At 62.2% G+C, this 55,261-nt stretch carries 57 protein-coding genes, 1 tRNA gene and 1 riboswitch (2 of these 59 running past the window's edge); of the genes, 23 read left to right on the plus strand and 35 right to left on the minus strand.

The genetic code is table 11. From position 1 onward, the window contains the following. From IB267_RS08700 to IB267_RS08735, 8 genes are all read right to left on the minus strand, one after another. Positions 1 to 243, minus strand: partial view of a DMT family transporter gene (locus IB267_RS08700; protein ID WP_192447283.1) — the 5' portion only. The gene continues 672 nt to the left of window position 1, outside the view; the window shows 243 of its 915 coding nt (coding positions 1-243); the start codon lies at positions 241 to 243; the stop codon falls past the left edge of the window. Between the two features lie 87 nt (positions 244 to 330). Continuing rightward, positions 331 to 513: riboswitch (FMN riboswitch) on the minus strand. Positions 514 to 636: 123 nt separating this feature from the next. Beyond that, a complete protein-coding gene (gene hupB / locus IB267_RS08705; RefSeq protein ID WP_034803616.1) occupies positions 637 to 912 on the minus strand; it encodes a DNA-binding protein HupB in 276 nt (91 codons plus the stop codon). Between the two features lie 220 nt (positions 913 to 1,132). Continuing rightward, positions 1,133 to 3,553 carry an endopeptidase La gene (gene lon, locus IB267_RS08710; protein WP_043611479.1) on the minus strand — a complete coding sequence of 807 codons (2,421 nt, stop codon included), beginning with the start codon at positions 3,551 to 3,553 and terminating at the stop codon, positions 1,133 to 1,135. A 384-nt stretch (positions 3,554 to 3,937) separates the two neighbouring features. Then, positions 3,938 to 5,215: an ATP-dependent Clp protease ATP-binding subunit ClpX gene (clpX, locus tag IB267_RS08715; protein ID WP_043611478.1), complete on the minus strand. Its 1,278-nt coding sequence runs from the start codon at positions 5,213 to 5,215 to the stop codon at positions 3,938 to 3,940. 283 nt (positions 5,216 to 5,498) lie between these two features. After that, positions 5,499 to 6,131 (minus strand): ATP-dependent Clp protease proteolytic subunit, encoded by a 633-nt coding sequence (locus IB267_RS08720; RefSeq protein ID WP_034803630.1) that lies wholly within the window; start codon positions 6,129 to 6,131, stop codon positions 5,499 to 5,501. Positions 6,132 to 6,418: 287 nt separating this feature from the next. Next, positions 6,419 to 7,978, minus strand: coding sequence for a phospholipase D family protein (locus IB267_RS08725; protein ID WP_192447284.1), 1,560 nt, complete (start codon positions 7,976 to 7,978; stop codon positions 6,419 to 6,421). A 19-nt stretch (positions 7,979 to 7,997) separates the two neighbouring features. Continuing rightward, a complete protein-coding gene (locus IB267_RS08730) occupies positions 7,998 to 8,855 on the minus strand; it encodes an endonuclease/exonuclease/phosphatase family protein (RefSeq protein ID WP_043611476.1) in 858 nt (285 codons plus the stop codon). Positions 8,856 to 9,014: 159 nt separating this feature from the next. Continuing rightward, positions 9,015 to 9,662 carry a VOC family protein gene (locus tag IB267_RS08735; protein WP_192448277.1) on the minus strand — a complete coding sequence of 216 codons (648 nt, stop codon included), beginning with the start codon at positions 9,660 to 9,662 and terminating at the stop codon, positions 9,015 to 9,017. Between the two features lie 205 nt (positions 9,663 to 9,867). On the opposite strand from IB267_RS08735, the gene IB267_RS08740 reads away from it, so the two are divergent. Then, on the plus strand, positions 9,868 to 11,106 hold the full coding sequence (locus IB267_RS08740; protein WP_192447285.1) for a cytochrome P450: 1,239 nt from the start codon (positions 9,868 to 9,870) through the stop codon (positions 11,104 to 11,106). A gap of 39 nt (positions 11,107 to 11,145) precedes the next feature. Here IB267_RS08740 and IB267_RS08745 read toward each other — a convergent pair whose 3' ends face one another. From IB267_RS08745 to IB267_RS08755, 3 genes are all read right to left on the minus strand, one after another. Beyond that, a complete protein-coding gene (locus IB267_RS08745) occupies positions 11,146 to 11,490 on the minus strand; it encodes a cupin domain-containing protein (protein WP_043611473.1) in 345 nt (114 codons plus the stop codon). Between the two features lie 50 nt (positions 11,491 to 11,540). Further along, positions 11,541 to 12,824 carry an O-acetylhomoserine aminocarboxypropyltransferase gene (locus tag IB267_RS08750; RefSeq protein ID WP_192447286.1) on the minus strand — a complete coding sequence of 428 codons (1,284 nt, stop codon included), beginning with the start codon at positions 12,822 to 12,824 and terminating at the stop codon, positions 11,541 to 11,543. A gap of 203 nt (positions 12,825 to 13,027) precedes the next feature. Then, positions 13,028 to 13,456, minus strand: a complete 429-nt coding sequence (locus IB267_RS08755; protein WP_192447287.1) for a CoA-binding protein — start codon at positions 13,454 to 13,456, stop codon at positions 13,028 to 13,030. A gap of 186 nt (positions 13,457 to 13,642) precedes the next feature. On the opposite strand from IB267_RS08755, the gene IB267_RS08760 reads away from it, so the two are divergent. After that, the gene (locus IB267_RS08760) at positions 13,643 to 14,479 is read left to right on the plus strand and encodes a DMT family transporter (protein ID WP_192447288.1); all 837 of its coding nucleotides are present in this window, start codon (positions 13,643 to 13,645) and stop codon (positions 14,477 to 14,479) included. 3 nt (positions 14,480 to 14,482) lie between these two features. Here IB267_RS08760 and IB267_RS08765 read toward each other — a convergent pair whose 3' ends face one another. Next, entirely contained in the window at positions 14,483 to 15,304 is an 822-nt protein-coding gene (locus IB267_RS08765; RefSeq protein WP_192447289.1) for an enoyl-CoA hydratase, read from the minus strand. 168 nt (positions 15,305 to 15,472) lie between these two features. Here IB267_RS08765 and IB267_RS08770 point away from each other — a divergent pair, with 168 nt between their 5' ends. From IB267_RS08770 to IB267_RS08785, 4 genes are all read left to right on the plus strand, one after another. Then, positions 15,473 to 15,904 carry a PaaI family thioesterase gene (locus IB267_RS08770; protein WP_043611470.1) on the plus strand — a complete coding sequence of 144 codons (432 nt, stop codon included), beginning with the start codon at positions 15,473 to 15,475 and terminating at the stop codon, positions 15,902 to 15,904. Between the two features lie 223 nt (positions 15,905 to 16,127). Next, positions 16,128 to 16,592 carry a 50S ribosomal protein L13 gene (gene rplM, locus IB267_RS08775; RefSeq protein ID WP_043611469.1) on the plus strand — a complete coding sequence of 155 codons (465 nt, stop codon included), beginning with the start codon at positions 16,128 to 16,130 and terminating at the stop codon, positions 16,590 to 16,592. A 2-nt stretch (positions 16,593 to 16,594) separates the two neighbouring features. Beyond that, positions 16,595 to 17,062 (plus strand): 30S ribosomal protein S9, encoded by a 468-nt coding sequence (gene rpsI / locus IB267_RS08780; RefSeq protein ID WP_043611468.1) that lies wholly within the window; start codon positions 16,595 to 16,597, stop codon positions 17,060 to 17,062. A gap of 102 nt (positions 17,063 to 17,164) precedes the next feature. Beyond that, the gene (locus tag IB267_RS08785) at positions 17,165 to 17,503 is read left to right on the plus strand and encodes an antibiotic biosynthesis monooxygenase (RefSeq protein ID WP_192447290.1); all 339 of its coding nucleotides are present in this window, start codon (positions 17,165 to 17,167) and stop codon (positions 17,501 to 17,503) included. 36 nt (positions 17,504 to 17,539) lie between these two features. Here IB267_RS08785 and IB267_RS08790 read toward each other — a convergent pair whose 3' ends face one another. After that, a complete protein-coding gene (locus tag IB267_RS08790; RefSeq protein WP_246810610.1) occupies positions 17,540 to 18,034 on the minus strand; it encodes an Lrp/AsnC family transcriptional regulator in 495 nt (164 codons plus the stop codon). 92 nt (positions 18,035 to 18,126) lie between these two features. On the opposite strand from IB267_RS08790, the gene IB267_RS08795 reads away from it, so the two are divergent. The 3 genes from IB267_RS08795 (at position 18,127) to argC (ending at position 21,090) form a co-directional block, all read left to right on the plus strand. Continuing rightward, a complete protein-coding gene (locus tag IB267_RS08795; protein WP_192447291.1) occupies positions 18,127 to 18,918 on the plus strand; it encodes a phenylalanine 4-monooxygenase in 792 nt (263 codons plus the stop codon). 126 nt (positions 18,919 to 19,044) lie between these two features. Next, positions 19,045 to 20,007: an agmatinase gene (speB, locus tag IB267_RS08800; RefSeq protein WP_192447292.1), complete on the plus strand. Its 963-nt coding sequence runs from the start codon at positions 19,045 to 19,047 to the stop codon at positions 20,005 to 20,007. 150 nt (positions 20,008 to 20,157) lie between these two features. After that, positions 20,158 to 21,090, plus strand: coding sequence for an N-acetyl-gamma-glutamyl-phosphate reductase (gene argC, locus IB267_RS08805; RefSeq protein ID WP_192447293.1), 933 nt, complete (start codon positions 20,158 to 20,160; stop codon positions 21,088 to 21,090). A 77-nt stretch (positions 21,091 to 21,167) separates the two neighbouring features. Here the strand turns inward: argC and IB267_RS08810 are convergent, their stop codons facing one another. Then, a complete protein-coding gene (locus tag IB267_RS08810) occupies positions 21,168 to 22,271 on the minus strand; it encodes a COX15/CtaA family protein (RefSeq protein WP_192448279.1) in 1,104 nt (367 codons plus the stop codon). Between the two features lie 173 nt (positions 22,272 to 22,444). Here IB267_RS08810 and IB267_RS08815 point away from each other — a divergent pair, with 173 nt between their 5' ends. The 3 genes from IB267_RS08815 (at position 22,445) to IB267_RS08825 (ending at position 24,816) form a co-directional block, all read left to right on the plus strand. Continuing rightward, complete coding sequence (locus IB267_RS08815; RefSeq protein ID WP_192447294.1) at positions 22,445 to 22,657, plus strand: DUF2842 domain-containing protein; 213 nt, start codon at positions 22,445 to 22,447, stop codon at positions 22,655 to 22,657. Positions 22,658 to 22,690: 33 nt separating this feature from the next. Beyond that, positions 22,691 to 23,431: a metallophosphoesterase gene (locus IB267_RS08820; protein WP_192447295.1), complete on the plus strand. Its 741-nt coding sequence runs from the start codon at positions 22,691 to 22,693 to the stop codon at positions 23,429 to 23,431. 140 nt (positions 23,432 to 23,571) lie between these two features. Next, positions 23,572 to 24,816: a GNAT family N-acetyltransferase gene (locus tag IB267_RS08825; RefSeq protein WP_192447296.1), complete on the plus strand. Its 1,245-nt coding sequence runs from the start codon at positions 23,572 to 23,574 to the stop codon at positions 24,814 to 24,816. Between the two features lie 54 nt (positions 24,817 to 24,870). On the opposite strand, the gene IB267_RS08830 is transcribed toward IB267_RS08825, so the two are convergent. Then, complete coding sequence (locus IB267_RS08830) at positions 24,871 to 27,054, minus strand: exopolysaccharide transport family protein (RefSeq protein ID WP_192447297.1); 2,184 nt, start codon at positions 27,052 to 27,054, stop codon at positions 24,871 to 24,873. 203 nt (positions 27,055 to 27,257) lie between these two features. Between IB267_RS08830 and IB267_RS08835 the strand changes: the two genes are divergently transcribed. The 5 genes from IB267_RS08835 (at position 27,258) to IB267_RS08855 (ending at position 33,067) form a co-directional block, all read left to right on the plus strand. After that, positions 27,258 to 27,833, plus strand: a complete 576-nt coding sequence (locus tag IB267_RS08835) for a polysaccharide biosynthesis/export family protein (protein ID WP_034804249.1) — start codon at positions 27,258 to 27,260, stop codon at positions 27,831 to 27,833. Positions 27,834 to 27,838: 5 nt separating this feature from the next. Then, entirely contained in the window at positions 27,839 to 29,011 is a 1,173-nt protein-coding gene (locus tag IB267_RS08840) for a glycosyltransferase family 4 protein (RefSeq protein ID WP_192447298.1), read from the plus strand. 248 nt (positions 29,012 to 29,259) lie between these two features. Next, a complete protein-coding gene (locus IB267_RS08845) occupies positions 29,260 to 30,633 on the plus strand; it encodes an undecaprenyl-phosphate glucose phosphotransferase (RefSeq protein WP_371742537.1) in 1,374 nt (457 codons plus the stop codon). Then, the gene (locus tag IB267_RS08850) at positions 30,630 to 31,874 is read left to right on the plus strand and encodes an O-antigen ligase (RefSeq protein WP_192447300.1); all 1,245 of its coding nucleotides are present in this window, start codon (positions 30,630 to 30,632) and stop codon (positions 31,872 to 31,874) included. The genes IB267_RS08845 and IB267_RS08850 overlap by 4 nt, the downstream gene beginning before the upstream one ends. A gap of 2 nt (positions 31,875 to 31,876) precedes the next feature. Then, complete coding sequence (locus IB267_RS08855) at positions 31,877 to 33,067, plus strand: glycosyltransferase (protein WP_192447301.1); 1,191 nt, start codon at positions 31,877 to 31,879, stop codon at positions 33,065 to 33,067. A gap of 95 nt (positions 33,068 to 33,162) precedes the next feature. On the opposite strand, the gene IB267_RS08860 is transcribed toward IB267_RS08855, so the two are convergent. The 3 genes from IB267_RS08860 to IB267_RS08870 all read right to left on the minus strand — a co-directional run bounded on the left by IB267_RS08860 (position 33,163) and on the right by IB267_RS08870 (position 34,873). Continuing rightward, positions 33,163 to 33,456 carry a hypothetical protein gene (locus IB267_RS08860; RefSeq protein ID WP_043611457.1) on the minus strand — a complete coding sequence of 98 codons (294 nt, stop codon included), beginning with the start codon at positions 33,454 to 33,456 and terminating at the stop codon, positions 33,163 to 33,165. Positions 33,457 to 33,776: 320 nt separating this feature from the next. Further along, positions 33,777 to 34,640 carry a glycosyltransferase family 8 protein gene (locus tag IB267_RS08865; RefSeq protein WP_192447302.1) on the minus strand — a complete coding sequence of 288 codons (864 nt, stop codon included), beginning with the start codon at positions 34,638 to 34,640 and terminating at the stop codon, positions 33,777 to 33,779. 156 nt (positions 34,641 to 34,796) lie between these two features. Continuing rightward, positions 34,797 to 34,873 (minus strand) — tRNA-Pro (locus tag IB267_RS08870). Between the two features lie 397 nt (positions 34,874 to 35,270). Between IB267_RS08870 and IB267_RS08875 the strand changes: the two genes are divergently transcribed. Next, complete coding sequence (locus IB267_RS08875; RefSeq protein WP_192447303.1) at positions 35,271 to 35,435, plus strand: hypothetical protein; 165 nt, start codon at positions 35,271 to 35,273, stop codon at positions 35,433 to 35,435. Between the two features lie 201 nt (positions 35,436 to 35,636). Here the strand turns inward: IB267_RS08875 and IB267_RS08880 are convergent, their stop codons facing one another. From IB267_RS08880 to IB267_RS08905, 6 genes are all read right to left on the minus strand, one after another. Next, positions 35,637 to 36,173, minus strand: a complete 537-nt coding sequence (locus IB267_RS08880; protein WP_034803717.1) for a MerR family transcriptional regulator — start codon at positions 36,171 to 36,173, stop codon at positions 35,637 to 35,639. A 140-nt stretch (positions 36,174 to 36,313) separates the two neighbouring features. Further along, positions 36,314 to 36,652 (minus strand): integration host factor subunit alpha, encoded by a 339-nt coding sequence (locus IB267_RS08885; protein ID WP_034803721.1) that lies wholly within the window; start codon positions 36,650 to 36,652, stop codon positions 36,314 to 36,316. A 92-nt stretch (positions 36,653 to 36,744) separates the two neighbouring features. Further along, entirely contained in the window at positions 36,745 to 37,716 is a 972-nt protein-coding gene (locus tag IB267_RS08890) for a beta-ketoacyl-ACP synthase III (protein WP_192447304.1), read from the minus strand. Between the two features lie 4 nt (positions 37,717 to 37,720). Next, positions 37,721 to 38,779: a phosphate acyltransferase PlsX gene (plsX, locus tag IB267_RS08895; RefSeq protein WP_192447305.1), complete on the minus strand. Its 1,059-nt coding sequence runs from the start codon at positions 38,777 to 38,779 to the stop codon at positions 37,721 to 37,723. A 202-nt stretch (positions 38,780 to 38,981) separates the two neighbouring features. Then, positions 38,982 to 39,533 carry a DUF177 domain-containing protein gene (locus IB267_RS08900; RefSeq protein ID WP_192447306.1) on the minus strand — a complete coding sequence of 184 codons (552 nt, stop codon included), beginning with the start codon at positions 39,531 to 39,533 and terminating at the stop codon, positions 38,982 to 38,984. A gap of 89 nt (positions 39,534 to 39,622) precedes the next feature. Beyond that, positions 39,623 to 40,162 carry a ubiquinol-cytochrome C chaperone family protein gene (locus IB267_RS08905; protein ID WP_192447307.1) on the minus strand — a complete coding sequence of 180 codons (540 nt, stop codon included), beginning with the start codon at positions 40,160 to 40,162 and terminating at the stop codon, positions 39,623 to 39,625. Positions 40,163 to 40,300: 138 nt separating this feature from the next. Here IB267_RS08905 and IB267_RS08910 point away from each other — a divergent pair, with 138 nt between their 5' ends. Next, a complete protein-coding gene (locus tag IB267_RS08910; protein ID WP_043611497.1) occupies positions 40,301 to 40,807 on the plus strand; it encodes an outer membrane protein assembly factor BamE in 507 nt (168 codons plus the stop codon). 70 nt (positions 40,808 to 40,877) lie between these two features. Here IB267_RS08910 and IB267_RS08915 read toward each other — a convergent pair whose 3' ends face one another. The 4 genes from IB267_RS08915 to ribH all read right to left on the minus strand — a co-directional run bounded on the left by IB267_RS08915 (position 40,878) and on the right by ribH (position 45,385). Next, positions 40,878 to 43,013 (minus strand): sodium-translocating pyrophosphatase, encoded by a 2,136-nt coding sequence (locus tag IB267_RS08915; protein ID WP_192447308.1) that lies wholly within the window; start codon positions 43,011 to 43,013, stop codon positions 40,878 to 40,880. 196 nt (positions 43,014 to 43,209) lie between these two features. Further along, entirely contained in the window at positions 43,210 to 44,439 is a 1,230-nt protein-coding gene (locus IB267_RS08920) for an MFS transporter (RefSeq protein ID WP_043611450.1), read from the minus strand. A gap of 5 nt (positions 44,440 to 44,444) precedes the next feature. After that, on the minus strand, positions 44,445 to 44,927 hold the full coding sequence (gene nusB, locus IB267_RS08925) for a transcription antitermination factor NusB (RefSeq protein WP_043611449.1): 483 nt from the start codon (positions 44,925 to 44,927) through the stop codon (positions 44,445 to 44,447). Next, positions 44,924 to 45,385 (minus strand): 6,7-dimethyl-8-ribityllumazine synthase, encoded by a 462-nt coding sequence (gene ribH / locus IB267_RS08930; protein WP_043611448.1) that lies wholly within the window; start codon positions 45,383 to 45,385, stop codon positions 44,924 to 44,926. Before ribH ends, nusB begins: the two co-directional genes overlap by 4 nt. Positions 45,386 to 45,813: 428 nt before the next feature. Here ribH and IB267_RS08935 point away from each other — a divergent pair, with 428 nt between their 5' ends. The 3 genes from IB267_RS08935 to IB267_RS08945 all read left to right on the plus strand — a co-directional run bounded on the left by IB267_RS08935 (position 45,814) and on the right by IB267_RS08945 (position 47,548). After that, on the plus strand, positions 45,814 to 46,314 hold the full coding sequence (locus IB267_RS08935) for a cupin domain-containing protein (protein ID WP_192447309.1): 501 nt from the start codon (positions 45,814 to 45,816) through the stop codon (positions 46,312 to 46,314). 24 nt (positions 46,315 to 46,338) lie between these two features. Then, positions 46,339 to 46,914, plus strand: coding sequence for a GNAT family N-acetyltransferase (locus IB267_RS08940; RefSeq protein WP_192447310.1), 576 nt, complete (start codon positions 46,339 to 46,341; stop codon positions 46,912 to 46,914). 283 nt (positions 46,915 to 47,197) lie between these two features. Beyond that, on the plus strand, positions 47,198 to 47,548 hold the full coding sequence (locus IB267_RS08945) for a hypothetical protein (protein ID WP_192447311.1): 351 nt from the start codon (positions 47,198 to 47,200) through the stop codon (positions 47,546 to 47,548). Between the two features lie 73 nt (positions 47,549 to 47,621). Here IB267_RS08945 and IB267_RS08950 read toward each other — a convergent pair whose 3' ends face one another. From IB267_RS08950 to IB267_RS08980, 7 genes are all read right to left on the minus strand, one after another. Further along, the gene (locus IB267_RS08950; RefSeq protein ID WP_192447312.1) at positions 47,622 to 48,242 is read right to left on the minus strand and encodes a riboflavin synthase; all 621 of its coding nucleotides are present in this window, start codon (positions 48,240 to 48,242) and stop codon (positions 47,622 to 47,624) included. Next, positions 48,242 to 49,351, minus strand: a complete 1,110-nt coding sequence (gene ribD / locus IB267_RS08955; RefSeq protein WP_192447313.1) for a bifunctional diaminohydroxyphosphoribosylaminopyrimidine deaminase/5-amino-6-(5-phosphoribosylamino)uracil reductase RibD — start codon at positions 49,349 to 49,351, stop codon at positions 48,242 to 48,244. The genes IB267_RS08950 and ribD overlap by 1 nt, the downstream gene beginning before the upstream one ends. Positions 49,352 to 49,369: 18 nt before the next feature. Further along, positions 49,370 to 49,843: a transcriptional regulator NrdR gene (gene nrdR / locus IB267_RS08960; protein WP_034803756.1), complete on the minus strand. Its 474-nt coding sequence runs from the start codon at positions 49,841 to 49,843 to the stop codon at positions 49,370 to 49,372. 10 nt (positions 49,844 to 49,853) lie between these two features. Continuing rightward, positions 49,854 to 51,149: a serine hydroxymethyltransferase gene (glyA, locus tag IB267_RS08965; RefSeq protein WP_043611443.1), complete on the minus strand. Its 1,296-nt coding sequence runs from the start codon at positions 51,147 to 51,149 to the stop codon at positions 49,854 to 49,856. Positions 51,150 to 51,332: 183 nt separating this feature from the next. Further along, entirely contained in the window at positions 51,333 to 52,661 is a 1,329-nt protein-coding gene (locus IB267_RS08970; protein ID WP_192447314.1) for a murein L,D-transpeptidase, read from the minus strand. Positions 52,662 to 53,153: 492 nt separating this feature from the next. Beyond that, entirely contained in the window at positions 53,154 to 53,666 is a 513-nt protein-coding gene (gene ldtR / locus IB267_RS08975) for a transcriptional regulator LdtR (protein WP_043611441.1), read from the minus strand. A gap of 130 nt (positions 53,667 to 53,796) precedes the next feature. Further along, positions 53,797 to 54,234 carry a DUF6163 family protein gene (locus IB267_RS08980; protein WP_192447315.1) on the minus strand — a complete coding sequence of 146 codons (438 nt, stop codon included), beginning with the start codon at positions 54,232 to 54,234 and terminating at the stop codon, positions 53,797 to 53,799. A gap of 183 nt (positions 54,235 to 54,417) precedes the next feature. Between IB267_RS08980 and hemB the strand changes: the two genes are divergently transcribed. Further along, positions 54,418 to 55,261, plus strand: the 5' portion of a protein-coding gene (gene hemB / locus IB267_RS08985) for a porphobilinogen synthase (RefSeq protein WP_192447316.1). It continues 173 nt past the right edge of the window; 844 of the gene's 1,017 nt are visible here — the first part of the coding sequence; the start codon lies at positions 54,418 to 54,420; its stop codon lies off the right edge, out of view.

The raw sequence follows: 55,261 nt of genomic DNA on the forward strand, positions 1-55,261 counted from the left end.
GACGTGGCGCCAGGGATAGTCGGTGCGCATGGCCGAGAGCCCGGCGCGTCGCAGAAACGGCAGCGAGAAGAGGAAGGCGAAGGCATATTGCCAGAACGCCATGGCGGTGGCGGGGAAACCGAGCTTCATCGTCAGCCATTGGGTGACGACATTGAGGCCGGCAAAGGCGATCCCGGCCAGCACCATGAAGCCGGCTCCGGCCATGGCGCGCGAGGAGGAAAAACCGAGGGAAGTCTGATTCATGTCATGCACCCTGAAAGCGGACCAAACACAAATCAGGACGCATGAGCGCACGACACGACCCCGGGCATCCCTGCCCTTCGTGCCGGCGACCATTCTCTTTCATCCGGACTATGACCGTCGGCTCCGGAGTTGCACCGGATCTGCTGACCCTCCCCCAAGAAATCGAGGAGAGGCGCTCGCGGGCTTGGGCCATCTTCGCGCGTCTTCAAGACGTAGCGCTGTCATGCCCTTACCGCCGGTGGGGACTTTCACCCCGCCCTGAGAATGGGCAAGCCCTAGAGCAAATGGTGGGTACCCGCAAGGGCTGCCCCAAAATGCGAAAGGGTCCGGCTTGCGCCGAACCCTCGAATACCTGGACTGCCGGCCTCGTGTCCGGCCGCCAAGCAAATCTCATCAGCCGTTGACGGCATCCTTCAGGCCCTTGCCGGCCGTGAACTTCGGCACGTTGCGTGCCGGGATGTCAACTTCCGCACCCGTGGACGGGTTACGGCCCTTCGAGGCTTCGCGGCGCGAAACCGAGAAGTTGCCGAAGCCGACCAGGCGAATGTCGCCGCCGTTCTTCAGCTCAGCCTGGATGGTCTCGAAAACTGCATCAACTGCAGAAGATGCGTCGGTCTTGGAAAGTCCGGCCTTCTCAGCAACGGCAGACACGAGCTCATTTTTGTTCATGTTTCCACCCCTTTCAGATTGGTTCGAAACGACTGTGTTTTAAGGCGCGGCGGCTTGCGCTTCGCCCGCGTCTTGCCTTTCCCAATTGCGCCTAATCCCTTGGAATGCAAGGCTTGTAGGGCGCTTTTACAACAAAAAAGACCGGCCAATGGCCGGTCTTCCCAATTTTTCTGCAAAATGAGCGCCGCGCGAGCCGGCGGCGCCCATTTTCGAGCACCCGTTAGTGGGCGATCGAAGAGCCTGCTTCGTCCTGCGAATCAACCGGTGCAACGGTTGCCGGCTCGTTTGCCGGGTCCCATTCGATCGGTTCCGGCATGCGCACCAGAGCGTGTTCGAGCACTTCGCCCATCCGCGAAACCGGGATGATTTCGAGCGCGTTCTTCACGTTGTCCGGGATCTCGGCAAGATCCTTGGCGTTCTCTTCCGGAATCAGCACCTTCTTGATGCCACCCCGAAGCGCTGCCAGGAGCTTCTCCTTAAGACCGCCGATCGGCAGCACGCGGCCGCGCAGCGTGATCTCGCCAGTCATGGCGACATCCTTGGAGATCGGGATACCGGTCATGATCGACACGATCGTGGTTGCCATGGCGACACCCGCCGACGGGCCATCCTTCGGCGTCGCACCTTCCGGCACGTGCACGTGGATGTCACGCTTGTCGAACAGCGGCGGCTCGATGCCGAAGTCGATCGCGCGCGAGCGGACATAGGATGCCGCTGCCGAAATCGATTCCTTCATCACGTCGCGCAGGTTGCCGGTGACGGTCATGCGGCCCTTGCCGGGCATCATGACGCCTTCGATCGTCAGCAGCTCGCCGCCGACCTCGGTCCATGCGAGACCGGTGACAACACCGATCTGGTCGTCACGTTCGGCTTCGCCGTGGCGGAAGCGCGGAACGCCCAGGTAATCGTTGATGTTGGCAGCGGTCACTTCGACCTTCTTGGCCTTGCCCTTGATGATCTCGGTCACGGCCTTGCGGGCGAGCTTCATCAGCTCGCGCTCGAAGTTACGCACACCGGCTTCGCGGGTGTAGGTCTGGATGACCGCCATCAGCGCGCCGTCGGTGACCGAGAACTCCTTCGGCTGCAGCGCGTGGTCACGGATCGCCTTCGGCAGCAGGTGCCGCTTGGCGATTTCCAGCTTTTCCTCTTCGGTGTAGCCGGCGATGCGGATCACTTCCATGCGGTCCATCAACGGCGCCGGGATATTCAGCGTGTTGGCGGTGGTGATGAACATCACGTTGGACAGGTCGTATTCGACTTCCAGGTAGTGGTCCATGAAGGTCGAGTTCTGTTCCGGATCCAGCACCTCGAGCAGCGCCGACGACGGATCGCCGCGGAAGTCCTGGCCCATCTTGTCGATTTCGTCGAGCAGGAACAGCGGGTTGGACCGCTTCGCCTTCTTCATCGACTGAACGACCTTGCCCGGCATGGAGCCGATATAGGTGCGGCGGTGGCCACGGATTTCGGCTTCGTCACGAACACCGCCGAGTGCCATGCGCACGTATTCGCGGCCGGTCGCCTTGGCGATCGACTTGGCGAGCGAGGTCTTGCCGACGCCCGGAGGGCCGACGAGGCACAGGATCGGGCCCTTGATCTTGGTCGAACGGGCTTGCACGGCGAGATACTCGACGATGCGCTCCTTGACCTTGTCGAGGCCGAAGTGATCGACGTTGAGCACCTCCTCGGCATGGTTCAGATCGGTCTTGATCTTCGACTTCTTGCCCCAGGGCAGACCGAGCAGCCAATCCAGGTAGTTGCGAACGACGGTGGCTTCCGCCGACATCGGGCTCATCTGGCGCAGCTTCTTCAGCTCCGCGTCAGCCTTTTCGCGCGCTTCCTTGGAAAGCTTGGTCTTGGCGATACGCTCTTCGATCTCGGCCATCTCGTCGCGGCCGTCTTCGCCGTCGCCGAGTTCCTTCTGGATCGCCTTCATCTGTTCGTTGAGGTAGTATTCGCGCTGGGTCTTCTCCATCTGGCGCTTGACGCGCGAGCGGATGCGCTTTTCCACCTGCAGGACGGAGATCTCGCCTTCCATGAAGCCGAGCGCCTTTTCCAGGCGCATCTTCACGCTGGTGGTCTCCAACATTTCCTGCTTTTCGACGATCTTGATCGAAAGGTGCGAAGCCACCGTGTCGGCCAGCTTCGAATAGTCCTCGATCTGGCTGGCAACACCGACGACCTCGGGGGAGATCTTCTTGTTGAGCTTCACGTAGCTTTCGAACTCGGAGACGACCGAGCGGCTGAGCGCCTCGATCTCGACCGGGTCTTCCTCCGGCTCGCTCAGCGTGTGCGCGGCAGCCTCGTAGAATTCTTCGCGCGGCGTGTAGCCGTCGATCTTGGCGCGCGCGCGGCCTTCGACCAGCACCTTGACGGTGCCGTCGGGCAGCTTCAGCAGTTGCAGGACGTTGGCGATGGTGCCGACTTCGTAGATCGCGGACGGTTCCGGATCGTCGTCGGTGGCGTTGATCTGGGTGGCAAGCATGATCTGCTTGTCGGTGCCCATGACTTCCTCAAGCGCACGGATCGACTTTTCGCGGCCGACGAAAAGCGGCACGATCATGTGCGGGAAGACTACGATGTCGCGGAGCGGCAGGACCGGGTAGGTCGCGCTTTCAGTCGCCGGTGACGTTTTGTTCGTCATGTCATTTCCTTTCCGTCCCGATTTCGGGCCCGTTTCCGGGAGCCCTACAGGCACTCCCGGCTGTCATATTTTCCACATGAAAGTGGAGTGCAACCGCGTCCATTTCAAGGCTCGACGCAGACATCCACAAACTGTGGCCGGGTCCTTCTGACTACGCATCAATGCTGTTGCGGACCTTGCGACGGACTACAAGCTCTTGGACCGCAACCATCAAGGTCCTTCATTGAATCGTTACATCATTGCGTTGTTTGCGGCACTTTAGCAACAATCGAATTGTGAAATCTGCGCCCCTGCGTCCGTGTCTCAACAGCTAAGTGTGAAGACATGAAGTAGACATGAAAAAGCCCGCTCAAGGCGGGCTTCTCAAAGGATATTTCAGGACGCTCAGGCCGAAACGTTGGTCTTTTCGTCCGACCGTTCCGAGTAGATGTAAAGCGGCCGGGCAGAGCCCTTGACCACCTCGTCGGAGATGACCACTTCGCGCACGCCTTCGAGCGTCGGCAGCTCGAACATGGTGTCGAGCAGGATCTTTTCCATAATCGAGCGAAGGCCACGGGCACCGGTCTTGCGCACGATCGCCCGGCGGGCAATCTCGCGAAGCGCGTCCTCGTGGAAGGTCAGTTCGACGTCTTCCATCTCGAACAGGCGCTGGTACTGCTTGATCAGAGCGTTCTTCGGCTCGGACAGGATCTGGATCAGCGCATCTTCATCGAGATCTTCGAGCGTCGCCAGAACCGGCAGACGACCGATGAATTCCGGGATCAGGCCGAACTTGACGAGATCTTCCGGCTCCAGTTCGCGCAGAACTTCGCCGACACGGCGATCTTCCGGCGAGCGGACCGTTGCGCCGAAACCGATCGAGGTCTTCTCGCCACGGGCGGAGATGATCTTGTCGAGGCCGGCAAAGGCGCCGCCACAGATGAAGAGAATATTGGTCGTATCCACTTGCAGGAATTCCTGCTGCGGATGCTTCCGGCCGCCCTGCGGCGGTACCGAGGCAACTGTGCCTTCCATGATCTTCAGAAGCGCCTGCTGCACGCCCTCGCCCGATACGTCGCGCGTTATCGACGGATTGTCGGACTTGCGCGAAATTTTGTCGACTTCGTCAATGTAGACGATGCCGCGCTGGGCGCGCTCGACGTTGTAGTCGGCCGCCTGGAGCAGCTTCAGGATGATGTTCTCGACGTCTTCACCGACGTAACCGGCTTCGGTCAGCGTCGTGGCGTCGGCCATGGTGAACGGCACGTCGATGATACGGGCGAGCGTCTGGGCGAGATAGGTCTTGCCGCAGCCGGTCGGGCCGACCAGCATGATGTTCGACTTCGCCAGTTCGACGTCGCTGCCCTTGGCGGCGTGCGCCAGGCGCTTGTAGTGGTTGTGAACGGCGACCGACAGGATGCGCTTGGCCTGCTGCTGGCCGATGACGTATTCGTCCAGAACCTTGATGATTTCCTGAGGGGTCGGAACACCGTCGCGGGACTTGACCATCGAGGTCTTGTTCTCTTCGCGAATGATGTCCATGCACAGTTCGACGCATTCATCGCAGATGAACACGGTCGGTCCGGCAATCAGCTTGCGGACTTCGTGCTGGCTCTTGCCGCAGAACGAACAATAAAGTGTATTCTTCGAGTCACCGCCGTTGCTTCCGCTGACCTTGCTCATTTCGACTTCCTTCCAGCACGCCGGACACTTTCAAGATAAGTATCGCGGACCACTCAATTTGCCTTGCGCCTCAACCTTACGCAGGGCTTCCGGGAGTACTTACCGCCCCTGGCGAAGACGCCCGACGCGGCCGCAACGACTCTCCCAACTCGAACCAACACTACGCCGTCAGATTCCAACATAGCATTAATGGTTCATATTACCGGCTTTACCCTGTCGATAAAGCCCTTGAGCCATTACAATTGTGTCACAATTACATCTATCCCGACACAAATGCGCGTTATCAGGCCTGCTCGCCGCCTTCGATTTCTTCGCGCGAGGTCAGCACCTTGTCAACGAGGCCCCAGCTCAGAGCTTCGTCCGCATTCATGAAATGATCGCGATCGAGCGTCTGCTCGACTTCCTCGTAGGTGCGGCCGCAATGCTTGACGTAAACCTCGTTGAGGCGACGCTTCATCTTCAGGATGTCCTTGGCGTGACGCTCGATATCCGAGGCCTGGCCCTGGAAGCCGCCCGAGGGCTGGTGAACCATGATGCGCGCGTTCGGCGTGGCGAAACGCATGTCCTTGTGGCCGGCGGCCAGGAGCAGCGAACCCATCGAGGCGGCCTGGCCGACGCAGAGCGTCGAAACGGCCGGCTTGATGAACTGCATCGTGTCGTAGATCGCCATGCCCGACGTGACGACGCCGCCCGGCGAGTTGATGTAGAGCGCGATTTCCTTCTTCGGGTTTTCCGCTTCGAGGAAAAGAAGCTGGGCGCAGACGAGCGTTGCCATCTGATCTTCGACCGGGCCGGTCACGAAGATGATGCGCTCCTTCAGAAGGCGCGAAAAGATATCGTAGGAACGTTCACCGCGGTTGGTCTGCTCAACAACCATCGGCACCAGTGCCAGGGCGGTATCAACGGGATTTCTCATATCGAACCTTCATCAATCGGGCTCGCAAAACCTTTGCGAACCGGGAATCACGGGATTTACCTTCTGCTCCTACATAGAGTGTCAACACCCTGCACTTCAAGTCGCGAAGCTTCGATAAGCTTAATCGAAGGCACTGTTCGCCTCGAAGTTTGGCCGTCCTCCACACATGGTTGGCGATAGAGCATTTTTCGCGCAACGTCCTCGACCAAGACCGCACACCCAGACGCTGCGCACAGGGATCAACGATATCGGTAAACGAAGCGCAAATGAGGCAAGCAAGCCACGGGTCACAGCTGCGACTCGATCGGCAGAATGCGGATCAGCCCGGCGATCAAGCGCCTTGTTAGGCTCGCATCCGGCTCATGGCGCACCAGCCGCTCGGAGCCATTGGCGCGATCGCGCCAGATGAGGCGTGATCCTTCGATGTCGACCCGGTAGCTGATTGCCGGCGAGGTTTCCTCCTCGAACATGGAAGCCAGTTCGCCGGCAAGTGCCGCATCCTGAAAGACCACGCCCATTTCCGTATTGAGCGAGGCTGAGCGCGGATCGAAGTTCATCGAGCCGACGAAACCGTGCAAGCCGTCCACCACGAAGGCCTTGCTGTGCAGGCTCGCATTGCGGCGTCCGAACAGCGTCATGCGGTGCCCCTCGGCAACATCGCCCTGCTCCTTCAACTCGAAGAGCGCGACGCCGGCCCGGATGAGCTTGCGGCGATATTTGACATAACCGCCGTGAACGGCGGCAACGTCGGTCGCCGCAAGCGAATTGGTGAGGACGGCGACGCGAGCGCCGCGCGAAACGATGGCGGCGAGCCCCCGTGTGCCGGCAACGCCGGGGATGAAGTAGGGCGAGATGATCCTCAAATCCCGCGTGGCAGCCTCGATCAGCGGAAAAAGCTCGCGCAACAGCCAGTTCTGGCGTCGCTGCATCAGCGCCTTTTCCGGCGGATCGGATGCCAGCCGGATATCGGAACTCCAGTGAAGCTGCCGCGTGCCGTGGTAGATCTCCGCCTCCTCCACCGCCTTGTCGATGCGTTCCAGATAGAACCGCCCCGCCGGCGTGCGGGCCAATCCGTCGACGGCCTCGCGTAGCGCGGGCAAATACTGCTTGCGCGGCGTGCGCAGCGCTGCGATCGGAAGCACGGAAGCACTGTTCCAATAGCGGTCGAACATGGCCGACGCCTGATCCAGCACCGGCCCCACCATCCAGACATCGAGATCGCGGAAATTGGAGAGTTCGGCGGCATCGAAATAGGCGTCGCCGATGTTGCGGCCGCCGGCAATCGCAACGCGGCCATCGGCCACCCAGAGCTTGTTGTGCATGCGGCGCGTGGCGCTGAAAGCGCGGATCGCCATTTCGAAGCCGCGGCGAAAGCGATCAGTGCGCGCCCGGCTCGGATTGAAGAGCCGCACGTCGATATGGGGGTGGGCGTCGAGCGCGATGCACATGCGGTCGTGGATGCCGGCATTGATGTCGTCGAGCAGCAGCCGGACGCGCACGCCGCGGTCTGCGGCGGCCAGGATCTCACGGGCGAGAAGAAGACCGGTCAGGTCGCCCTTCCAGTAATAGTACTGCAGATCGAGGCTGCGTCCGGCGCGCCGTGCCGCGTGCGCGCGCGCAACCAGGGCCTCGATATTGTCGGAAACCAGCGCCACGCCATTGGCACCCGCCTGGGCGTCAACGAGCGGCGCCAGGTAGCGGTCGAGTTCCGTGCCGGCATCGGCCAGCGGAAGGGCGTTTGACGGCGGCCCGTGCGGGCGTCGGCCGAAGCGGCCGTAGATGTAAAGCACGGTCGCCACGAGCAGTCCGAGGATGGCGGCAATGGTGAACAGGACAGAGGACCACATCGAAAACTCGTCCGCGCCGTCAGGCCGACCCCGCGCGACCCGCTTCCACCCGCTTGCCGTCTCTTGGCTCCGGCTGCACGGCCTTCAGGTCGATCGAGGCCTTTACGGGCAGATGATCCGAGGCGATCCGCGCCAGCGGCGAATCGTGCACCGCGACCGACGTCACCAGATGGTGCGGATTGCCGAGCACACGGTCGAGCGGCAACAGCGGGAAGCGCGAGGGAAAACTGGCGACCGTCGCATGGGACGGGTCGAATACCGGGCTGAGGAAGGACAGCGACGAACGCCGCCCCATCCGCCATTCGTTGAGATCACCGATGAGAAGCGTCGGTCGCCCGTTGGCATCGGATGCCGCCTCGAGGATCGCCTCGGCCTGCTGGGCGCGCGAATGCCGGAGAAGACCGAGATGGGCGGCGATGATGCGCAGCGGCCCCACTTTCAGGTCGAGATCGACGACCAGCGCACCGCGCGGCTCGACGCCAGGGAGCTTCAACTGCCGCACGTCGGAAACGGCGCCCTCGCGCAGCAACAGGACGTTGCCGTGCCAGCCATGCCCCTTGGTCGAAAAGCCGGAAATCGGCACCGAAACAAGATGCGCCTCCCGACGCAGGTGTTCGAGATCGAGAAGACCGGCGCGCTCGCCGAAGCGCTGATCGGCCTCCTGAAGCGCCACGATATCGGCACCAAGTTCACCGATGACATTGGCGGTACGGCCGGGGTCGAAGCGCCCGTCGGTGCCGACGCATTTGTGGATGTTGTAGGAGGCGATGACGATATCGCCGCGGCTGACCGCGGCTTCGCGGTGAACGACGGTGGGACGTCTCTTGCGGATCGCAGCGACGATCCCCGCCGATAGACTGGACTGGTTTTTTCCCATGCCGCTCCCTGCTTGCTGGCCGCATCATGCGCAAATAGGTCGCCTGGTGCCATAGAAAAAGGGAGAACAGGGGAAGTTTGTTCCCCTCGGATGGCGTGCCGGAAGACGCGGGCGCCGGCGGCAAACGCACGCTACCGGCGCCCCTTCCCGCTTTTCAGCTCAGTCGGCTGGCCCTGCAAACAGGATCAGGTTTCCGTCGGGATCGAGCACGATAAACGTACGCGCACCCCAGGGTTCCGTACGCAACGCTTGGTGAAAAGAGACCCCGGCCGATTGGTAGCCCAGGTACAATTGCTTGATGTCATTGGCGGTATCGAGGGCGATGGAGGCGGAAAGCAGGTGCTCGCGCTGCCGGATGTCGCCGACGAAGACGGGTTCGCAAACGAGACGCAGAGCGAGCCGAGCATTGTCCCGGATCACCTGCCCATAGAAGGGCGGATCGCCGTAGACGAAATCGACCGCAAAGCCGAGCTTCTCGGTGAAGAAGTCGCACGCGGCCCCGATATCGGCAACGAACAACTGTGCGGCTGTCGATTGCAGCACAGGCAGCGGTGTGGCGGGTTTCGATTGTTTGGTCATTGTCAGGGCTCCTGATTTGAGCACCTGCCAACTGTCAAATCCCGATTGACGCGCGACGAGTTCCTGCGCGTCGGCGAGCTTGAACTCAGCCGTCAGAATGGCGTGATCGTCAAGATCGCGGAAGCGCGGCAAGGCAGCCCTGATCTCGGCGGCGACCGGATAGTACTGGTCGCGATGCCATCTGAGGTATTGCTTCGCCTGCTTCTTCAGGTTTTCAAGGTTTGGCATGGGCGCAACTACGGTCTGTGTTCCGTAGGCGGGCGTTGCCCTTTCAGCCCTCTGCCGATGCGCCCTACGCAGCCAATGGAGATTGGCCGCCATGGCACGTGCTGTCAACGCCCTGATGGCCGCGGGTGCAGATATCCGCCCTTGCCGGCCGAACGGTGGTTCACTTAGACATAAGGGCCATTGAAGTCCGCGAAGAGCCCCTGCCATGCCTGCCATTTCCATCGACCGCGCGCTGAGGCGCGTTTCCATCGACGCGCGCGATCCAGCCTTCTACCGCGACCCGCTCGCAGCCTATGCCGAGATCCATGCGCAGTGCCCGGCCTTCTTCTGGGAGGAACGGCAGCAGTGGTATTTCGCTGGCTACGACCAGGTGAACGCGCTTCTGCGCGACCGGCGCTTCGGCCGGCAGATCCTGCATGTGGCGACGCGCGACGAACTTGGCCTGCCGGCGCCGAAGCCGCATTTGAAGGATTTCGACGCGCTCGAAGAACATTCGCTGCTGGAGCTTGAGCCGCCCGCACACACCCGGCTGCGCACCCTCGTCAACCGCGCCTTCGTCTCGCGGCAGATCGAACAGCTGCGGCCAGACATCGAGCAACTGTCCCATACCCTGATCGACGCCTTTGCCGATGACGGCAAGGTCGAACTACTGAAGAGCTTTGCCGAAACGCTTCCCGTGACGATCATCGCCCGCATGCTCGGCATTCCCATCGAGGCAGCGCCCGATCTGCTCGACTGGTCGCATCGCATGGTTCGGATGTATGTCTTCAACCCCAGCTACGAGACCGAACTCGACGCCAACCAGGCTTCCGCGGATTTTGCCGATTATCTGCGCGGCATCATCGCCGAGAAGCGCCGCACCCCCGCGGACGACCTGCTGACACACATGATCACCTCGGAAAAGGACGGCGAGCGGCTCTCGGACGCGGAGCTGGTCTCGACCACCGCTCTCCTCCTCAATGCGGGTCACGAGGCGACCGTGCATCAGATCGGCAATGCGGTGAAGACGATCCTGCAATCCGGGCCTCCGGCGAAAGACCTGTTTGCCACGGAGACGGCAACCGCGCTGACGGTGGAGGAGTGTCTGCGCTTTGCGGCACCGCTGCATATCTTCCAGCGTTACGCGCTGTCGGATATCGAACTCGACGAAGGCGTCACGCTGCGGCAGGGCGACAAGGTCGGCCTGCTGCTCGGAGCGGCGAATGTTGACCCGAAGAAGTTCATCGACCCGAACGCCTTCCGGCCGACGCGCGACGAAGGCGCCAATGTCTCCTTCGGGGCGGGCCTGCATTTCTGCATCGGCGCGCCGCTCGCCCGCCTGGAGCTCAATCTGGCGCTGCCGATCCTGTTTCGGCGCCTGCCGAACATGCAGCTGAAGACCGAGCCCGAGGTCAAGGACGCGTTTCATTTCCACGGACTGGAACGCCTCGACCTCGTCTGGTGAGCAGCACCGAAGCCTTACGGGTCTCCGGTGCCGCAGCGATTAAAGGCGGATGACATAGTCCTTGCGGGTCGTCTCCACGACTTCCCAGGTGCCCTCGAACCCGGGACGCAGGATCATGCTGTCGCCGGCGCGCAGATGCGCCGCTTCGCCACCATCCTGCGTGAGGATCGAATAGCCGGAGAGGATGTGGAAATACTCCCACTCCTCATAGACGATCCGCCATTTTCCGGGCGTCGATTCCCAGACCCCGGCATAGAGCCCGCCTTCGGCCTCCTCCAGGTTCCAGGTCTTGAACTGCGGTGCGCCTGAGATGAGCCGGTCGGCCGCCGGCGTACCGGTTTCCGCCTCGACGGTGGACAGGTCGAATTTCTGCATATTCGTCATCTTGGCACCCTTGCGAAGGGCGCGCTGGCGCGCCCTTCGCGGCTAGTGTTTCAGAGCTTGGCCAGCGCCTGTTCGAGGTCGGCGATGATGTCGGAGACATCCTCGATGCCGACCGAGAGGCGCACGACGTCAGGGCCGGCGCCGGCCGCCACCTGCTGCTCGGGCGTCAGCTGGCGGTGGGTGGTCGAGGCCGGGTGAATGACGAGCGAGCGCGTGTCGCCGATATTGGCGAGGTGCGAGAACATTTCCAGCCCTTCGACGAAGCGCTTGCCCGCCTCGTAGCCACCCTTGAGGCCGAAGGTAAAGACGGCACCGGCGCCCTTCGGCGAATAGCGCTGCTGCAGCGCGTGGTTGGGGTCGTCCTCAAGCCCGGCATAGTTGACCCACGAAATCTTGTCGTGCGTCTTCAACCACTTGGCGACCGCAAGCGCGTTGTCGCAATGGCGCTGCATGCGCAGTGGAAGCGTTTCGGAACCGGTGACCAGCATGAAGGCATTGAACGGCGAGATCGCCGGGCCGAAGTCGCGCAGGCCGAGGACACGCGCGGCGATGGCGAAGGCGATGTTGCCGAAGGTCTGGTGCAGCACGACACCGGCATATTCCGGACGCGGTTCCGAGAGCATCGGATATTTGCCGGACTTCGACCAGTCGAAGGTGCCGCCGTCGACGATGACGCCGCCCATGGAGTTGCCGTGGCCGCCGATGAACTTCGTCAGCGAGTGCACGACGATATCGGCGCCATGCTCCAGAGGCCGCAGCAGGTAGGGCGTCGCCATGGTATTGTCGACGATCAGCGGCAGGTCGTGCTTGCGGGCGACCTCGGCGATGGCAGCGATATCGACGAAGGTGCCGCCGGGATTGGCGAGGCTCTCGATGAAGATCGCCTTGGTGCGCCGGTCGATCTTCGCCTCAAAGGAAGCCGGATCGGCAGGGTCAGCCCAGCGGACCTGCCAGTCGAAGGACTTGAAGGCGTGACCGAACTGGTTGACCGAGCCGCCATAGAGCCGGTTGGCGGCGATGAAGTTGTCGCCCGGGCTCATGATCGTGTGGAAGACGAGAAGCTGTGCGGCATGGCCGGAGGCAACGGCGAGTGCCGCCGTGCCGCCTTCAAGCGCGGCAATGCGCTCTTCGAGCACCGCCTGCGTCGGGTTCATGATGCGGGTGTAAATGTTGCCGAACTGCTGCAGGCCGAAGAGTGCCGCCGCATGGTCGGTGTCGTTGAAGACGAAGCTCGTCGTCTGGTAGATCGGCGTCGCCCGTGCACCCGTGGTCGGGTCGGGCTGCGCCCCCGCATGAATTGCGAGCGTGTTGAAACCAGGGTTGTCTTTCGTCATTTCGTCCCTCCCATGACCAGAGCGCGGCCGCCAGCCGGCGCGCCGGGGCGCTCTATCACCTTGAATCTACGCGTGAACCGCTATCGTGCTCGCACGATTGAGCGCGCAAGCCGCGGCACTATTCCAGAGCCTACGCATGCGGTCAAAGAGGATTTTTCAAGAACTGACGGTTGTGTGGTCCGCCGGCGATGCGCCGACCGCGATCAGCCGATCAGACGCGGGTATTCGATCGCCGGACAACGGTCCATGACCACCTTGATGCCGGCGGCTTCCGCTTTCGCCGCAGCACTATCGTTGCGCACCGAGAGCTGGCCCCAGATCGCTTTCGGCAGCGTCTCCAGCGCGAGAATTTCATCGACGAGCGCCGGCAGGGCGTCGGCAGCGCGGAAGACGTCGACCATGTCGATCGGCTCCTTTATATCGGCAAGCCGGCCGACCACGGCCTGACCCTGGATGCTCTTGCCGACATGCCCGGGATTGATCGGGATCACCCGGTAACCCTTGCGCAGCAGAAACGCCATGACCCGATGGCTCGGACGCTCAGGATTGGGCGAAGCGCCGACAAGGGCGATCGTCTTGGTCTCGCGCAGGATATCGGCGAGATAATAGTCCGGGTAAGCGTCGTGGTTCATCTGCGGCTTCGGATCCGTTCGTGTTAAACGGTCGTATAATGATGGCGAGGCCGGCCAAGTCAACCGTGCGGGCCGTTCGTTCCCCGCCAAAGATTGCCGCTTCTGCAAGACTTTCCGGTTGCTTTTGCGTCCGTGCGGCGCGACAAGCATCACAAAACCTACCACATCGTTTTCCGAGGTCTCATCTTGCCCGTTGAAGTCATTGCGCTCGTCCTGTTCGGGGCGTTGTTGCACGCGACCTGGAATGCGTTGGTCAAGGCGGGAACGGAAAAGTCGCTCGACGCTGCAATGATCGCGCTCGGGGCCGCAGCCGTCGCCATCCCCTTCCTGCCGTTCATGCCGTTGCCCAAACCGGAAGCGTGGCCATACATCCTGGTTTCGGCACTGTTCCAGTTCGCCTATTTCCAACTCGTCGCCGCATCCTATCGCGCCGGCGACATCGGCCTTGTCTATCCGCTGATGCGCGGCGCGGCACCGTTGATCGTCGCGATGACCAGTGGGGCGTTGATCGGCGAAAAGCTCACCTTCGGAACGATGATCGGTATCCTGACGATCTCTGCCGGTGTGCTGACGCTCGCCTTCGAGTCGCGCAAGGGCGGCAAGAACGCGATCGTGCTTGCGCTGCTTAATGCCTGCGTCATCGCAAGTTACACCTTTGTCGACGGTATCGGCGCGCGCGTTTCAGGCAACGCCATCTCCTACACGCTGTGGATGGCGCTGCTGCCGCCGGTTCTGCTGTTCACCTGGGCTTTTGCCCGGCGCGGCATCAAGCCGGTCGCCCGCCACGTCTACAAGAACTGGTGGCGGGGCCTTATCGGCGGCGCCGGCTCGATCGGCGCCTATGGCCTGGCGCTCTGGGCCATGACCAAAGCGCCGGTCGCAACCGTCGCGGCACTGCGCGAAACCTCGATCCTCTTTGCCGTGGTGATCTCGGTCGTGTTCCTCAAGGAGCCGGTCAGCGCCTGGCGCATCGCGGCTGCCTGCGTCATCGCACTTGGCGCCCTGCTTCTGAAACTCGCCTGAGCGTCAGTCTTCCTTCCATTCCGGCATGCGCTTGCCGAGGAACGCGCCGATGCCGTCGTCGGCATCGCGCGCCAGCATGTTCTCAACCATGACGCCGACTGCGTAGTCGTAAGCCTCCGGCAGGTCCATCTCCGCCTGGCGATAGAAGGCCTCCTTGCCGATCTTCAGCGCCTGCGGCGACTTCGAGGCAATGACCGCAGCATATTTGTCGACCACTTGGCGCAGGTACTGCTGCGGCACGATGCGATTGACGAGGCCGAAATCCTTGGCGGTCGAAGCGTCGATGGTCTCGCCGGTCAAGAGCATTTCCATCGCCTGCTTGCGATGTGCCGCACGCGTGAGCGCGACCATCGGCGTCGAACAGAAGAGACCGATGTTGACGCCGGGTGTGCAGAAGGTGGAGCTGTCGGTGCAGATCGCAAGGTCACAGCTGGAAACCAGCTGGCAGCCGGCTGCCGTTGCCAGGCCGTCAATCTCGGCGATGACGGCCTGCGGCAGCCGTGTGATTTTCAGCATGAGATCGGCGCAGAGGCGGATCGTCCGTTCGAAGAAGGCCCGGCCCCGGTCGTCGTCTTCGCGGTGCGCGGTCATTTCCTTCAGATCGTGACCGGCGGAAAACAGCTTGCCGGTCGCGGCGAGCACGACCACCCTGATGTCCTTGGAGGTTGCGACCGCATCGAACTCGGCGTGCAGCGCCTCCATCGTGGCGATCGACAGCACGTTGGCCGGCGGGTTGTTAAGCGTCAGCCGCAAGACGGGCCCCGAACGATCTTTCAGCAGCAGGCCGTTCGGCTCTTCCTTCTTGAACGATACGACGTCGGCCATCTTTTTCTCCTGGAACTTGAACTTTGGCTTGGTGGTACGCCGGCAGCGCGTGCCGTGCAAGCCGACAGGGACACCCGCTGACGCATTCCGCCTACGACCATTTTCCGCCTTGCGTCGGGCCATCAGTCGGTTTCAGGTGGCGGGTAGACATGTTGAAGGATGCAATGCATGACCATCGAGCCGATCATGACCGTCGACGACCTCAACCGATTTCTCGACACGGATTTCCCGCAGGTCCACACCGACGGCAAGGTCTTCCATGTCACGGCGGTCGGTCCGGGCTTTGCCACCATGCGGCTCGATCCGAACGAACGGCATATCCGGCCGGGCGGAACCGTCTCCGGCCCTACTCTTTTCGCACTCGCCGACGTTTCCGCCTATATCGCGCTGATCGCGCATATCGGGCCGGTTGCGCTTGCCGTCACCACCAATCTCAACATCAACTTCCTGCGCAAGCCCGAGCCGGAGCCGCTCGAATGCACCTGCCGGATCCTCAAACTCGGCAAGCGGCTTGCCGTTCTCGACGCATCGATCGTCAAGGTTGGCGACGACGACCTCGTCGCGCATGCCACGGCGACCTATTCGATTCCGCCACGATAATTTGTGGTATCAAAATACCGCACTAGTAACATATTGTTTTTACTTGATTTTATTTCCGTCGCGCAGATTTCGCGTTCTTGACGCTTGTTTCGCACTTGCGTATAAGCTGCCGCAGATCGCGGTCCTTACGGGCCGCTTTCTCTTTTGCCCGGGAAACCGGGCAAAACCAAGCAACAAGAAACGCCCAGCGGTTCGCCGCTCGGGTCCAAAGAAAGATTTTGATATGGCAACCTTCGTTCAGAAGCCTGCAGAGGTGGAGAAGAAGTGGATCATCATCGACGCCGAAGGCCTCGTTGTTGGTCGCCTCGCTTCTCTCATCGCGAACCGCCTGCGCGGCAAGCACAAAGCTACCTTCACCCCGCATGTTGACGACGGCGACAACGTCATCGTCATCAACGCCGAGAAGGCAGTTCTGACGGGCAAGAAGTACACCGACAAGAAGTACTACTGGCACACCGGCTACCCCGGCGGCATCAAGGAGCGCACTGCGCGCCAGATCATCGAAGGCCGCTTCCCGGAGCGCGTCCTCGAGAAGGCCGTCGAGCGCATGGTTCCGCGCGGTCCGCTCGGCCGTCGCCAGATGAAGAACCTGCGCGTATACGCAGGCGCCAACCACCCGCATGAAGCACAGCAGCCGACCGTCCTCGACGTCGCCAAGCTGAACAGCAAGAACACAAGGAGCGCCTGATAATGGCTGACCTTTCCGCTCTCAAGGACATCGCCACGACCGCGGAACCGGCTGCTCCGGTTCACGTCAAGAAGGTCGACGCCCAGGGTCGCTCCTACGCGACCGGCAAGCGTAAAGACGCTGTCGCCCGCGTCTGGGTCAAGCCGGGCACCGGCAAGATCACCATCAACGGCAAGCCCTACGCGGCTTACTTCGCCCGTCCGGTTCTGCAGATGATCCTGCAGCAGCCGATCGTCGCAGCTGCCCGTGACGGCCAGTTCGACATCGACGCGACCGTTGCTGGCGGTGGTCTTTCCGGCCAGGCCGGTGCCGTTCGTCACGGCATCTCCAAGGCACTCACCTACTTCGAACCGGGCCTGCGCTCGGTCCTGAAGCGCGGTGGCTTCCTCACCCGCGACAGCCGCGTGGTCGAGCGTAAGAAGTACGGCCGTGCGAAGGCACGTCGTTCGTTCCAGTTCTCGAAGCGTTAATCGCTTCAACTGCGACACTTGGAAAGGCGGGGCTTTGCTCCGCCTTTTTTTGTTATCATCCGACGCACCATATCCCGCAACGTCGAGCCTTTGAGGCACCGCATGACCCGTTCTCCCGTCGCCAAGACCCCAGAGCCGCCCTATTACATCGTCACCTTCGCCTCGCAGCGCACGGCTGGTGATCACGGCTACGACAACATGGCAGACGAAATGGAGCGGCTTGCGCGCGAGCAGCCGGGTTTTCTCGGCCTGGAAAGCGTTCGCGGCGCCGACGGCTTCGGCCTCACCAATTCCTACTGGGCCGATGAGGCGAGCATCGCGGCCTGGAAAAACAATGTCCGCCACCTGACGGCCCAGCGGCTCGGCCGCGAGCGCTGGTACGTGGATTACCAGGTGCGCGTCGGCAAGATCGAACGTCAATACGGATTCGAGCGCTCGTAGTTCTCCCGCGGGGCAAGGCCGCCACTGGAGACCGGCTTAAATCGGCAGCTCCGTCGTCGACTTGAGTTCGCGCAGGACGAAACTCGACACCACCGTGCGCACATGCGGATTGCGCATCAGGTAGCGCGTCATGAAGGCATCGTAGCTTTCGACGTCATTGGCGCGGATCTTCAGCATATAGTCGAACGTTCCGGATAAAGCGTAGCACTCCATGATCTCCGGCCGCTCGCGCACGACGGCGGAAAAGGCGGCAATCGCCTCATCGTGATGATCTTCGAGCGTCACATGGGCGATGATGCAGAGTTTCAGATCGAGCTTTGCCGGATCGAGCAGCGCGACGCGCTTGCGGATCACGCCATCCGTCTCCAGTTCCTGCAGCCGTCGCCAGGCCGAGCTTTGCGACATGCCGGCTTTTTCGGCGAGATCGGAGAGAGACTGGCCGCTATCGGCCTGAATCAGCCGTAGCAGCTTTCGAACAGGCTGAAGATTTTCTTTCACATCGGACGGCATTTCGAATTTCCCTCCCGCCATCAGGCCTCCACCTGGCAACTGTGGAACAAATACTCGCTCCATCCGCGATACAATTGCAACAGGAGAGTTCATCTGACGAATGAGGAGACGTCATGACGAAGGAAAGTAGCTACACGGCCAAACTGCCGGAACCGGACGGCACCTATCTCTACACCCCGGAAGAAGACGCGATCTGGGGCGAGCTCTATCAGCGGCAGATGACGCTGCTCGCCGACAAGGCCAGCGACGAATATCTGGAAGGCGCAAAGACGCTTGATCTCGGCCCTGATCACGTGCCGCAGTTGAAGGACGTGAACCGGCGCCTCGCCGAAACCACCGGCTTCGGCGTCGAAGGTGTACCTGCCCTCATTCCACCGTCCCGCTTCTACGAACTGCTGTCCCAGGGCAAGTTTCCGCTGGCGACCTTCATTCGCCGCCGCGAGCATATCGATTACATCGAAGAGCCCGACATTTTTCACGAGGTCTTCGGCCACTGCCCGCTGCTCACCAATCAGAGCTACGCCAACTTCGTTCGCCGCTTCGGCGAGAAGGCGGTTTCGCTCGGCAAGGGCTATTCCTGGCATATGTTCCGGATCTTCTGGTTCACCGTCGAGTTCGGCCTGATCAACACGCCGAAGGGCCGCCGCTGTTATGGCGCCGGCATCGTGTCTTCGCCCAACGAGACACGCAATGCGATGGGAACCCCAGGTGTCGAGTTTCGGCCCTTCGACCTGATGACCGTGCTGCGCACGCCCTATCGCATCGATATCGTCCAGCCGATCTACTACGTGATCGACAGTTTCGCCCAGCTCGAGACGATCATCGAGGAAGATATCGCCGCGCGCATCACCGAAGCCAAGGCGCTTGGCGACTTCGCGCCGACCTACGAAGCCAAGGCTTCGTAATCGCCGAAGAAACGGCCGGCAGGGCCTTGCCTTGCCGGCAACGATTGTCCAACCTTCCGCCACCACAGGTTTGAGCGGATGCGCGCCGAGGATGCGCGCTGTCCGGCTCCGAGGCAGAGGCGGGATATGGCGAACAGGACAATCGATCATGCGCTGACGGCGCGCTCACTGACATCGGCGGCGTCCGACCCGACTCATGCCGGCATTCTCTCCTTCATGCGCCGCAAGTATTCGAAGCAGTTGAAGGGCGTCGATGCCGTCGTCTGGGGCATTCCCTTCGACGCCGCCACGTCCAACCGTCCCGGCGCCCGCTTCGGGCCGCAGGCGATCCGCCGCGCCTCGGCCATCTTCGACAACGATCCGCAGTACCCGTTCGACCGCGATCTCTTCGCGGAGATGGCAACGGTCGACTATGGCGACTGCCTGCTCGATTACGGCAACCATTCGAAGACGCCGGCAACGATCGAACGCGAAGCGGCCAAGATCATCAGGAGCGGCGCTTATCTGCAGACGCTCGGCGGCGACCACTTCGTCACCTATCCCATCCTGAAGGCGCAGGCGGCGCTGCACGGCCCCCTCGCCCTCGTCCAGTTCGACGCCCATCAGGATACCTGGCCCGACGAGCGCGGCCGCATCGACCATGGCTCCTTTGTCGGCCGTGCGGCGCGCGAAGGGCTGATCGACACCGACGCCTCGATCCAGATCGGCATCCGTACGCACGCGCCCGAGGATTGCGGCATCCGCATTCTCTATGGCTACGACGTCGAAGAGATGGGCGCCGGCGACATCGCCGAGACGATCACAAGGCAGGTCGGCGAGCGCAAGGCCTATCTCACCTTCGATATCGACTGCCTCGACCCGGCCTATGCGCCCGGCACCGGTACCCCGGTCGCCGGCGGCCCGTCGAGCGCCAAGATCCTGTCCGTCCTGCGCAAGCTCGGCGCGCTGACGGTGGTCGGCAGCGACGTGGTCGAAGTGGCGCCAGCCTACGACCATGCCGACATCACGGCGATCGCCGGTGCGACCGTCGCGATGTATATGCTGGGGCTGCATGCGGAGAAGCTTGCCGAGCGCGCGCCGCTTCGCTGAAGACGACCGTTGCCGTTGCGATGGAGGGCGGCTGCTTATATAGAAAAGGTGGGGTTGGCGGCGCTCCGCCGGCCTGTTGAGAAACTGATTCAATTCTATGCCAGAGTGATTCCGGAACGGCTTCTAACTGTCTGGCAGAACGGGAAAATCATGAAACCGAAGATCTTCATCGATGGCGAACACGGCACCACGGGCCTGCAGATCCGCACGCGCATGGCCGGCCGTAGCGATCTCGAACTGCTTTCCATTCCGGAAGCGGAACGACGCAACGCCGCGATGCGCGAAGATCTTCTGAACGACGCCGACATCGCGATCCTCTGCCTGCCGGACGACGCCTCGCGCGAGGCGGTTTCGATGGTCTCTGGCAACAACAAGGTCCGCATCATCGACACCTCGACCGCGCACCGGATTGCGCCCGACTGGGCCTATGGCTTTGCCGAAATGGACAAGGCACAGCCGGAAAAGATCCGGAGCGCCCGTTGCGTCGCCAATCCCGGCTGCTATCCGACCGGCGCGATCGGCGTGATCCGGCCGCTGCGCCAGGCCGGCATCCTGCCCGACGGCTATCCGGTGACGGTCAATGCGGTTTCCGGTTACACCGGCGGCGGCAAGCAGATGATCGCGCAGATGGAAGACGAGACCAATGCCGACCACATCAGCGCACCGCACTTCCTCTACGGCCTGACGCTCAAGCACAAGCACGTGCCCGAGATGAAGATGCATGGCCTGCTCGACCGCGCACCGGTCTTTGCACCCTCCGTCGGCAAGTTCGCACAGGGCATGATCGTCCAGGTGCCGCTCTATCTTGAGGACCTCGCCGCCGGTACGACACTCGAGACGATCCACGCTGCGATCGTCGCGCATTATGCCGACCAGTCGATCGTGGAGGTCGTGCCGCTCCAGGAGAGCGAGAAGCTCGCCCGCATCGACGCCACCGAGCTTGCCGGCAAGGACACGATGAAGCTCTTCGTCTTCGGCACCCCTGGCGGCAACCATGTGAACCTCGTCGCCCTGCTCGACAATCTCGGCAAGGGCGCTTCGGGCGCGGCGGTCCAGAACATGGACCTGATGCTGTCGGCCTGATCGGCAATCGGCTGAAAAACAAAAGACCCCGGCGAGCCGCTCGCCGGGGTCTTTCTTTTTCCGGATTTCGCCGGGCGTCAGTCGCGCAGTTCGATCGTCGTCGGGCGCGGATACTCACCGTAGAAACCGCGCCAGTGGGCGATGGCAAAGCCAAGCACAACGAGTGCGCCGCCCTGGTGCGCCACACCCCAGCCGATCGGCACCTGCAGCACCAGCGTGGTAATGCCGATCACCGCCTGTGCCGAGACGAGCAGGAACAGGAGCACCGCACGGCGCGCATGGGTGGTTTCGGGTGCTGCCCGCAGCGAGGCGATCATGTGCATCAGCGCAAAGGCAAAGAGCACGTAGGCGCCGATGCGATGGACGAACTGCACCGTCTTCGGGTTTTCGAACAGGTTGATCCACCAGGGCTGCTGCAGGAACAGGTCCTGCGGGATGATTGCGCCATCCATCAGCGGCCAGGTGTTGTAGCTGAAGCCGGCGTCCAGCCCAGCAACCAGCGCTCCGAGATAGATCTGGAAAAGACTGAAGATGGCGATGATCATGGCCATCTTGCGCGAGCGGTCGGTGGGTGCCGCTTCATTCGAATGCCGACTGAGCCCGCGGAAGATCCACATGCAGGCGGCAAAGATCAGACAGGCGATGACGAGATGCGTCGCCAGCCGGTACTGGCTCACTTCCGTGCGCTCCACCAGGCCCGAGGATACCATCCACCAGCCGATGAAACCTTGAAAACCGCCAAGCGCAAGGATCCCGAGCAGCGGCATGCGCAGCTTGCGCTCGACCTTTCCGGTGAACCAGAAATAGGCAAGCGGCAGCGCGAAGATCAGGCCGATCGTGCGCGCGAGCAGGCGGTGTGCCCATTCCCACCAGAAGATCGTCTTGAACTCGTCGACAGTCATGCCACTGTTCATCTGCTGATACTGCGGAATGCGCTGGTAGAGCTGGAACTCCTCTTCCCACTCGGCCACCGTCAGCGGCGGGATCACGCCATGGATCGGCTTCCATTCGGTGATGGAGAGGCCCGATTCGGTAAGGCGCGTCGCGCCGCCGACGAGTACCAGGGCAAAGAGAGTGAAGAGCACGGCCGCCAGCCAGCCGCGGATCTGCCGGCGATTGCGGTCGGTCCTGCCGATCTCGTTTCGAAGCATTTGTTCAGTCGCCATTTCGACGCCGGCCATCATGTTCCCTCTGGTGTCGCAGGGTTGTCGGCGGCGCAACCGGACGGATCAACGGTCGCACCTTTCGGAAAGCCGTTGATTTGCACCAGAGCGGCATGCAAAACAAGGCCGAAACCTTTGCGGCATGCGGTCGCGGCCGCTCCGCGCGCATTTGCCCCTGTGAAAGATATGAAATGCCCCTACGCCTCAGAAAGCTGATCGGCACGATCCTGATCATCATCCTCGTCGTCGTCTATGCGCTTGCCGCCGTTACCTTCGCCTCGCTGCTGCTCGGCGCCGCTCCCTGGTACGTGCACCTGGCCTATTTCTTCTTCACCGGCCTGCTCTGGATCTTGCCGGCCATGCTGATCATCAAATGGATGGAAAAGCCCGCTCGGGATCGTTGATCCTCGGTCCGGTAGCCATTCGGGAGGACGCCCATGCGACTTGCGGTCATCGCGGACATCCACGGCAACGATCTTGCGCTCGAAGCGGTGCTCGCCGACATCGATGCACAAGGGATCACCGATATCGTCAATCTTGGCGATCATCTGAGCGGTCCACTCAACGCCGCGCGCACGGCCGACATCCTGATGGAACGGGCGATCCCCTCGATCCGCGGCAATCACGACCGTTACCTGTTGACGGTCGATCCGCGCGATATGGGGCTCTCCGATCGCGCGGCGTTCGATGAATTGAAGCCGGAGCACCGCGAGTGGTTGGCCACCCTGCCCGTCGCACACGTCCACAGGCAAACGTTCTTCCTCTGCCATGCGACCCCGACCGACGATGAGACCTACTGGCTCGAAGCCCTGACGGCGGACGGTACGGTTCATAGGGCCGCGCGTTCGGCCATCGAGGCCGAAGCTGTCGGGATCGACTATCCGGTAATCCTGTGCGGTCACACCCACATTCCTCGCGTCATCCGCCTCTCCGACGGACGCCTGGTCGTCAACCCCGGCAGCGTCGGCTGCCCCGGCTACACCGACAGCCGACCGGTGGCCCACAAGGTCGAGGCCGGATCCCCGCACGCGCGCTACGCCATCGTCGAGCAGTCGGGGACGGAATGGGACGTGACGTTTCGCAGCGTGACCTACGATTGGACCGCGATGTCGCAACTTGCGACCCGCCGTAACCGCCTGGAATGGGCCAGCGTGTTGGCAACGGGCTTCATCGCGTGAGGCGTCAATTTCGTTTCACGCTTTGCTAACCGCGTTCGCCGGTTATTGCCAATCGACCTTCATAAGCACTCCCGAATTAAAGCGATCGTAGCGGGTTTGAGGTTCAATCTCTCCGCAACAAGGACCGGACAGCACCTGCGATGACGAACTCGGAACTCACCATGGATGGCTCCGGCGACCGCCGCGTGCATGCGTCCTTGCGTGCAGATCCGACCGATGCCGTCGGCCGCTTCGAAATCTCGCTTCACCGCGACATGGAGACACTCGAAACCGAGTGGCGCATGCTCGACACCCTTCCCGCGAACTCGCTGCACCATGCCTATCATTGGTGCCGCGCCTGGGCTGCGACCCACGCCAGCGACCTGGCTCTCCTACGGATTACGTTCGATGGCGAACTCCTGCTTATCCTGCCGCTGGAAGTGGTGCGCGGACGCGTGTTTCGAACGGCGAGACTGATCGGAACCGAGCACAGCAACCTGAACACCGGGCTGTTTGTCCGCGACGCCACGGCCATCATCACCACGCCCGCGCTCGCCGAGGCGCTTGCCCGCGCCATCTGCGACGCACTGCGCGGCCTTGCCGACATCGTCATGCTCGATCGTCTGCCGAACGACTGGCGCGGCGACCCCAGCCCGTTGGCCCTGTTTTCGGGCGTTACCAATCCCAACCCGTCGTTCCAGCTTCCCCTTCTCGGTGGCATTCAGCCCACACTGGCCCAGCTCAACGCCAAGCGGCGGCGCAAGAAGATGCGCATTTCCGAACGGCGGCTGGCTGAAATGGGCGGCTACGACTATGTGGTCGCCCGCACGAGCGACGAGGCCCAAGCCCTGCTCGACACCTTCTTTCGACAAAAGGCGACGCGCTTTGCCACGCTCGGCTTTCCCGATGTCTTCCAGGATCCGGAAACGCAGGCGTTTTTCCATGCGCTTGCCGCCCGCGTGGACGACGATGTCCAGCTCATGGAACTCAATGCCATACGCCTGCGAGGCGAAAATGACGGCCGGATCGTCGCCGTCGCCGGACTGTCGCGCAAGGCGGATCACGTGATCTGCCAGTTCGGGTCGATCGACGAAGCGCTGGCAGGCGACGCCAGCCCGGGTGAATTGCTGTTCTACCGCATGATCGAGCGCCTTTCAGGCGAAGGCGTGCGACTGTTCGACTTCGGCGTGGGCGACCAGCCCTACAAGCGCTCCTGGTGCACGATCGAGACGCCGTTGCGCGATATCGTGCTGCCGGTGACGCTCGCTGGACGGCTCGCTGGCCTGCGGCACTACCTCGTCGTGAGGGCAAAAAGGGCGATCAAGGCGAACAAGGCCGTCTATGCCCGCATCCAGCGCACGCGACGACGCAGGCAAGGCAAGACCTTCGACAACAGCGCCGACTGATCATCCAGCTTAGAGCACGGTCCCTGCGCTGTGCGGCAGAGGCCCGCGCCGCCATTACGCCGCGTCGCGATCCGGGTATTCGGGGTCCGATTGCACCTGGCCGGTCATCAGCACGATGTCGCGGTAGCCCGCCGCGCCGAAGCCGGTCAGTACCTCGACGATCCGCTCGCCGCTCACCGACGGTGCCGACAGGATGATTTCGGCGCCATCGCGACCGGCGATCTTCTCCACGGCCATTTCATCGGCAGGGCCGCATTCGAGCAGGACGAGATCATAGGCGTTGGTCAAAGCGTCGATGATCATCCTCAGCCTGTCGATGCCACGCATCGCCTGGCGCGGATCGGCGTCGCCCTGTGGGATGATGTGCGCGTCGGAAAAGCGGTCGGCGTGGATCGTGTCCGTGAAGGGAACCTCCCCCGCCAGGAGATTGGTGATCCCCGGGAGCTGCTGCGAGCGCGCCATCAGCCGTGTCGGGCAGGCAGAGCCCGTCAGGTCGATCAGCACGACTTTCAATTCTTCTTCGGCGAGCAACCGGGCGAGCATCACGGTCGCGGTAGAGCCCTCGTCGCCGCCGGGCGAAACCGAAATCGCAACGCGCACATTGGTGGCACGCAGATGCTCGGCGACGGCTTCGATCGAGAAATCCGCCTCGGCGGCCTCCTCCTCCGTGTCCGGGGCAAGCGAAAGCTCCGCCGCAGGCAGCAAGTCGACTGCGTCATCGGCTGCGGACGAAATGACGGGCGATGCCTCAGCCATCTGGGCCGGCGGCAAATCGGCAACGCTTGCGGCAAGCGCCGGACGGGACCGGACCGGTGCCCGTTCGCCCGTAGCTGAGACCGGCCGCAAGGCTCGCCCGCTGAAAAGCTCGCCGAGCATGATGCCAATGCAGGTAAGGAGGAAAGTTGCAAGCGCTGCAACGATGGTGATCGGCAGTACTTTCGGGAAGCTCGCGCCGGTCGGAACCACGGCACTCGAAATGACGCGTGCATCGGCCGGCGTCGCATTCTCCACGGTGCGCGATGTCGCCTCGCGATAGCGCGCGAGATAGGTCTCCAGCAATTGGCGCTGCGCGGTCGCTTCGCGCTCGAGCGCGCGCAGCCCCACCTCTTCTTCGCCGGCCTGCGCCGACTGTGCCTTCAGCGCATTCAACTGCTGCCCGAGCTGCTGTTCGCGCAGTTCGCCGACCTTCGCCTCGTTTTCGAGGCTCGTCAGGATCTTGCGGGTCTCGGTGCTGATCTGGCCGCGAATACCTTCGAGCTGCGACTTCAGCGCCTTCAGACGCGGGTGACCGTCAAGCAGGGTGGTCGAGAGGTCCGCCACCTGCGCCTGCAAGTTCGCTTCCGTCTCCTTCAGCCGCTGGATCATCTGCGAACCGACGACATCGGCAATGGTGTCCGGCGCGCGGCCGCTTGCCAGCGCCGAGCGTACGCCGGCGGCACGCGCTTCCGCATTGGCGCGCTCGCCGCGCACCCGCGCCAGTTCCGACGAGATATCCGTAAGCTGCCGTGTCGCGAAGTTGGTGCTTTCACCGGTCGGCAGCAGATCGGACGAGGCGCGATAGGCCGCAACCTTCGCTTCGGCGTCGCGCACCTTCTCGCGCAGATTGGCGATCTCGGGTTCGAGCCAGCGTGTCGCCTCGGAATTGGTATCGAGCTTTGCGCCGCTCTGGAGCGCCAGGAAGACCTTCGCCATCTCATTGGGCACGGCGGCCGCAAGCTGGCGATCCTTCGAGGTGAAGGCGATCGCGATCACGCGCGACTTCTCCACCTGGTAGACCTGGAGCTTGTCGGAGAATTCCTTGAGCACCCTCTCCTCGGGCGGCATCTCAAGCGGGTTCTTCTTCAGGCCGAGCATGACGAGAAGATCGGAAAGTGCAGAGGGCGCCGACGACGGATCGAACTCCTTGAGCTCGTAAAGCTTCATGTTGCGAGCGACCTGCTTGATGAGGTCGGCCGACTTGAGCACCTGCACCTGGCTGAGAATGCCGGATTCATCGAAGACGCGGTCGGCTCCCGCCTGGGAAGCCTGGTTGGGGCCGCTGAACTCCGGCTCGCGCGATTCGATCAGCACGCGGGTTTCGCTCTGGTAATCCGGCGCGATCATCTTTGCTGCACCGAAAGCAAGCGCCGCCACAGCGACGGTGGCGAGCAAAACCTTGACGCGCCGATCCCAGACGGCGCGAAACAGGCCGCCGAGGTCGATATCCACATCCTGCTGTGCGCTGCCGCTTCCCGACATGCTCGTCGCTCCGAACTTTCAAATCTCGCCGGACCGTAAAGGAACATGGTAACGCAAGGGTTAATGCGATCAACCTGCGGATGGTAAAGGCGGGGCGGCATCGCCAGGTCTCCGCGAAAATTCTACCGCGAGTTTACCTGCTATTAACCCTAACGGATCGATAACGTCACAAAAGCTGGTCGTTTCCGGAGCCTATGAACCGCATGTCCACTGCAGCTATCAAGACGGGTCTCGCGATCACGGCGGCAGCGCTGTCGATGTTGCTCGGCGGCTGCACGAGCTACCAGCCCGCACCCAAAGCCTTCAGCGAAGCCACGATCCAGCCCTATCGGCTCGACAGCGGCGACCGCCTGCGCATCAACGTTTTCGAACAGGCCGGCCTCAGCGGTACCTACACGGTCGATCAGGCAGGCTACGTCGCCTTCCCCCTGATCGGCACCGTCGCCTCACGCGGCAGGACCCTGCCCGAACTCGAAGGCATGATCGCCGCCAAGCTGAAGCAAGGCTATCTGCGCGATCCAGACGTCACGATCGAGGTCGATCGCTACCGTTCCGTCTTCATCATGGGCGAAGTCGGTCAGGCCGGCCAATACGCCTATGTACCCGGAATGACCGTGCAGAACGCGATCGCGGTTGCCGGCGGCTTCTCGCCGCGCGCCAACCAGTCGAACGCCGACATCACACGCAAGATCAATGGCCGCATCATCACCGGCCGGGTCCCGATCACCGACGCTGTTCTTGCCGGCGACACGATCTATGTTCGCGAACGCCTGTTCTGATTTCGATGCAACAAGAGCGGCCTTTGCGCATCATCCACTGCTTCAGGTCGCCTGTCGGCGGGATATTCCGCCACGTGCGCGACCTGGCCGAGGCGCATGCCAAGGCCGGCCATGAGGTCGGGATCCTCTGCGACAGCACGACAGGCGGCAGTCACGAGGATCGGTTGTTCGACGAAATCCGCCCCTACCTGTCGCTCGGCCTCATCCGGATGCCGATCCATCGCTCGGTCGGGCCGTCGGATTTGGCCGCGTTGTGGCGCGGCTACAAAGAAATCAGAAGTTTGCGACCGGATGTGTTGCATGGGCACGGCGCCAAAGGCGGCGTCATTGCCCGGCTCATCGGTTCAGCCCTGCGGGTCAACAAGTATCGCGTAGCCCGCCTCTATTCGCCGCATGGCGGCAGCCTGCACTACCGTCCGGGCTCTCTGACCGGGCGTTTGGTCTTCCCGGCCGAGCGGATCCAGCAGCGGATCACCGACGCCCTCGTCTTCGTCTGCGACTTCGAGCGACAGACCTATTTCGCAAAAGTCGGCGCACCGCGCGAGCGCAACGAGCTGATCTACAATGGTATCGACGACCGGGAGTTCGAGGTCGTCCCACCCCAGCCGGATGCGGTCGATTTTCTCTATATCGGCATGATGCGGGACCTGAAGGGTCCCGATCTGTTTGTGGAGGCTTTCGCCCAGACCGAACGGCTCGTCGGGCGGCCGCTGTCGGCGCTGATGATCGGCGACGGCCCGCAGCAGCAGGAATACAGCGATCTGGTGCTGCAGCAAGGTCTCGGCCGCCGTATCCGCATGCAGCCGGCGATGAAGACGCGCGAGGCCTTCGCTCTGACGCGCAACATCGTCGTTCCCTCGCGCGCCGAATCCATGCCCTATATCGTGCTTGAGGCGCTTGCGGCACGGAAGCCGGTTATCGCCAGCCGTGTCGGCGGCATCCCGGAAATTCTCGGACGCGACAGCACCGCGCTTGCCGAACCCGCCAATGCCCGGTCGCTTGCTGACATCATGGCTCGCGCAATCACCGAGAAAGACTGGGCGGCACGTGTGATGCCCGATCCGAGCACGTTCAAGTCGCAATTTGCAGCTTCGGTAATGTCGGCGGATATGTTAAGCCTCTATCGGGAATTGTGCCGTTACCAGCCGCCCGCCGATAGCGTGTTGCCCACAACGTAAGCGTTTCTTAGTGGCTTTCTGCTATCCCGGCTGAGGGACTTCAGCGCCGGAAGACAGCCATGAACAAGTTTGACCGCCCGGGTTCGTTCGATCCCGAAGCGCTTCGCAAGAAGATTTCGGAAATCCGCGCCCGCGCGCCTGGCGAAATGCCGGACGAAACGACGACCACGGATCTCAATCCGCTCGCGCGGCAGATCGCCGAGCAGTTCAGCGCCGATACCTATTCGCCGGCGATGATCATGGGGCTGATGCGCCTGTTCGAGTTCAGCGCGCTCTTTGCGATCGGCTATGCCATCAACGCGCTTTATGTCCAGCCGGGCTTCGAGCAGCTGCCGCTCTATCTGGCAATTCTCTTTGGCGGCTCCGCCCTGGCGGTCGCTGCCATGCAGATCGCCGACACCTACCAGATCCCGGCGCTGCGCGCCTCGCTGCGGGTGATGCCGCGCATCCTCGCCTCCTGGGCCATCGCATTCGGCGGTATCGCCATCGCGCTGTTCTTCCTCAAATCCGGCCATCAGTATTCACGTGTCTGGTTCGGTGGCTGGTTCATCGGCGGCGCAATCTTTCTGATCGCAGAGCGCGCCTTCATCGCCTATTCCATCCGCCATTGGGCCCGAAACGGCACGATGGAACGCCGCGCCGTCGTCGTCGGTGGCGGCCAGCCGGCCAAGGACCTGATCCGCACGCTTGAGGACCAGCCCGACAACGACATCCGCATCTGCGGTATTTTCGACGATCGCGACGAGCGCCGCTCCCCCAACGTCATCGCCGGCTATCCGAAGCTCGGAACAGTCGACGAGCTGGTGGAATTCGCCCGCCTGGCCCGCATCGACATGCTGATCATCTCGCTGCCGCTCACGGCAGAGAAGCGCATTCTCCAGCTTCTGAAGAAGCTCTGGATCCTGCCGGTCGACATCCGGCTCGCCGCCCACGCCAACAATCTGCGCTTCCGCCCGCGCAGCTATTCCCATGTCGGCGACGTCCCGATGCTCGACATCTTCGATAAGCCGATCGCCGATTGGGACTCCGTCGCCAAGCGCGGCTTCGACATCTTCTTCAGCCTCGTCGCCCTCGTGCTTCTTTGGCCGATCATGCTCGGCGCGGCGATTGCGGTCAAAGCAACCTCCCCAGGCCCCATCATCTTCAAGCAGAAGCGGCACGGCTTCAACAATGAGACCATCGAGGTCTACAAGTTCCGCTCGATGTATACGCATATGAGCGACCCGACGGCCCGCAACGCCGTGACCAAGGGCGACCCGCGCGTCACCCCCGTCGGCCGTTTCATCCGCAAGTCCTCGATCGACGAACTGCCACAGATCTTCAACGTGCTGAAGGGTGAGCTGTCGCTCGTCGGGCCGCGGCCGCACGCCGTGCTCGCCCAGACCCAGAACCGCACCTATTCCGACGTCGTCGAAGGCTACTTCGCCCGCCACCGCGTCAAGCCCGGCGTCACCGGCTGGGCGCAGATCAACGGTTGGCGCGGCGAGATCGACAATGACGACAAGATCCGCCTGCGCACCGCCTTCGACCTGCACTACATCGAAAACTGGTCGCTGCTCTTCGACCTCAAGATCCTATTCCTGACGCCGTTCAGGCTCCTCAACACCGAGAATGCCTATTGAGCACCGTCGATACAGGCCGGCTCCCGATCGCTCGTCCCCAGCTTGCGGCGCTCTCGCTGCTCGGCTCCGGGCTCGTCGCCTTTGCCGTGTTTCTCTCCGGCTTCGTCATTTTCGAGCCGGCGCCCTATGAGCTGTTCCTGGTGGCGCTCATCGGCCTTTGGGCGCTTGTGGGCCTCAAGATCTCGCGCAGCGTCGCCCCGCTGCTGACGCTTCTGACCCTTTTCATGGTCGGCGGCATGCTGTCCCTGACGGTCATGGTCGACCTGACAAAGGGGCCGATGTACATGGCGGTCTCCGGATTCCTCGCGCTATCGTCGGTCTTCTTCGCAGCCATCATCGAGGACCGCCACGAGCGGCTGCGGCTGATCTTCAACGCCTGGACGGCGGCGGCCATAATCACGGCACTCCTCGGCATCCTCGGCTATTTCGGCGCCGTGCCGGGTGCGGAAAACTTCACGCTCTATGGCCGCGCCAAGGGCGCATTCCAGGATCCGAACGTCTTCGGCCCGTTCCTCTCGGTGCCGGCCATGTACCTCATCCACGGCATCCTCACGCAGCCCATCCAGAAGGCGCCGCTCAAGATCGCCGCGCTGCTGGTGCTGGCACTCGGCGTCTTCCTTTCATTTTCCCGCGCAGCCTGGGCCCTCAACCTCTTCTGCGTCGTCGCTTTCGTCTTCGTGATGCTGCTGAAAGAGCGAAACGGCCTCTTTCGCCTGCGTATCCTGGTGCTTGCCCTGGTCGGCGGGATCATGATCGTCGGCGCCCTCCTCGTCGCGCTGCAGTCCGAGCAGGTCGCAACACTCTTTTCCAGCCGCTCACAACTCGTGCAGGACTACGACGGCGGCCACCTCGGGCGCTTCGACCGCCACAGGCTCGGTTTCTTGATGTCGATGGAAAGGCCGCTCGGCATCGGTCCTATGGTCTTCAGCACGATCTTCCCGGAGGATGAGCACAACGTCTGGCTGAAGTCGCTGACCTCTTACGGCTGGCTCGGTTTCATCAGCTACGTGACGCTGATCATCTGGACGCTCTCGCTCGGCTTTCGCTTTCTGCTGCTCAACCGCCCCTGGCAAACCTATCTGATGATCGCCTGGGTCGCCGTTCTCGGCCATGTCGGGGTGGGCAATGTCATCGACACGGACCATTGGCGCCACTTCTACCTGCTCATCGGAATCATCTGGGGTTGCGCCGCCCTTGAATATCGCCATCGCCGGCAGGCGCGCGCCGGCCGGAGCTCCTGACCATGGAACATGTGGTTCCGCGCCGGTCTGCGGCCCCTTCCCTCAAGCTCCTAGAAGTGCTGGAGCCGAGCGGCGGCGGCTCGGGCCGGCACTTCCTCGATCTCTGCCGCGGTATGCACAAGCGTGGGCATCACGTCGAGGCCGTCTATTCGCCGGTGCGCGCCGAGGAAGGTTTCGTTCGTGAACTGAAGGCAATCGGCCTGCCGGCCGTGCACGCCGTCCCGATGAGACGCGCGCCCGGGTCGTCTGATGTCGGCTGCTTTCTCGAACTCCGGCGCATCATCCAGAACAACGGTTTCGACATCGTCCATGGCCACAGTTCCAAGGCCGGTGCGCTGACGCGCCTGCGGCTGCCCGGTTCTCATGTGCCGCGTATCTACACGCCACACGCCTTTCGCACGCTCGACCCAACGCTCGGCCGCGGCGGACGGCTGATCTATGGCACGATCGAATGGGCGCTGGCCCGCTTCTTTACCGATCACCTGATCTGCGTCTCCGACGACGAGTTCCATCACGCGCTGTCCTTGCACATGCCGGAGAAGCGCATGTCGGTGATCGTCAATGGCGTGGCACCGCCCTCGGACGAAATGGCGCAGACGCTGCGCGCCAGCTTCGGGATCGCGCCGGACGCTTTCGTTTTCGGCTTCGTTGGACGATTGTCCGCCCAGAAGGCGCCGGAACGGCTGATCGCCGCTTTCAAGAGTGTGGCCGCCTCGGTCAGAAACAGCCACCTCGTCATGGTCGGCAGCGGCGAGCTCGAGGGCAGCCTTCGCAAGGCGATTGCCGAAAGCGGGCTGCAGAACCGGATGCATCTGACCTCCGCCTTCACCGGCCCGCAGGCCGTGCCGGGCTTCGACCTCCTGGTAATGCCGAGCCGCTACGAGGCGATGTCCTATGTGATGCTTGAAGGGGCTGCGGCTGGCAAGGCGATCATCGCCACCGATATCGGTGGCGCGCGCACGGTGATCGAGGACGGGCGGAACGGTTACATCCTTCCCAATAGCGACGACACATCAGCACTCGCCAAGAGCATGATCAGTGCCGCGGAGCCCGAACTCTTCAAGGCCCTGTCGGCCAGCGCGGTAAGCCTGAAGGACCGCTTTACGCTTGCCGTCATGCTCGACCGCACGGAGGCCCTTTACCGGAACGCGGCTTCAAAACTGCAGAAGGCTGCCCCTCAGCCAGTCAGCTAGAATGGACAGCGGCGGCGTGATTGCGGCAGCGCGCCTACAGAAAGCAGAAAAGAGGCCCTGCTGAAGGACCTCTTTTGCTGCATTTGCAGGATCGGTTAGGGCGTCGATCCTTCTGCGCCCGAACCACCGCCGGTATCGGGGTTCGAACTCGGCGCCCCCGTATCGCCGTTGGAATTGGCGGTGCCAGTATCCGGGTTGGAGCTCGCAGCACCGGTATCCGGGTTGGAACTCGCCGTGCCGGTGTCACCCGATGAGCCGGTAGGCTGGCCCGGAACGAGGATGACGGCGTCGTCGGCACGGGCGGTGCCGGACGTCGAAATGACCGGCATTGCCGTCAGGGCCGAAAGCCCGAGCAACGACACGGCAAAAATCTTTGAAAGCGTCTTCATTCCATTTCCTCCTTTGGCAGGCAGGCGCCCGCCATAAGGCCATTCCATCACTTTCGCGAGGACGGCGATCGGCCCCAGCCGCGTGGACCATCGCACCGGAACGAGGCATTTTAGCGATTTCGGATGAGCGATAAATTTTATGCCACGCAACCAACGAGGGCCGGTGCGGTTTCGTGCGGCGATTACAGCCAAGTGCGACCCGGGCCGGGGCGATGCTGAGATAACCCGCTAAAAGGCCAAACCAAGCTTGGAGCGCCGGAGCCCGCAGGGCAGGCATCACGATTGCGGACGCCATCGAAAGAACTCCGGCTGGCCGAGTTTCAGCGCTCGAAAAGTCTTCGGACGGAGTGCGTCAGCCGACTGATCCGCTTGTGCCAGCGCGACTTGAGACGCTTCTTCGCCCAAGGCGTCGCTTGCCGGTACTGCAAATACAGGGGCTGCGCCGGGTGCTGGCAACGAACGGAGTTGGGCTTGTCGTGCGTGAAATGGAAGATCGCGGGCTCGTCGGCATGCGAATGCAGGATCACATTCCAACGACGATCGAGGGAAGCGAATTGCCCAGCGAGAGCGATGTTCAATGCGTCCTGATCGAAGAATTTCAGCCTTGCGGCCTGTGAACGGACAATCTCGAGGCAGCGACTGGAAAGATCCCCCTTTAACCATTCCACAATGTCGATCAGCAAAACGCCGGAATTCATCGTTCTCGTTCCGTCCGGAAGCTTCAGACGCGCATTGTCCTGGTTGGAAACGCCGCTGACAGCGGCCACCGGCATGCCGGACATATCCAGGTTCAGCAACGGACGCAGACTGTCGACCACGATCGTATCGGCGTCGAGATAGACGAGCCGCCCCTCCTTGCAGCCAAGGAGGTCTGGCAAGACAAGCCGGGTATAGATCGACCGGCTCCAGTTGCTGTTGGTCTTCAACCCCTCGAATTGCCGAAGCGTTTTTTCGGACAATTCGAACAGCGTTAAGCGCAGGCGCCCGCCGCACCGTCTCAGATGCGATTTATCCTTGGGGGTCAGTCCGTCGCAGAAGACGGTGACGTTGACCTCGTCGACGTCGCCATTCAGAGCCAGCGTATGCAACATCACTCCGGCGAACTCGACAAACCTGCGGTCCACGGAAGTGACGACAAAACACGCGCTTAAAGCCAAAGCCGATTCATCAGTTTCCGCACGCATCAAGCCCCCCAAATCGTGCCAGGCCATCAAGACAATGCCCCGTTATTCGCCCGTCCCTCACGGCAGGGCCGCCGAAGTGATCGGTCGCTAATCGAAAAGATGAAGGGAAATCGAAGTTCCTCGGGGGATTTCGGACATCAAAGCCGAAGAGGAAAATGGTCGGAGCGGCGGGATTCGAACCCACGACCCCTTGACCCCCAGTCAAGTGCGCTACCGGGCTGCGCTACGCTCCGAACCGAGGAAACCCCTATATAACCAACGCTTAGAGCGCAAGCGGGAAAATGCGGCCTGGATCGAAAAAGGAACAAACGGCGTGGAAAAGTATGCTTGGGAGCCGAAAGTCCTACAGGACATTCCGCAAATTCACGGCATGGCATGGCCCCCGTGACGCGACTGCGGACAGAGAAAGCCCCTACCATCCGCGCGCCACTGGATGCCTGCGAGGTCCGATGCTGCGTGGCGACGAAAACACCGACCGCGCGTCCGGCTACGGAACCTTCACCAAAACGAGATCCCGTCGCTCGAAACTTGCTGCCTAACGCAACGTGAGCTTGCCATCATGGATGAATTGAGGGACAGTTTGATACTGGCCCTTGAGGCCTGGAGCGTCTCCCCTTCTAGGAGAAAACCATGCCTCTTAAGTCCCTTATGGCCCTCACCGCGCTTGTGCTTCTCACGCTCTCCGGCTGTGCGACCTCGGGTTCGACCAACACGACCTATGCGCAGTGGACAGGCCCCTACCCTGAGCCTGACGTCTCCGCGGCGAGCCCCGGCGGCTTCCGCATCTCCTACTGACGCTTTTTCAAACGCTGTTGAGGATGGTCGCGCGAACGTCTTGCGGATAGGCGCGCATATGCTCCTCGCCGTCGGGTAGCGCGCCGACGGCACAGGCGCCGTCTTGGTGACCGTATAAAAGATACTTGCGTCGAGACGGCTCGGCCGACATTCAGTCGGGCATCCGAAACCGGTCTTGATCGATCCTCTGGAATGGCTTTCTCAGCGCACCTGGTCGAGCAACCGCTTGCACTCCAGAAGGTCATAGAGCGCCTCCTGTAGCAGGGCGCGATCCTCCTTGCCCACGGACGAGGACTTTCCGAGAGAGATCTCGGGCACGTCGTCACTGCTGCCGCCGAAGGAGAAGAAGCGGCGGCTCGCGGGCGCCTTGGCGCGGCCAACGATCTGATCCTCCTCGGAAAGACCAGCCTTCGGCGGTGCGGGCTCTTCGTTGCTGGAGGCCGCAAGCGCCTCGACGGTCGCGAGATCGCCGCTCGCAATCGCCGCGACGAACTTGTTGCCGTTGGTCTTCAGGAGCTTCTGAACGCCCTTGATCGTATAGCCGTGATCATAGAGCAGATGCCGGATGCCCTTCAAAAGGTCGACATCCTCCGGCCGGTAATACCGCCGGCCACCGCCGCGCTTCATCGGCTTGATCTGCTGGAAGCGGGTTTCCCAGAAACGCAGGACGTGCTGCGGCAGGTCGAGATCGTCAGCGACCTCGCTGATGGTGCGAAAAGCGTCCGGGCTCTTTTCCATATCGTTCCCAATCCATGCCATACGACTCAGGCTCGAAAGCCGACAATGAGCCGATACCGTGCCAATGATGGCACGAATCGGCTCCATTTCAACGGCTTATGGATGGGTTTTCAACCACATTTGTGGCTGTCGTCTGGCGTTCACGAAACGGGAGACACCGGTTTCTGCTTGGCCCTGCGGCCCAGATGCGCCTTCAGCACGCGCTGCTTCAGGACGTTCGACGCCTTGAAGGTCATCACGCGCCGGGGCGAAATCGGCACTTCCTCGCCGGTTTTCGGGTTTCGCCCGATACGTTCGTTCTTGTCGCGGACCTGGAAGGTCGCGAAAGAGGACAGCTTCACACTCTCGCCACGCACGATTGCGTTGCATATTTCGTCAATGACGGTTTCCACCAGCTCGGCAGACTCTGTCCTCGACAGACCCACCTTGCGAAAAACCGACTCAGCCAAGTCCGCCCGTGTTACTGTTTTTCCGCTCATCTTCCCCCACCAACGTCTGGTACGCCGATCAGCGTCCGAAGACTATTGCCCTTGCCTTTTGCGGTCAAGCGCCTGTTGCTTAAGCAATTTCTTTACCAGCGGAGGAGCACAGAGCCCCAGGTGAAGCCACCGCCCATGGCCTCGAGCAGGACAAGGTCACCCTTCTTGATCCGGCCATCGCCCGCCGCCGCATTCAATGCCAGCGGAATGGAGGCTGCGGAGGTGTTGCCATGCAGATCGACGGTCACCACAACCTTGTCGAGAGGGATACCAAGCTTCTTGGCGGAACCGTCGATGATGCGGCGGTTGGCCTGGTGCGGGACCAGCCAATCCAGATCTTCGGCCGTCGTCCCGGTCGCCTCGAAGGCGGCCTCGATGACGTCGGTGATCATGCCGACCGCATGCTTGAAGACTTCGCGACCTTCCATCTTCAGATGGCCGACCGTTCCCGTGGTCGACGGGCCACCATCGACATAGAGCTTGTCGCGGTGCGCACCGTCGGAGCGAAGCTTCGCCGTCAGCACGCCGCGATCGGCATTGGTGCCCTCGCCTTCCTGGGCTTCCAGGATGATGGCGCCGGCGCCGTCGCCAAAGAGCACGCAGGTCGTGCGGTCGGTCCAGTCGAGAATGCGGGAGAATGTCTCCGCGCCGATCACCAGCACGCGTTTTGCAAGCCCGCCGCGGATATAGGCATCCGCCGTGGTGACGGCGTAGACGAAGCCCGAGCAGACCGCCTGCATGTCGAAGGCCGCGCCATGGCGCATGCCGAGACGGTCCTGGATGTTGACGGCCGTTGCCGGGAACGTGTTGTCCGGGGTGGAGGTCGCCAGGATGATCAGGTCGATGTCATCAGGCGTAAGCCCGGCATTGGCGAGCGCGGCGCGTGCCGCCCCTTCGCCGAGCGAAGCCGTGGTCTCGCCCTCGCCGGCGATGTAACGCTGCCGGATGCCGGTGCGCTGCACGATCCACTCATCGGACGTATCGACCTTGGATTCCAGCTCCTGATTGGTGACCACGCGCTTCGGCAAAGCTGCGCCGAAACCGCGAACGACGGAACGGATCATCTATTCAAACCTCATCATTCATGCCGGCGGAAAGGGCCTTGGGCGGTTCGCCGCCATGGTACTTCGCCAGATCGAGCTCGATCTTCGCCTTCAGGCCATTCTTCACCATGTCGTAGCCGACGTCGATCGCGGCTGCGAAACCCTCGGCATCCGCACCACCATGGCTCTTGATCACGACGCCATTGAGGCCGAGGAACACGCCGCCATTGACCTTGCGCGGGTCCATCTTCTCCCGCAGGCGGTCGAAGGCGCCCTTGGCCAGGATATAGCCGAGCTTGGCAAGAAGCGTGCGCGACATGGCGGCGCGCAGATATTCGGCGATCTGGCGCGCGGTGCCTTCGGCAGCCTTCAGTGCGATATTGCCGGAAAAACCTTCCGTGACGACGACGTCGACGGTTCCGCGACCGATATCGTCGCCCTCGACGAAGCCGTAATAGTCGAAGCCGTCGATATTGGCTTCACGGATCAGGCGGCCGGCTTCCTTGACCTCTTCCTGTCCCTTGATCTCCTCGACGCCGACATTCAGCAACCCGACCATCGGTCGTTCGATCTCGAACAGCGCGCGCGCCATGGCGCCGCCCATCAGCGCGAAATCCATCAGTTGCTGCGCGTCCGCGCCGATCGTCGCGCCGACATCGAGCACGATGCTCTCGCCTTTCAGCGTCGGCCAGATGGCGGCGATCGCCGGCCGTTGAATTCCCTGCATGGTGCGCAGACAGAAGACCGACATGGCCATCAGCGCGCCGGTATTGCCGGCGGAGACGACGACGTCTGCCTCTCCGGCGTTGATCGCGTCGATCGCTTTCCACATGCTCGACTTGCCGCGACCACGGCGAAGCGCCTGGCTCGGCTTCTCGTCCATGGCGACTGCAATCTCGCAGTCGTAAAAGGTGCTGTTGGCCTTCAGCTTCGGATATTTTTCAAGGAGGCCCGCGCACTGCGCTTCGATGCCGAACAAAACGAACTTGATGTCCGGATGACGTTCAAGCGCTCTTGCGGCGCCGGGGATGACGACTTCAGGACCATAGTCGCCCCCCATCACGTCAAGTGAAATTCTGACCACGCGTGTCTTATCCTTTATTTCTGCCACACAACACGTGCCGCCGCGGCGCACTCAACGGAAACGCATAGACGAAACATATTGCTTCTGACGCTTGAGCCAAGCACGCGGCAGATCGCTTTGGCGGCTCTTCTGGCCGGTTTGGGGCCAAAATACTGCTTTTCCATTGCGTGACAACCGAATTGTAGATGACGCTTTCGCGACCTCAGTCCTTTTTCCAGTCCTTCAGGACCGCAAAGGGGTTCGGCTTCTTGTCATCGGCAGATGTGCTCTCGATGCGCTCGCCGAACGTCACGCCGGGCTTACGGGGATAAGGGTCGATCGCGAGCGCAACCTGCTCGCTGACGACGACGCCGGCGTCGATGGTGTCGCCGACAAAGGTATCGGGAATATCGGGACCGTCAGGGTCGAGAACCATCTCGCCGCCGTCATTGCTTGCCTGGCGGGCGAGCCGCGAGCCCTCGGGCACGAAGATCGCCTCGACCAGCTCGTTGATATCGGCTTCGACCGGCTCAAGCGTGACGACACAGCTCTGCACGATGCGGGCCTTGACGTCGCCCTTGATCTTCACGCCATCCTTCTTCCAGCGCGCGATCTGCAGGTCGGCCTCGAGCGACAGGACATCGTTGATGTTCCAAAGCTCGGCAAGCGCCTTGCGCTCGCGCTCATTGGCGGAGAGGTGAACGCTGACCGCGTTCGCCGAAATGTGCCCTACCTTCACCGGGTAAGAAAAGGCCAGCCGGCTTTCGTCTTTCATGATTGGATCCTTCCTCGCGCGGGCTTACCTGGCGCCCATCGCGAATGCAGCCGCCGACCGGCTGCCGGTGGCGACGCTCTTGTATTCTATTACGCCCCAGCCGGCGGAATGTGCAACTGGCCGACTTCGACGACGTCTTCCGCGACATCGACGAGCTGCGCCTCGACCGCCAGCAGATAGCCAGCAAGCGCCACCATCGAAGGCGCGGCCTCGCCGCCATCCGGATGGAAGTTGCGCCTGAGCGCGGCCGCCAGAGCCTCGACGTCCTTCGTTTCCAGCGCCGCCGCGTACGATTCGAGCCGGCCGTAATACATGCCGGCCAGCTTCTTCATCTTCTTCGGCACGCCGGCGTCACCGACGCCGAGCTCGCGGATCGAATGATCCACGTCCTCGAAGAAGGCATCGATGATCTCCTGGGCGATTTCCTGGCCCGCCCTCGCCGAAGCGCGCGTACGGCGGAAATAGAGGATCAGCGTTGCCGACAGCATCTCGAACCGGCCCATGACCGTGTCCGGCACATCGAGGTCGGTGTAGAGGTAGGGCTGGCGTGCGGCCGCCGTCAGCAATGCATATTGCCGCTCGACAATCGCGGTGTTGCCACTTTTTCTTTTAAACAGTCCAAAAATCATCACAAAGCTCGGGCTTGGCTTTCTCGAAATGCGCGCAAGCGCCCATGACGTTGTTGCATGACAGCCGAAGCTGGTTTACCGAAGCAGGCACGAATTGCAATGGCGGATCTGCCATCGTTTCTCCAAGGGGAGCTGTCGTTGACGAAGCGGTATTTGAGAAAAAACTTTAAGACCCTCGGCCGCGTGGCGGTCGTAGCCACAATCGCCGGTTTTACCCTTTCCGCCTGCCAGTCTGCCAATGTCGGTGAAGTTCTCCATCAGGGCTATGTGGTTGATCAGGAAACGCTAAACCTCGTTCCGGTCGGCTCCAGCCGCGAGCAGGTGCTGCTCTCGCTCGGCACGCCCTCGACGACGGCAACCTTCGACAACGAAGTGTTCTACTACATTTCGCAGACGCGCAAGCGCCCTGTCGCCTTCATGAAGCCGCAGCTGGTCGACCAGTCGATCCTGGCCGTCTATTTCGACAAGGAAGGCACCGTCAGCCAGCTGGCTCACTACACGCTGAAGGACGGCAAGGTCTTCGACATGCTGACCCGCACGACGCCGACAGGCGGCAAGGAAACAAGCTTCCTCGGCCAGTTGCTGACCGGCCCCGGTGCAGGCCAGGCCGCGGCACGCAGCCTGTTCAAGGACTTCGGCAACTAAGCCGCCCATTCCAAAGAAAAGGCCCGCGAAACGATGTTCCGCGGGCCTTTTTGTTTACTTGGCGATGCGATCAGGCGAGGACTGCCAGAAGCAGCAGCGCCACGATGTTGGTGATCTTGATCGCCGGGTTCACGGCCGGACCGGCCGTGTCCTTGTAGGGGTCGCCGACGGTATCGCCGGTCACCGACGCCTTGTGGGCGTCGGAGCCCTTCAGATGACGTTCGCCGTTCTTGTCGACGAAACCGTCCTCGAAGCTCTTCTTGGCATTGTCCCAGGCGCCACCGCCCGAAGTCATCGAGATCGCCACGAAGAGGCCGTTGACGATGACACCCAGCAGAGAGGCACCGAGTGCCGCGAAGGCCGAAGCCTTCGAGCCCGAAAGCAGCAGCACGCCGAAATAGACGACGACGGGCGCCAGCACCGGCAGCAGCGAAGGGATGACCATTTCACGGATCGCCGCCTTCGTCAGAAGGTCGACGGCGCGGCCATAGTCCGGCCGTTCCGTGCCTGCCATGATGCCGGGCTTCTCGCGAAACTGCCGGCGAACCTCCTCGACGATCGAGCCGGCTGCACGGCCGACGGCGGTCATGGCAATGCCACCGAAGAGATAGGGAATGAGGCCACCGAAGATCAGGCCGGCAACCACATAGGGGTTGGAGAGGTCGAAGGAGATCTGCCCCACATCGGCGAAGTAAGGATATTTGTCGCCATTTGCGGCGAAATAGCTCAGATCGTTCGAATAGGCTGCAAAAAGTACCAGCGCGCCGAGACCGGCAGAACCGATTGCGTAGCCCTTGGTGACGGCCTTGGTGGTGTTGCCGACCGCATCAAGCGCGTCGGTGGATTTGCGCACCTCCGGCGGCAGATGCGACATCTCCGCGATACCGCCGGCATTGTCAGTCACTGGCCCGAAGGCGTCCAGCGCCACGATCATGCCGGCAATGCCGAGCATGGCGGTAACGGCAATGCCGGTGCCGAAGAGGCCGGCAAGCTGGTAGGTCGCGATGATGCCGCCGACGATGACGATCGCCGGCAGCGCGGTCGATTCCAGCGAGACGGCAAGCCCCTGGATGACGTTGGTGCCGTGGCCGGTGACGGAGGCCTGGGCGATCGAATTCACCGGCCGCTTGTTGGTGCCGGTATAGTATTCCGTGATCACCACGATCAGCGCCGTGACCACCAGCCCGAGAATGCCGCAGATGAACAGGTTCCAGCCCGTGATGTCCTTGCCGGCGACGGTACCGATCGAGCCCCATCCGATGGTGAAGGACGTGGCCGCGCCGAGACCGAGGATCGACAGCACGCCGGTGACGATCAGCCCCCTGTACAGCGCGCCCATGATCGAATTGTTGGCGCCGAGCTTCACGAAGAAGGTGCCGACGATCGAGGTGATGATGCAGGCGGCGCAGATTGCCAGCGGATAGACCATGATCGTTGCGAGCAGCGGCGTCCCGGCAAAGAAGATGGCCGCCAGCACCATGGTTGCGACGATGGAGACAGCGTAGGTCTCGAACAGGTCGGCGGCCATGCCGGCGCAGTCGCCGACATTGTCGCCGACGTTGTCGGCAATGGTCGCCGGATTGCGCGGGTCGTCTTCCGGAATGCCGGCTTCGACCTTGCCCACGAGGTCGCCACCGACGTCGGCACCCTTGGTGAAGATGCCACCGCCGAGACGGGCGAAGATCGAAATCAGCGATGCGCCGAAACCGAGCGAGACCAGGGCATCGATGACTTCGCGCGAGGCAGGCTCATGCCCCATGCCGGCCGTGAGGACGACGTAGTAGACCGAGACCCCCAGAAGGGCCAGGCCCGCAACGAGAAGGCCGGTGATTGCGCCGGATTTGAAGGCGATGTCGAGACCGGAGGCAAGGCTGACGGAAGCCGCCTGGGCCGTGCGCACATTGGCCCGCACCGAAACATGCATGCCGATGAAACCCGCGGCACCCGAAAGGATCGCACCGATCAGAAAGCCGAAAGCGGCGGCGGGAGAAAGAAGAACCCAAGCGGCGATGAATACGACGACGCCGACAATGGCAATGGTCTTGTATTGACGCGTGAGATAGGCCTGCGCCCCTTCACGAATGTAGCCTGCGATTTCTTGCATGCGGGCGTTCCCCTGGTCGGCGGCAAGCACCGACTGTGTTGCCCAGATGGCGTAAGCCACCGCGAGCAACCCGCATGCGATAACGCCCAATAAAATGGTCATTTCGCATTACCCTCCGTTACAACCCGCGGACTCACTCCCGGCCGCAGGCCCCTCAAAACCGCGAATCACGCGCCACCTCCTCAAGCAGCACCCCTCACGGCGCGGCCAGAGTGCGGTTGCAACGGGAGATCGTCAAGCCCCGAGAAACGCCACTGGCGGCGCCTCGTTCGCTTTAGATTTCAGGGGAATGGAAGCGTTAGGCGGCGGCCTTGCGCGGCGCCCGCTTCAGGAGCAAGAGGAGGATAAGGCAAACGATCGTCACCGGCCACACGACCGCGTTCAGCATGTCCCAGCCATAGGCGGTGAGGACCTTGCCCGAGGCAAACGACGACAGCGCCACGGTGGTGAACAGGATGATGTCGTGGAAGGCCTGGACCTTGTCGGCTTCCTGCGGCCGGTAGCTGCTGGCGACGATCGCCGTCGAGCCGATGAAGCCGAAGTTCCAGCCGAGGCCAAGCAGCACCAGCGCACCCCAGAAGTTCCAGAGCTCGATGCCCATATGCGCGACTGCGGCGCAGGCCATGAGCAAGAGCAGGCCGCAACCGACGATGCGTTCGGCGCCGAAGCGGCTGATGAGCATGCCGGTGACAAAGCTCGGCGCAAACATCGCCAAGACGTGCCACTGGATGCCGAGCGTGGCGAGTTCGGTCGAGAAGCCGCAGCCGATCACCATGGCGACGGGCGCGCCGGTCATCATGAAGGTCATCAGCGCGTAGCTGGAAATGCCGCAGATCATGCCGGTGGCAAAGCGCTGGCTGCGGACGATTTCGCCGAGCGGACGAACGGACTGATCGTGGTGGGCACTCACCATTGCGCCCGGCTCGGGCAGCCGCAGCGGCGCGAAAAACAGGGCAGCGACGAGGCAAATCGGCATCAGGACGACGAAAGCCCCGGCAAAGGAAACCGGCGCGAACAGGTCGCCAGCGAAAATGACGATCTGCGGACCGAGAACGGCCGAAACGATGCCGCCGCCAAGGATCAGCGAAATTGCCTTGGGCTTGTAAAACGACGGCGAAGCGTCGGCAGCGGCAAAGCGCAGCTTCTGTGTAAAGCCGTTCGACGAGCCGAGCATCGCGAGTGCGAAGGCGAAGAGCCAGAAATTCTCGCGGAAGAGTGCGACGGCGGCGAGCGCTGCCCCGGCGGCCGCGATTGCGGTCCCGCTCATGAAGGCGAAACGGCGGCCGATCAGGCGCGACAATACCGCAACCAGCACAACACCCAGCGCCATACCGACGTTGAACGCGGTGAGCGGCGCGGTGGCCAGCGACTTGTCCTCCGCCAGCATCTGGTAGCCGGCGACACCGCCGACCGAAAAGCAGATAGGACCGACGACGCCGAGCACGGCCTGCGCGGCGGTCAGGAGGTAAACGTTGCGGCGTGTTTCGCGAAGGGTGTTGCCCATGTCATCTGCAGCAGCCGCAACCATCGACCTTATTTCCTCGGTTCGCCGCGGACCTGTCGGGCAATGCGGTCGAGGACAGCATTGACCAGCTTGGGCTCGTCATCCGAGAAGAAAGCCTTGGCGATCTCGACATACTCCGTGACGATCACCGGAACCGGCACGTCCTTGCGCTCAAGCATCTCGAAGGTGCCCGCACGCAGGATGGCGCGCACGGTGGAATCGAGACGCGACAACGCCCAGTCGTCCTGAAGCGCCGAGCCGATCAGCGGATCAAGCTTGCGCTGGTCGCGCACGACACCGGCGACAATCGACCGGAACCAGGAGGGGTCGGCCTTCAGGTAGGTGTCGCCATCGACATCCTGTCCGAGGCGATGCGCTTCGTATTCAGCAACCACTTCGAGGACACCGGTGCCGCCGATGTCCATCTGATAGAGCGCCTGCACCGCAGCAAGGCGTGCTGCACCGCGCTGGTTGACCTGCTTCAGCGGTTGATCCGAGGGGGTTTTCGTCACTTTTCCGTGCCCAGTTTCTTCTTAAGTTCAATCATGGTCAGTGCCGCACGCGCAGCAAAGCCACCCTTGTCGCCTTCCGACCGGCGCGCACGCGCCCAGGCCTGATCGTCGTTTTCGACCGTCAGGATACCGTTGCCGATCGCGAGGCTCTCGCTCACCGCAAGATCCATGATCGCGCGCGAGGATTCGTTCGCGACGATGTCGAAATGATAGGTTTCGCCACGAATGACCATGCCAAGGGCAACGAAACCGTCGTATTCGGTGCCACCTTCGTCAGCGCCGTCGAGCGCCATGGCGATCGCCGGCGGGATTTCGAGAGCACCCGGAACCGTTACGATATCATAGGTCGCCCCGGCTTCGTCCAGCGCATGTTTCGCTCCGTCGAGCAGAGCGTCGGCCATATCGTCATAGAAACGCGCTTCCACAATCAGGATGTGGGCTGCCGTGGTCTCTGCCATGGATCACCTGTCTTTGAGAATTCAGCGCCGGATGCGACCGGCCAAGGCGGCGGTCAAACCACGCCCGGCGTCGAATGGCAAGCAAATTCCACCGCAGACGGCCTTTTGCCGCGTCCGGCGGCCGCCAACAACCGCCATCCTAAGCTTCGCCGCTCCTCCAATTCGGTCCCACCGGAGGGCACTGCCGCCGACTGGCGAAGACGGCAAGCCGCACGCCTTATTCGCACCCATACGCGGCCTCACAGCCCCTGGTGAAACCATCGCGCGATTGCGCCTAGATGGTCTCGCCGATGGATTGCAACACTAGGATGTATTCCTGTAACCATCGTCGCTAATTTTAGCGATCGCAGGTTGACGACGGGACGAACGCGCGACACGGATAGAACGTATTAGCGTTACCGCGACAACGGTGCGCCAGGGAGGACCATGTGACCGATACGAAAAAGCCGATCGTTAATCCCAAAAACCTGGAACTCGACCACTGGACGCAAGGCACTTTCTTCGAATCCCGCGACGTCGCCTTCGGCGCGCTGCTAGGCCTCAAGGATCTGGGCATCGGCTACGGTGAAGTGCCGCCGGGCAAGTCCGGTTGCCCGTTTCACAATCACCATGTCGAAGAGGAAATGTTCATTATCCTCGAGGGTGAAGGGACTTACCGCTTCGGCAGCGAGCGTTACGCGGTCGGCCCGGGCGACATTCTGGGCGCGCCTGCGGGTGGTCCTGAAACAGCGCATCACCTGATCAACACCGGCACAGTGCCGCTCAAGTACCTTTCGATCTCGACCAAGGCGGCAACCGAAATCTGCGAGTATCCGGATTCGGGCAAGTTCCTCGCCAGGACGCGCGGTACCAAGGGCGAGCGGTCGTTCAGCTTCACCGGCCGACCGGAAAGCGCCGTCGACTACTGGGACGGCGAGCCCGGTGCCTGACATCATCACAGCATAGGATCGAATATGCATAGCGTTCCCATCATCGAGACCGATCGCCTTGTCCTGCGCCCCTATCGCCGTGACGATTTCCCCTCCTATTCCGCGCTGTTCGGCGATACCGAGGTAATTCGTTATGTCGGCGGGGTGCCGTTTACGCGGGAGCAGTCCTGGACCCGCTTCCTGCGCCAGGTCGGCATGTGGCACTATTTCGGCTTCGGCTTCTTTGCCATCCAGGACCGGGAGACCGGGACCTTTCTCGGCGAGGCCGGTTTCCACGACGTGCATCGCGCCATCACGCCTTCACTCGAAGGGACGATGGAAACGGGGTGGGCGCTGTCGCCGAAAGCGCATGGCAAGGGGCTCGCAACCGAGGCCGTCAGCGCGGCGCTCAAATGGGCCGACCACCAGTTTCCGACGTTGCGCAAGACCTGCATCATCGATATCGGCAACCACGCGTCGATCCGGGTCGCCGAGAAGCATGGCTTCAAGGAATTCTGGCGCACGACCTATCACGGCAACCACGTGATCATGTTCGAGCGCCACCAGAAGGCAGCGGCTGCGACAGGCGAAAGATGGGCTCGCGCGCACGCCGAAACATGAACAAGTTTTAATTGTTTTCCCGATGCCAATGCCTTGGAAAGGGCCACATTCCGGCCCAGTTTCCTAGTCGTTGGCACGACGCGCCCTCCCCAAGAAGGGAGCAAACGCCGACCAATCAGTCGAAACAGTCCAGCGTTTTTACTTGCGGGTGACAACACCCGCAAACGAACCCTGCTGGCCGCCGCAATAGGCGAACCTCACCGGCCCGGAAACCCGCAAGGTTCCCGCGTTCACGTATCGGGCCGGCTTGCGCCTTGTTGCCGGTAAACAAAGGAGCATGACCATGAACCGCATAGCCAAGCTTTCCGTCATCGCTGCTCTCTCCGCCCTTTCCTTCGGCGGCGTCTCCTATGCTGCGAGCGCAGCCATGAACTGGCCGGCCGAAATCGACCACACCGTTCGCGATTTCAAGGGCGATCATTTCAACGTCGTCGACGTGGATACGCTGAAGGAATCGAGCCAGACGCGCATGTGGATCAACGAAGCGACGCCGCAACAGCTTTCGTCCCTGCACGCAGCCGTCGAAGGCAACAAGCCGCTTGCAGCCAAGCTGAAGGCGCAGAATGTCGAGATGAACAACATTGCCGGCGCCGAACAGGCGGCCGACGGCAGCCTGACCCTCTACGTGCGTTGAGCGTCAACATCTCCCGAAACCAGAACCGCCCCCGATCGGGGGCGGTTTGCATTCGGCGAAAGAGGAAGTCAGTTCACTCCGGCTTTGGCGCCGGGAACTCCGCGAGGCGCGCCGCGTAGCGCGCCATGGTGTCGACCTCGAAGTTGACGAAATCGCCGGCCTTGCGCTCGCCCCAGGTCGTGACCTCCAGCGAGTGACGGATCAGGAGCACGTCGAATTCGGCGCCAGCGACCTTGTTGACCGTCAGCGACGTACCGTCTAGCGCGACCGATCCCTTTGGCGCGACGAACTTTGCCAGATGCTCAGGCGCCCGCAGACGAAATCGCACGGCGTCGCCTTCCGCTTCCACCGACAGAATTTCCGCCTTGTCGTCGACATGGCCGGAAACCAAGTGGCCACCGAGTTCGTCGCCGATCTTCAGCGAGCGTTCGAGGTTGATGCGGGTGCCTTTCGTCCAGCCCGCGATCGTCGTCAGCCGCAGAGCTTCTTCCCAGGCCTCGACTTCGAACCAGCGTTCGTTGCTGCCGGCGTCAGGCAAAGCCGTCACCGTCAGGCATACGCCGGAGTGGGCGATGGAGGCCCCCATGTCGATCGTCTTCGGATCGTAGCGCGTGGCGACACGCAGCTTGATGCCTTCCTTCAGCGGGGTGACGGAATCGACGGTGCCGATATCGGTAACAATGCCTGTGAACATCAGTTCTCTCTTTCGTATTCCTCGAACAGATCGTCGCCATAGCGTGCCTCGGCGACGCGCCGGAAGCCTGCCGGCACGGACTTACGGTCAAATGGGGATGCGATGCCGTCTTCGCCAATGGTCCCCGGTCCGGTGTAGAGCTGGATGCGGTCGACGAGGTTCGCATCGAGAAAGGCGCGCGCAGCCACTGCACCACCTTCAACCATCAAGGAGGAGAGACCGCGGGATGCGAGTGCGGCAAGAAGGTCGGCGATCGATCCGGCTTCGAGCACCTCGACGCCGGCCGCCTCCAGGGCCGCCTTGCGTGCCGCTCGGCCATCATCCGCATCCGAATCAAAATCACCGGAACCGTCGCTGGAGACTACGATGACGGGGACCTCCCGCGCCGTTAACACAAGTTTGGAGGAAAGCGGCAGGTCGAGCCGGCGATCGAGAACGATGCGCAGCGGCGAACGATGTTCGAGCCCCGGCAAGCGCACGGTCAATTCCGGATCGTCGGCGGCAGCCGTGCCGATCCCGACCAGGATCGCGTCGGTCTCCGCCCGCAGCATCTGTACTTGACCACGGGAGATGGAACCGGTGATGCGCACCTGCCCCTCGCCCTTGCGCCCGATCATGCCATCGGCCGAAACGGCAAGCTTGAGAGTCACAAAGGGACGTCGGCTGACCTGGCGCATGAGGTAGGCTTCAAGCGCCTGATGCCCGTCCTCGGGGAGCACACCGATATCGACGGTGATGCCGGCATCGCGCAGGCGCACGACGCCGCGCCCTGCGACCCGCACGTCCGGATCGAGGATCGAGATCACCACGCGGGATATGCCGGAGGCGACGAGCGCATCGGCGCAGGGCGGCGTCTTGCCGTGATGGGAGCAAGGCTCGAGCGTCACGTAGGCGGTCGCACCCCTTGCCTTCTCGCCGGCCTCGGTCAGCGCCTGGGTTTCGGCATGCGGGCGGCCGCTCCGCGCGGTTACGGCCCGGCCGACGACAACGCCGTCCTTGACGATCAGGCAGGCGACGGAGGGATTGGTGGATGTCTGTCCGAGATGGTGACGAGCCAGCCTCAGCGCCGCGGCCATGAACCTCTCGTCTTCACGGTTGGGCGCTGTCATGGCTCTATCCAGCGTGAGCTATTCGCCGGGATCGCGCGCGATCTTGGCGCTGATCTCGGTGATGACCTTCTCGAAATCCTCCGCATGGGAGAAATCGCGATAGACCGAAGCGTAGCGCACGAAGGCCACGTCATCGAGGCTCTTCAGCGCTTCGAGCACCTGCAGGCCGATTTCTTCCGAAGGGATCTCGGTCTCGCCGGAGCTTTCGAGGCGGCGCACGATCCCGGAGACCGCCCGCTCGATGCGGTCGCGATCGACCGGGCGCTTGCGCAGCGCAATCTCGAAGGAGCGCAAAAGCTTGTCCCGGTCGAAAGGAACCTTCCGACCGGTTTTCTTGATGATCATCAGCTCACGCAACTGCACCCGTTCGAAGGTCGTGAAACGACCTCCGCAATCCGGACAAATCCGGCGGCGGCGAATGGCATTCCCGTCCTCTGCCGGACGGGAATCCTTCACCTGACTGTCTTCAGAACCGCAATAGGGGCAGCGCATGGGCGACCGATCACATGTAGCCGTACATCGGGAAGCGGTCGGTCAGCTTGACGACCTTGTCGCGAACGCTCGCTTCGACGGCGGCGTTGCCCTCGTCGGAGTTGGCGACCTTCAGGCCGTCGAGAACCTCGACGATCCGCTCACCGATTTCCTTGAACTCGGCTTCCTTGAAGCCACGGGTCGTGCCGGCCGGCGTGCCGAGACGGACGCCCGAGGTGACGAAGGGCTTTTCAGGGTCGAACGGGATGCCGTTCTTGTTGCAGGTGATGAAGGCACGACCGAGAGCGGCTTCCGCGCGCTTGCCTGTTGCGTTCTTCTTGCGCAGGTCGACGAGCATCAGGTGGTTGTCCGTACCGCCCGAGACGATGTCGAGGCCATTGGCCTTCAGCGTTTCGGCAAGCGTGCGGGCGTTCTTGACGACCTGGGCCGCATAGTCCTTGAACGACGGCTGCAGCGCTTCTCCGAGGGCCACGGCCTTCGCAGCGATGACGTGCATCAGCGGGCCGCCCTGGAGGCCCGGGAAGACGGCCGAGTTGATCTTCTTGGCGATATCTTCGTCGTTGGTCAGAACCATGCCGCCGCGCGGGCCGCGGAGCGACTTGTGCGTCGTGGTCGTTGCCACGTGGCAATGCGGGAACGGCGACGGATGCTGGCCACCGGCGACGAGACCGGCGATGTGCGCCATGTCGACCATCAGCCAGGCGCCGACTTCATCGGCGATCTCGCGGAAACGCTTCCAGTCCCAGATACGCGAGTAAGCGGTGCCGCCGGCGATGATCAGCTTCGGCTTGTGCTTGCGCGCCTGCTCGGCGACGTTGTCCATGTCAAGCAGGTGGTCGTCTTCACGCACGCCGTAAGAGACGACGTTGAACCACTTGCCGGACATATTGACCGGCGAACCGTGTGTCAGGTGGCCGCCCGAATTGAGGTCGAGGCCCATGAAGGTGTCGCCCGGCTGCAGGAGCGCCAGGAACACGGCCTGGTTCATCTGCGAACCGGAGTTCGGCTGAACGTTGGCGAAGTTGACGCCGAAGAGCTTCTTGGCGCGCTCGATCGCCAGTTCCTCGGCGATGTCGACGAACTGGCAGCCGCCGTAGTAGCGCTTGCCCGGGTAGCCCTCGGCATATTTGTTGGTCATGATCGAGCCCTGGGCTTCGAGCACGGCGCGGGAAACGATGTTCTCGGAGGCGATCAGCTCGATCTCGTGGCGCTGGCGACCCAGCTCCTTCTCGATCGCACCAAAGATGTCCGGATCGCTGTCGGCCAGAGAGCGGGTGAAGAAGGCGTCATTGGTCTGTTCAGGCATCGGTGCGAGGCTCCTCTCAAGGGTGGCAGTTCTTTAACTTCCTCGCACGGAGAGAGCAATATCCGCTGTGCGGTTTGCGTCATTTCCCCCATCTGCCGCGCCGAAATATCGCGGGGTCCGGCGCATGAAAAAGCCGCGCTTCCAGGGGAAACGCGGCTTTTCGATTTCGTGTCGCAAATCTGCTTATTGCGGCAAGGCGTCCTGGTCGACCGAACCGGGCGACTGTTCGACGCCATAGGGCGTCTGAAGCGCGAGTTCGGTGGCACCGTCGCGCTGATAGATATCGTCGCGGAACTGCACCACGCCGTCCTTGGCGGACCATGCGGTGATGTAGGTGAAGAAAACAGGCACTTCCTCGGCGAGCGTGATCGGCGTGTTGACGCCGGTCTTGATGGTCGCCTCGATCTGCTGGCGCGACCAGCCGGGCGTTTCCTTCAAGAGCCAGGTCGAAAGGTCGCGCACGTTCTGCACGCGCACACAGCCAGACGATTCGAAGCGCATGAGCTTGTTGAACAGGCCCTGCTGCGGCGTGTCGTGCATGTAGACCTGATGCTCGTTGTGGAAGTTGATCTTCGTCGACGACATCGCGTTGATCTTGCCCGGGTCCTGACGGAACATCAGGTTCGGCGCCTTTTCCGCGTTCCAGTCGACGGTTTCCGGCGACACTTCGCCGCCGCTGCCGTCGAACAGGCGGATCGAGTTGCGCGCGAGATACGTCGGGTCCTTGCGCATCAGCGGCATGATGTCCTTCTGGATGATCGAGCGCGGCGCGGTCCAATAGGGGTTGAGGATGACCTCGTAAATCTTCGAGTTGAGGATCGGCGACTGGCGGTCGATCTTGCCGACGATCGCCGTGTGGCGCAGCGCCACGCGGCCGTTCTCCACCGCTTCGATATAGGCGGCCGGAATGTTGACCATCACGTAGCGGCGGCCGAGCCCACCCGACATCGACTGCAGGCGAACGAGGTTGGTCTGAAGCTGGCCGAGGCGGGTGTTGGCATCGACATTGATCGCCTTCAGCGTGTACTCGCCGATGACGCCGTCTGCTGGCAGACCGTGACGGGCCTGGAAGCGCTTGACTGCGCCCTCGACGTAGCTGTCGAAGGACGAGGAGACACCGGCCGAGCGCGGCAGGTCGCCGGAAACCATCAGGCGCTGGCGGAGCTGCTGCACGGACGGGTCGGTGACGCCGAGTTCGAGCTTGACGCTGGTCTGAACCGACGGCCAGCCGCCCTGCGAAACGATGTTCTGGTAGTCGAAGATCGCCTGCTGCACGTGAGCGATCGTTTCCGGGCCGAAGACAGGCGTGTTCGAAACGACCGTCGTCGCGGTGCGCGATGCCCCCTTCGCGTCAAACTGGTCGTCCCAGGAGCCGCGGCGAGGCGAATTGATGATCTCGTTCAGGGCGTCCTGTGCGCTTGCCGCGCCGGCGACTGCCACGGCGCCGAAGGTTGCTGCCGAGCGCAAGAAGGCGCGGCGCGAGAATGCATCAATTCCATTCTTTTTCGACATAATCCTACCATCCCAATGCGTTGGCACGCGCCCTATGCGCTGACACGCACGTTGCCGCAGCCCTAACACGATCGTGGTTAACAAAGGTCAACCAACGAGCCACCCTGCCCTCACAAGATTTCACGATGCCGCGAGTGAGGACCCTCATCCGGCAGGCGAAACGCGAAACGAATCCACACACCAGAAAACATGTGGCCGCACCTACCGCATGTCGTCGTCGCTGTCATAGCAATATGGCCAATTCGTGTCTCGGCGAGGCTGAACCGCGACATGGCATGCCTTTTGCTTTTCGCTGGACGCGACGGGGCTGCAGCCGAAGTGGAAACGGCAACATTCTGATTTGCTAATGTTTTTGGCTTGAAAAATCGCGCGAAGGCGCGGAAAGCGTGCCGCAGCTGTGCAGCTTTTCGGCAACAGGACAGGATGCCGTAAATGGCAAAGGTCGGACACGCAGGGATTGCGCCCGACCCTTGAACTGGAGGTTTGCCTTGATCAGAGGCGGTACATGATCGAGTCGTTCCAGAAGCGATCGAGGCGCTGCAGGAGCTTGTTCATCTGGGTGAACTCGTCCGAACCGATGCCGCCGACCTTTTGGATCGAGCCGATGTGGCGCTCGTAAAGCTTGGCGACGGTTTCGGCGATTTCCTGGCCGTCTTCCGTCAGGCTGATGCGGACCGAGCGGCGGTCGACGCGGGAGCGCTGATGGTTGATCAGGCCGAGGTCGACGAGCTTCTTGACGTTGTAGGAGACGTTCGAGCCGAGGTAGTAGCCGCGGGAGCGAAGTTCACCGGCGGTCAGTTCCGAGTTGCCGATGTTGAAGAGCAACAGAGCCTGAACGGCGTTGACGTCGCTGCGACCTTCGCGATCGAACTCGTCCTTGATGACGTCGAGCAGGCGGCGGTGCAGACGCTCGACGAGGTGAAGGGATTCCATGTAGAGACCGCGGATGGTTTCTTCCTGGGGGTCTCTGGCCTGAACTGCCTGCGGCTTCATCTTGGTGTTCATTTGACTGCCTCACTGTTTTGTTTGGCGGTGTCTGTTTGTCTTCCCGCCTTGAGTGAGACCCTATCGAATACGTCTAAAATTCTACTTAAACCGCAGCCTTAACAAGAGCTTGCCATTTGGCGACCCTGTCTCAGGGTGAATCAACTCTTACCTGCCTCGCAAGCCGCCAGCGCTGATAGAAGATCGCCGCGCGGAAAAGAATGAAGGTAACGGCGACCGCCGCGTGCAGCACGACCAGCAGCGGACGGGTGCCGAAACTGGCCGGATAGAACTCGTACATCACGATCTCGATCGCTGCCGCAACCACCCAGACGACCGGCCCCCAGGAGACCAGCAGCCACAGGCCGAGGGCAGCCACCGGATAGATCACGGCAAGTGCGGTTGCGGCCGCTCGCCACTCCGGCGTCAGGAGATCGAAGCGCCCGGCGCCGCCATGGGAAAAGCCGATCAGCATGGCCCAGTAGTTCAGCGCGAACCAGATACATGAAGCGGAGACCAGACGCAGGAAGAGACCGAAGAGGATCTCGGTCAGCGACGGTTTCGGCACATGGGCAGAATCATGAAGCATGGGCGGCAAGATAGGGCGGGTCTTTGCCATCCGCCAGCGGCATCACGGCCTCCCCTCCCCCGCGGCCACCCTTAAAGGGAAGAAATGCCGCAGCCCGTTGGCCGGCCGCGCGGTTCCCAATGACGGCCAGCCCATGATAAAGCGCTTGCCTATCGACGATTTTAACGGGAAAGGCGCGGCGCGATGAACGACAGGACAAATCTTGTGGACAGGGTTACCGGCCACCGCCGCATGCGCCGCAACCGCAAGGCCGACTGGACGCGCCGGCTGGTGCAGGAAAACCGCCTGACCGTCGACGACCTGATCTGGCCGATCTTCATCGTGCCGGGAAGCAATATCGTCCAGCCGATCGATGCGATGCCGGGGGTCAACCGGATGAGCATCGACAAGGCGGTCGAGGCGGTGAAGGAAGCGGCCGATCTCGGCATCCCGGCGATCGCCACCTTTCCCAACATCGACCTGTCGCTGCGCGACGATACCGGCTCCAACAGCCTTGCCGCCGACAACCTGATCAACCAGGCAACACGCGCCTTCAAGAAGGCCGTGCCCGAGATCGGCATCATTACAGATGTCGCGCTCGACCCCTTCACCAGCCATGGCCATGACGGCATCCTGCGCAATGGCGAGATCGTCAACGACGAGACGGTCGAGACGATCGCGAGAGCGGCCGTCGCCCAGGCGGATGCCGGCTCCGATATCATCGCCCCTTCCGACATGATGGACGGACGCATCGGCGCCATCCGCCAGGCGCTCGACGCGAGCGGCCACCAGAATGTCGGCATCATGTCCTATGCGACCAAGTTCGCTTCCGGCTTCTACGGTCCCTATCGCGAGGCGATCGGCACCGGCGGCCTTCTGAAAGGCGACAAGAAGACCTATTACATCGACCCGGCCAACGGCACCGAAGCGATCCGCGACGCTGCCCTCGACGTCGAGGAAGGCGCCGACATGCTGATGGTAAAGCCAGGCCTTCCCTATCTCGACATCTGCTGGCGGATGAAGGAAGCCTTCGGCCTGCCGGTCTTCG

It is taken from the genome of Ensifer sp. ENS09 (assembly GCF_014852425.1).
Classification (GTDB): Bacteria; Pseudomonadota; Alphaproteobacteria; order Rhizobiales; family Rhizobiaceae; genus Ensifer.

Bases quoted from the DNA above. Each gene is read 5' to 3' on its own strand.
- hupB (WP_034803616.1), bottom strand. From the start codon at position 912: ATGAACAAAAATGAGCTCGTGTCTGCCGTTGCTGAGAAGGCCGGACTT.
- lon (WP_043611479.1), bottom strand. From the start codon at position 3,553: ATGACGAACAAAACGTCACCGGCGACTGAAAGCGCGACCTACCCGGTC.
- clpX (WP_043611478.1), bottom strand. From the start codon at position 5,215: ATGAGCAAGGTCAGCGGAAGCAACGGCGGTGACTCGAAGAATACACTT.
- IB267_RS08720 (WP_034803630.1), bottom strand. From the start codon at position 6,131: ATGAGAAATCCCGTTGATACCGCCCTGGCACTGGTGCCGATGGTTGTT.
- IB267_RS08725 (WP_192447284.1), bottom strand. From the start codon at position 7,978: ATGTGGTCCTCTGTCCTGTTCACCATTGCCGCCATCCTCGGACTGCTC.
- IB267_RS08730 (WP_043611476.1), bottom strand. From the start codon at position 8,855: ATGGGAAAAAACCAGTCCAGTCTATCGGCGGGGATCGTCGCTGCGATC.
- IB267_RS08735 (WP_192448277.1), bottom strand. From the start codon at position 9,662: ATGCCAAACCTTGAAAACCTGAAGAAGCAGGCGAAGCAATACCTCAGA.
- IB267_RS08740 (WP_192447285.1), top strand. From the start codon at position 9,868: ATGCCTGCCATTTCCATCGACCGCGCGCTGAGGCGCGTTTCCATCGAC.
- IB267_RS08745 (WP_043611473.1), bottom strand. From the start codon at position 11,490: ATGACGAATATGCAGAAATTCGACCTGTCCACCGTCGAGGCGGAAACC.
- IB267_RS08750 (WP_192447286.1), bottom strand. From the start codon at position 12,824: ATGACGAAAGACAACCCTGGTTTCAACACGCTCGCAATTCATGCGGGG.
- IB267_RS08755 (WP_192447287.1), bottom strand. From the start codon at position 13,456: ATGAACCACGACGCTTACCCGGACTATTATCTCGCCGATATCCTGCGC.
- IB267_RS08765 (WP_192447289.1), bottom strand. From the start codon at position 15,304: ATGGCCGACGTCGTATCGTTCAAGAAGGAAGAGCCGAACGGCCTGCTG.
- IB267_RS08770 (WP_043611470.1), top strand. From the start codon at position 15,473: ATGACCATCGAGCCGATCATGACCGTCGACGACCTCAACCGATTTCTC.
- rplM (WP_043611469.1), top strand. From the start codon at position 16,128: ATGGCAACCTTCGTTCAGAAGCCTGCAGAGGTGGAGAAGAAGTGGATC.
- rpsI (WP_043611468.1), top strand. From the start codon at position 16,595: ATGGCTGACCTTTCCGCTCTCAAGGACATCGCCACGACCGCGGAACCG.
- IB267_RS08785 (WP_192447290.1), top strand. From the start codon at position 17,165: ATGACCCGTTCTCCCGTCGCCAAGACCCCAGAGCCGCCCTATTACATC.
- IB267_RS08790 (WP_246810610.1), bottom strand. From the start codon at position 18,034: ATGGCGGGAGGGAAATTCGAAATGCCGTCCGATGTGAAAGAAAATCTT.
- IB267_RS08795 (WP_192447291.1), top strand. From the start codon at position 18,127: ATGACGAAGGAAAGTAGCTACACGGCCAAACTGCCGGAACCGGACGGC.
- speB (WP_192447292.1), top strand. From the start codon at position 19,045: ATGGCGAACAGGACAATCGATCATGCGCTGACGGCGCGCTCACTGACA.
- argC (WP_192447293.1), top strand. From the start codon at position 20,158: ATGAAACCGAAGATCTTCATCGATGGCGAACACGGCACCACGGGCCTG.
- IB267_RS08810 (WP_192448279.1), bottom strand. From the start codon at position 22,271: ATGGCCGGCGTCGAAATGGCGACTGAACAAATGCTTCGAAACGAGATC.
- IB267_RS08815 (WP_192447294.1), top strand. From the start codon at position 22,445: ATGCCCCTACGCCTCAGAAAGCTGATCGGCACGATCCTGATCATCATC.
- IB267_RS08820 (WP_192447295.1), top strand. From the start codon at position 22,691: ATGCGACTTGCGGTCATCGCGGACATCCACGGCAACGATCTTGCGCTC.
- IB267_RS08825 (WP_192447296.1), top strand. From the start codon at position 23,572: ATGACGAACTCGGAACTCACCATGGATGGCTCCGGCGACCGCCGCGTG.
- IB267_RS08830 (WP_192447297.1), bottom strand. From the start codon at position 27,054: ATGTCGGGAAGCGGCAGCGCACAGCAGGATGTGGATATCGACCTCGGC.
- IB267_RS08835 (WP_034804249.1), top strand. From the start codon at position 27,258: ATGTCCACTGCAGCTATCAAGACGGGTCTCGCGATCACGGCGGCAGCG.
- IB267_RS08840 (WP_192447298.1), top strand. From the start codon at position 27,839: ATGCAACAAGAGCGGCCTTTGCGCATCATCCACTGCTTCAGGTCGCCT.
- IB267_RS08845 (WP_371742537.1), top strand. From the start codon at position 29,260: ATGCGCCTGTTCGAGTTCAGCGCGCTCTTTGCGATCGGCTATGCCATC.
- IB267_RS08855 (WP_192447301.1), top strand. From the start codon at position 31,877: ATGGAACATGTGGTTCCGCGCCGGTCTGCGGCCCCTTCCCTCAAGCTC.
- IB267_RS08860 (WP_043611457.1), bottom strand. From the start codon at position 33,456: ATGAAGACGCTTTCAAAGATTTTTGCCGTGTCGTTGCTCGGGCTTTCG.
- IB267_RS08865 (WP_192447302.1), bottom strand. From the start codon at position 34,640: ATGCGTGCGGAAACTGATGAATCGGCTTTGGCTTTAAGCGCGTGTTTT.
- IB267_RS08875 (WP_192447303.1), top strand. From the start codon at position 35,271: ATGCCTCTTAAGTCCCTTATGGCCCTCACCGCGCTTGTGCTTCTCACG.
- IB267_RS08880 (WP_034803717.1), bottom strand. From the start codon at position 36,173: ATGGAAAAGAGCCCGGACGCTTTTCGCACCATCAGCGAGGTCGCTGAC.
- IB267_RS08885 (WP_034803721.1), bottom strand. From the start codon at position 36,652: ATGAGCGGAAAAACAGTAACACGGGCGGACTTGGCTGAGTCGGTTTTT.
- IB267_RS08890 (WP_192447304.1), bottom strand. From the start codon at position 37,716: ATGATCCGTTCCGTCGTTCGCGGTTTCGGCGCAGCTTTGCCGAAGCGC.
- IB267_RS08900 (WP_192447306.1), bottom strand. From the start codon at position 39,533: ATGAAAGACGAAAGCCGGCTGGCCTTTTCTTACCCGGTGAAGGTAGGG.
- IB267_RS08905 (WP_192447307.1), bottom strand. From the start codon at position 40,162: ATGATTTTTGGACTGTTTAAAAGAAAAAGTGGCAACACCGCGATTGTC.
- IB267_RS08915 (WP_192447308.1), bottom strand. From the start codon at position 43,013: ATGACCATTTTATTGGGCGTTATCGCATGCGGGTTGCTCGCGGTGGCT.
- IB267_RS08920 (WP_043611450.1), bottom strand. From the start codon at position 44,439: ATGGTTGCGGCTGCTGCAGATGACATGGGCAACACCCTTCGCGAAACA.
- ribH (WP_043611448.1), bottom strand. From the start codon at position 45,385: ATGGCAGAGACCACGGCAGCCCACATCCTGATTGTGGAAGCGCGTTTC.
- IB267_RS08940 (WP_192447310.1), top strand. From the start codon at position 46,339: ATGCATAGCGTTCCCATCATCGAGACCGATCGCCTTGTCCTGCGCCCC.
- IB267_RS08945 (WP_192447311.1), top strand. From the start codon at position 47,198: ATGAACCGCATAGCCAAGCTTTCCGTCATCGCTGCTCTCTCCGCCCTT.
- IB267_RS08950 (WP_192447312.1), bottom strand. From the start codon at position 48,242: ATGTTCACAGGCATTGTTACCGATATCGGCACCGTCGATTCCGTCACC.
- ribD (WP_192447313.1), bottom strand. From the start codon at position 49,351: ATGACAGCGCCCAACCGTGAAGACGAGAGGTTCATGGCCGCGGCGCTG.
- nrdR (WP_034803756.1), bottom strand. From the start codon at position 49,843: ATGCGCTGCCCCTATTGCGGTTCTGAAGACAGTCAGGTGAAGGATTCC.
- glyA (WP_043611443.1), bottom strand. From the start codon at position 51,149: ATGCCTGAACAGACCAATGACGCCTTCTTCACCCGCTCTCTGGCCGAC.
- IB267_RS08970 (WP_192447314.1), bottom strand. From the start codon at position 52,661: ATGTCGAAAAAGAATGGAATTGATGCATTCTCGCGCCGCGCCTTCTTG.
- ldtR (WP_043611441.1), bottom strand. From the start codon at position 53,666: ATGAACACCAAGATGAAGCCGCAGGCAGTTCAGGCCAGAGACCCCCAG.
- IB267_RS08980 (WP_192447315.1), bottom strand. From the start codon at position 54,234: ATGCTTCATGATTCTGCCCATGTGCCGAAACCGTCGCTGACCGAGATC.